Annotated in this window: 47 protein-coding genes; 26 read left to right on the forward strand and 21 right to left on the reverse strand. The window is 68.7% G+C overall.

The window, feature by feature from the left end:
• Positions 1–70 precede the first annotated feature (70 nt).
• The 3 genes from crcB (ABD255_RS26830) to ABD255_RS26840 are packed head-to-tail and all read right to left on the reverse strand — an operon-like array spanning position 71 to position 1,630.
• The gene (gene crcB, locus ABD255_RS26830; RefSeq protein WP_344218711.1) at positions 71–445 is read right to left on the reverse strand and encodes a fluoride efflux transporter CrcB; all 375 of its coding nucleotides are present in this window, start codon (positions 443–445) and stop codon (positions 71–73) included.
• A complete protein-coding gene (gene crcB, locus ABD255_RS26835) occupies positions 442–927 on the reverse strand; it encodes a fluoride efflux transporter CrcB (RefSeq protein ID WP_344218713.1) in 486 nt (161 codons plus the stop codon). The genes crcB (ABD255_RS26830) and crcB (ABD255_RS26835) overlap by 4 nt, the downstream gene beginning before the upstream one ends.
• A gap of 43 nt (positions 928–970) precedes the next feature.
• A complete protein-coding gene (locus tag ABD255_RS26840; protein ID WP_344218715.1) occupies positions 971–1,630 on the reverse strand; it encodes a class I SAM-dependent methyltransferase in 660 nt (219 codons plus the stop codon).
• A gap of 122 nt (positions 1,631–1,752) precedes the next feature.
• Between ABD255_RS26840 and ABD255_RS26845 the strand changes: the two genes are divergently transcribed.
• The 3 genes from ABD255_RS26845 to ABD255_RS26855 all read left to right on the forward strand — a co-directional run bounded on the left by ABD255_RS26845 (position 1,753) and on the right by ABD255_RS26855 (position 4,034).
• Positions 1,753–1,854, forward strand: a complete 102-nt coding sequence (locus ABD255_RS26845; protein ID WP_008356322.1) for a 30S ribosomal protein bS22 — start codon at positions 1,753–1,755, stop codon at positions 1,852–1,854.
• Positions 1,855–1,939: 85 nt separating this feature from the next.
• Complete coding sequence (locus ABD255_RS26850; protein ID WP_344218717.1) at positions 1,940–2,947, forward strand: NAD-dependent epimerase/dehydratase family protein; 1,008 nt, start codon at positions 1,940–1,942, stop codon at positions 2,945–2,947.
• On the forward strand, positions 2,940–4,034 hold the full coding sequence (locus ABD255_RS26855; RefSeq protein WP_344218719.1) for a lysophospholipid acyltransferase family protein: 1,095 nt from the start codon (positions 2,940–2,942) through the stop codon (positions 4,032–4,034). Before ABD255_RS26850 ends, ABD255_RS26855 begins: the two co-directional genes overlap by 8 nt.
• Before the next feature lie 15 nt (positions 4,035–4,049).
• On the opposite strand, the gene ABD255_RS26860 is transcribed toward ABD255_RS26855, so the two are convergent.
• Positions 4,050–4,658: a TetR/AcrR family transcriptional regulator gene (locus tag ABD255_RS26860; protein ID WP_344218721.1), complete on the reverse strand. Its 609-nt coding sequence runs from the start codon at positions 4,656–4,658 to the stop codon at positions 4,050–4,052.
• A gap of 78 nt (positions 4,659–4,736) precedes the next feature.
• On the opposite strand from ABD255_RS26860, the gene ABD255_RS26865 reads away from it, so the two are divergent.
• Positions 4,737–5,765, forward strand: a complete 1,029-nt coding sequence (locus ABD255_RS26865) for a hypothetical protein (protein WP_344218723.1) — start codon at positions 4,737–4,739, stop codon at positions 5,763–5,765.
• Between the two features lie 138 nt (positions 5,766–5,903).
• Here ABD255_RS26865 and ABD255_RS26870 read toward each other — a convergent pair whose 3' ends face one another.
• From ABD255_RS26870 to ABD255_RS26880, 3 genes are all read right to left on the reverse strand, one after another.
• Positions 5,904–6,992, reverse strand: a complete 1,089-nt coding sequence (locus ABD255_RS26870; protein WP_344218725.1) for a DUF5667 domain-containing protein — start codon at positions 6,990–6,992, stop codon at positions 5,904–5,906.
• A gap of 217 nt (positions 6,993–7,209) precedes the next feature.
• Positions 7,210–7,752 carry a sigma-70 family RNA polymerase sigma factor gene (locus tag ABD255_RS26875; protein ID WP_020388025.1) on the reverse strand — a complete coding sequence of 181 codons (543 nt, stop codon included), beginning with the start codon at positions 7,750–7,752 and terminating at the stop codon, positions 7,210–7,212.
• A 43-nt stretch (positions 7,753–7,795) separates the two neighbouring features.
• The gene (locus tag ABD255_RS26880; protein WP_344218727.1) at positions 7,796–8,680 is read right to left on the reverse strand and encodes an HAD family hydrolase; all 885 of its coding nucleotides are present in this window, start codon (positions 8,678–8,680) and stop codon (positions 7,796–7,798) included.
• Between the two features lie 16 nt (positions 8,681–8,696).
• Here ABD255_RS26880 and ABD255_RS26885 point away from each other — a divergent pair, with 16 nt between their 5' ends.
• The 7 genes from ABD255_RS26885 (at position 8,697) to hemB (ending at position 16,259) form a co-directional block, all read left to right on the forward strand.
• The gene (locus ABD255_RS26885; RefSeq protein ID WP_344218729.1) at positions 8,697–10,166 is read left to right on the forward strand and encodes a class I adenylate-forming enzyme family protein; all 1,470 of its coding nucleotides are present in this window, start codon (positions 8,697–8,699) and stop codon (positions 10,164–10,166) included.
• Entirely contained in the window at positions 10,163–10,402 is a 240-nt protein-coding gene (locus ABD255_RS26890; protein ID WP_344218731.1) for a glutaredoxin family protein, read from the forward strand. Before ABD255_RS26885 ends, ABD255_RS26890 begins: the two co-directional genes overlap by 4 nt.
• Before the next feature lie 115 nt (positions 10,403–10,517).
• Entirely contained in the window at positions 10,518–11,273 is a 756-nt protein-coding gene (locus ABD255_RS26895; RefSeq protein WP_344218733.1) for a redox-sensing transcriptional repressor Rex, read from the forward strand.
• Positions 11,270–12,634, forward strand: coding sequence for a glutamyl-tRNA reductase (locus ABD255_RS26900; RefSeq protein ID WP_344218735.1), 1,365 nt, complete (start codon positions 11,270–11,272; stop codon positions 12,632–12,634). The genes ABD255_RS26895 and ABD255_RS26900 overlap by 4 nt, the downstream gene beginning before the upstream one ends.
• Positions 12,631–13,512 carry a hydroxymethylbilane synthase gene (gene hemC, locus ABD255_RS26905; RefSeq protein ID WP_344218736.1) on the forward strand — a complete coding sequence of 294 codons (882 nt, stop codon included), beginning with the start codon at positions 12,631–12,633 and terminating at the stop codon, positions 13,510–13,512. Before ABD255_RS26900 ends, hemC begins: the two co-directional genes overlap by 4 nt.
• A complete protein-coding gene (locus ABD255_RS26910; RefSeq protein ID WP_344218738.1) occupies positions 13,509–15,266 on the forward strand; it encodes a bifunctional uroporphyrinogen-III C-methyltransferase/uroporphyrinogen-III synthase in 1,758 nt (585 codons plus the stop codon). The genes hemC and ABD255_RS26910 overlap by 4 nt, the downstream gene beginning before the upstream one ends.
• 9 nt (positions 15,267–15,275) lie before the next feature.
• Positions 15,276–16,259: a porphobilinogen synthase gene (gene hemB / locus ABD255_RS26915; protein WP_344218740.1), complete on the forward strand. Its 984-nt coding sequence runs from the start codon at positions 15,276–15,278 to the stop codon at positions 16,257–16,259.
• 204 nt (positions 16,260–16,463) lie between these two features.
• Here the strand turns inward: hemB and ABD255_RS26920 are convergent, their stop codons facing one another.
• Positions 16,464–17,720 carry a pentapeptide repeat-containing protein gene (locus ABD255_RS26920; protein ID WP_344218742.1) on the reverse strand — a complete coding sequence of 419 codons (1,257 nt, stop codon included), beginning with the start codon at positions 17,718–17,720 and terminating at the stop codon, positions 16,464–16,466.
• Between the two features lie 565 nt (positions 17,721–18,285).
• Entirely contained in the window at positions 18,286–19,278 is a 993-nt protein-coding gene (locus ABD255_RS26925) for an aldo/keto reductase (protein ID WP_344218744.1), read from the reverse strand.
• A gap of 102 nt (positions 19,279–19,380) precedes the next feature.
• Here ABD255_RS26925 and ABD255_RS26930 point away from each other — a divergent pair, with 102 nt between their 5' ends.
• Complete coding sequence (locus ABD255_RS26930; protein ID WP_344218746.1) at positions 19,381–19,527, forward strand: hypothetical protein; 147 nt, start codon at positions 19,381–19,383, stop codon at positions 19,525–19,527.
• Between the two features lie 611 nt (positions 19,528–20,138).
• Here ABD255_RS26930 and ABD255_RS26935 read toward each other — a convergent pair.
• Positions 20,139–20,957 (reverse strand): LLM class flavin-dependent oxidoreductase, encoded by an 819-nt coding sequence (locus ABD255_RS26935; protein WP_344218748.1) that lies wholly within the window; start codon positions 20,955–20,957, stop codon positions 20,139–20,141.
• Positions 20,958–20,968: 11 nt separating this feature from the next.
• Between ABD255_RS26935 and ABD255_RS26940 the strand changes: the two genes are divergently transcribed.
• Positions 20,969–21,148, forward strand: a complete 180-nt coding sequence (locus ABD255_RS26940; protein WP_344218750.1) for a hypothetical protein — start codon at positions 20,969–20,971, stop codon at positions 21,146–21,148.
• On the opposite strand, the gene ABD255_RS26945 is transcribed toward ABD255_RS26940, so the two are convergent.
• Complete coding sequence (locus tag ABD255_RS26945) at positions 21,145–22,380, reverse strand: MFS transporter (RefSeq protein ID WP_344218752.1); 1,236 nt, start codon at positions 22,378–22,380, stop codon at positions 21,145–21,147. The two genes, ABD255_RS26940 and ABD255_RS26945, sit on opposite strands and share 4 nt — an antisense overlap.
• A gap of 92 nt (positions 22,381–22,472) precedes the next feature.
• Here ABD255_RS26945 and ABD255_RS26950 point away from each other — a divergent pair, with 92 nt between their 5' ends.
• Positions 22,473–22,871: a hypothetical protein gene (locus ABD255_RS26950; protein ID WP_344218754.1), complete on the forward strand. Its 399-nt coding sequence runs from the start codon at positions 22,473–22,475 to the stop codon at positions 22,869–22,871.
• 9 nt (positions 22,872–22,880) lie between these two features.
• Here ABD255_RS26950 and ABD255_RS26955 read toward each other — a convergent pair whose 3' ends face one another.
• Genes ABD255_RS26955 through ABD255_RS26980 form a run of 6 tightly spaced genes read right to left on the reverse strand, consistent with a single transcriptional unit; the run spans position 22,881 to position 29,237 of the window.
• Positions 22,881–23,405 carry a dihydrofolate reductase family protein gene (locus ABD255_RS26955; RefSeq protein WP_344218756.1) on the reverse strand — a complete coding sequence of 175 codons (525 nt, stop codon included), beginning with the start codon at positions 23,403–23,405 and terminating at the stop codon, positions 22,881–22,883.
• A gap of 36 nt (positions 23,406–23,441) precedes the next feature.
• Positions 23,442–24,272 (reverse strand): carbohydrate ABC transporter permease, encoded by an 831-nt coding sequence (locus ABD255_RS26960; protein ID WP_344218758.1) that lies wholly within the window; start codon positions 24,270–24,272, stop codon positions 23,442–23,444.
• Entirely contained in the window at positions 24,262–25,206 is a 945-nt protein-coding gene (locus ABD255_RS26965) for a carbohydrate ABC transporter permease (protein ID WP_344218760.1), read from the reverse strand. Before ABD255_RS26965 ends, ABD255_RS26960 begins: the two co-directional genes overlap by 11 nt.
• The gene (locus ABD255_RS26970; RefSeq protein WP_344218762.1) at positions 25,203–26,456 is read right to left on the reverse strand and encodes an ABC transporter substrate-binding protein; all 1,254 of its coding nucleotides are present in this window, start codon (positions 26,454–26,456) and stop codon (positions 25,203–25,205) included. The genes ABD255_RS26965 and ABD255_RS26970 overlap by 4 nt, the downstream gene beginning before the upstream one ends.
• A gap of 30 nt (positions 26,457–26,486) precedes the next feature.
• Complete coding sequence (locus ABD255_RS26975; protein ID WP_344218764.1) at positions 26,487–28,082, reverse strand: FAD-dependent oxidoreductase; 1,596 nt, start codon at positions 28,080–28,082, stop codon at positions 26,487–26,489.
• Positions 28,083–29,237: a LacI family DNA-binding transcriptional regulator gene (locus ABD255_RS26980; RefSeq protein ID WP_344218766.1), complete on the reverse strand. Its 1,155-nt coding sequence runs from the start codon at positions 29,235–29,237 to the stop codon at positions 28,083–28,085.
• 200 nt (positions 29,238–29,437) lie between these two features.
• Between ABD255_RS26980 and ABD255_RS26985 the strand changes: the two genes are divergently transcribed.
• From ABD255_RS26985 to ABD255_RS26995, 3 genes are read left to right on the forward strand one after another with little or no spacing between them, the layout of a single operon-like run.
• On the forward strand, positions 29,438–31,294 hold the full coding sequence (locus tag ABD255_RS26985; protein WP_344218768.1) for a hypothetical protein: 1,857 nt from the start codon (positions 29,438–29,440) through the stop codon (positions 31,292–31,294).
• Positions 31,294–33,039, forward strand: a complete 1,746-nt coding sequence (locus ABD255_RS26990) for a hypothetical protein (protein ID WP_344218770.1) — start codon at positions 31,294–31,296, stop codon at positions 33,037–33,039. The genes ABD255_RS26985 and ABD255_RS26990 overlap by 1 nt, the downstream gene beginning before the upstream one ends.
• A complete protein-coding gene (locus ABD255_RS26995; RefSeq protein ID WP_344218772.1) occupies positions 33,039–34,769 on the forward strand; it encodes a carbohydrate-binding protein in 1,731 nt (576 codons plus the stop codon). The genes ABD255_RS26990 and ABD255_RS26995 overlap by 1 nt, the downstream gene beginning before the upstream one ends.
• Positions 34,770–34,771: 2 nt before the next feature.
• Here ABD255_RS26995 and ABD255_RS27000 read toward each other — a convergent pair whose 3' ends face one another.
• The gene (locus tag ABD255_RS27000) at positions 34,772–36,529 is read right to left on the reverse strand and encodes a hypothetical protein (protein WP_344218774.1); all 1,758 of its coding nucleotides are present in this window, start codon (positions 36,527–36,529) and stop codon (positions 34,772–34,774) included.
• A gap of 205 nt (positions 36,530–36,734) precedes the next feature.
• Between ABD255_RS27000 and ABD255_RS27005 the strand changes: the two genes are divergently transcribed.
• Genes ABD255_RS27005 through ABD255_RS27025 form a run of 5 tightly spaced genes read left to right on the forward strand, consistent with a single transcriptional unit; the run spans position 36,735 to position 42,008 of the window.
• Positions 36,735–37,694 carry a carbohydrate ABC transporter permease gene (locus ABD255_RS27005; RefSeq protein WP_344218776.1) on the forward strand — a complete coding sequence of 320 codons (960 nt, stop codon included), beginning with the start codon at positions 36,735–36,737 and terminating at the stop codon, positions 37,692–37,694.
• On the forward strand, positions 37,684–38,598 hold the full coding sequence (locus tag ABD255_RS27010) for a carbohydrate ABC transporter permease (RefSeq protein WP_344218778.1): 915 nt from the start codon (positions 37,684–37,686) through the stop codon (positions 38,596–38,598). The genes ABD255_RS27005 and ABD255_RS27010 overlap by 11 nt, the downstream gene beginning before the upstream one ends.
• An 18-nt stretch (positions 38,599–38,616) precedes the next feature.
• Positions 38,617–39,945: an ABC transporter substrate-binding protein gene (locus tag ABD255_RS27015; RefSeq protein WP_344218780.1), complete on the forward strand. Its 1,329-nt coding sequence runs from the start codon at positions 38,617–38,619 to the stop codon at positions 39,943–39,945.
• Positions 39,945–41,096, forward strand: a complete 1,152-nt coding sequence (locus tag ABD255_RS27020) for a Gfo/Idh/MocA family protein (protein ID WP_344218782.1) — start codon at positions 39,945–39,947, stop codon at positions 41,094–41,096. Before ABD255_RS27015 ends, ABD255_RS27020 begins: the two co-directional genes overlap by 1 nt.
• Entirely contained in the window at positions 41,097–42,008 is a 912-nt protein-coding gene (locus ABD255_RS27025; protein ID WP_344218784.1) for a DUF6807 domain-containing protein, read from the forward strand.
• A gap of 52 nt (positions 42,009–42,060) precedes the next feature.
• On the opposite strand, the gene ABD255_RS27030 is transcribed toward ABD255_RS27025, so the two are convergent.
• Positions 42,061–42,960: a phosphotransferase enzyme family protein gene (locus ABD255_RS27030; protein WP_344218786.1), complete on the reverse strand. Its 900-nt coding sequence runs from the start codon at positions 42,958–42,960 to the stop codon at positions 42,061–42,063.
• 174 nt (positions 42,961–43,134) lie between these two features.
• Here ABD255_RS27030 and ABD255_RS27035 point away from each other — a divergent pair, with 174 nt between their 5' ends.
• Positions 43,135–44,889, forward strand: coding sequence for a hypothetical protein (locus tag ABD255_RS27035; RefSeq protein WP_344218788.1), 1,755 nt, complete (start codon positions 43,135–43,137; stop codon positions 44,887–44,889).
• A gap of 15 nt (positions 44,890–44,904) precedes the next feature.
• Here ABD255_RS27035 and ABD255_RS27040 read toward each other — a convergent pair whose 3' ends face one another.
• Entirely contained in the window at positions 44,905–46,104 is a 1,200-nt protein-coding gene (locus ABD255_RS27040) for a cytochrome P450 (RefSeq protein ID WP_344218790.1), read from the reverse strand.
• 56 nt (positions 46,105–46,160) lie between these two features.
• Positions 46,161–46,430 carry a hypothetical protein gene (locus ABD255_RS27045; protein WP_344218792.1) on the reverse strand — a complete coding sequence of 90 codons (270 nt, stop codon included), beginning with the start codon at positions 46,428–46,430 and terminating at the stop codon, positions 46,161–46,163.
• A 78-nt stretch (positions 46,431–46,508) separates the two neighbouring features.
• Here ABD255_RS27045 and ABD255_RS27050 point away from each other — a divergent pair, with 78 nt between their 5' ends.
• The 3 genes from ABD255_RS27050 to ABD255_RS27060 all read left to right on the forward strand — a co-directional run.
• Positions 46,509–47,063 carry an SDR family NAD(P)-dependent oxidoreductase gene (locus tag ABD255_RS27050; RefSeq protein ID WP_344218794.1) on the forward strand — a complete coding sequence of 185 codons (555 nt, stop codon included), beginning with the start codon at positions 46,509–46,511 and terminating at the stop codon, positions 47,061–47,063.
• Positions 47,064–47,097: 34 nt separating this feature from the next.
• A complete protein-coding gene (locus ABD255_RS27055; RefSeq protein WP_344218796.1) occupies positions 47,098–47,226 on the forward strand; it encodes a hypothetical protein in 129 nt (42 codons plus the stop codon).
• Between the two features lie 547 nt (positions 47,227–47,773).
• Positions 47,774–48,982: HNH endonuclease signature motif containing protein (locus ABD255_RS27060; protein ID WP_344218798.1), on the forward strand; the 1,209-nt coding region annotated here is incomplete at its 3' end.

Raw genomic sequence — 48,982 nt, forward strand, 5'->3', positions numbered from 1 at the left:
GCCGCTTCTCCGCCTTGCGATGCACGCACCTGGACACCGGAGCTGAAGCACGAACTTCCGACTCAGGACACTAGGTCCAGATCGATTGGCTGACCGCGATGCCGAGATAGGCGGCGCCAAGACCGGCCAGAATGCTGGCGGTGAGGTTGGCGACGGCGGGGAGCTTGGCGTTCTGCTCGTACAGCCGGAGGGTCTCGTAGGAGAAGGTCGAGTAGGTGGTGAGCGCACCGCAGAAGCCGGTACCGACCAGGAGCTGGATCCAGTGCGGGGCCTCGGCGGCGATGGTGGCGCCCGCGACGAAGCCGAGGATGGCGGAGCCGACGACGTTGACGGTGAACGTTCCCCACGGGAACGCGCTGTCGTGCCGCGCCTGGATCGCGCGGTCTGCCAGGTAGCGCAGCGGCGCACCCACCATGGCGCCCGCGATCACCAGGAGGAGCTTCATCGACGGCTCCGGTTGACCAGAGCGCGGGTCGTTCGGGTCGCGGCCCAGACGGCGGCGAGGGCGCCAACCACCGTGGCCGCCAGATAGGTCAACGCTGCGCCCGGATGCCCGTCGGCGATCAACTGCTGGATGTCGACGGAGTAGGTCGAGAAGGTGGTGAACCCGCCCAGGATCCCCGTCCCGACGAACGGCCGGAGCAGCCGCTGCTGGATCCACACCTCGGACACCAGCACCATCAGTACCCCGATCAGCAGACAGCCCACCGCGTTGATCGCCAACGTGGCCCACGGCAACGACCCGGAGGTCGTCGGCCAGGCGAGCCCGACCAGATACCGGGCGGAGGCGCCGATCGCACCACCGGCCGCGATCGCTGCGAGTACGGCCGCCTCACCGCCGCGACCTTGCCCGTAGGCAGCCGCAGCCGACTGACGCAGGTCCACATCCGAATCAACAGGCTCCCGCGGCGACGGATCGCTTTCCACCAGCACCTCCTCCGCCCCCGACGATATGCCGCCGTCGGCTGGGTCAGTTGCGGCGGGCCTTGATCGCCAAGGAGTGGGGGACCGGCATGGCGTCGGGCTCTTCGAAGTGTTCGAGGGTGAGTTCTGGGCGGAGGAAGGCGTTGAGCAGTTCGGGGAGAGAGCGGTGGCGCATGCCGACCCGGCGGCGGATACCGTCGTCGGCCCAGTACGGCGCCGCCTCGTGCCAGCCGGACGTCCGGTACGACGGGTGGATCAGCCGGGAGCCGTCCTCGTTCCACTCGATGTGAGGGCCGTTGAAGCACGGGTGGACGCCGTAGCAGACCAGCAGCCCACCGGGGCGCAGTACGCGGGTGGCTTCGGTTAGGGCGCCGGTGAAGTCGTCGAGGTCGGTGGAGATCCACATCGCCAGCACGGTGTCGAAGGAAGCGTCGTCGAACGGGAGCATCGCGGCGTCGGCCTCGATCAGCGGACCGTCGGTCCTGGTCCGCGCCAGCCGGAGTTGGTCGGCCGAGTGGTCCACGCCGACGACGGAACGGCCGCTGTCACGGATGGTGTCGAAATTGCGACCGGTGCCGCACCCGAGGTCCAGGCAACGACCCGAACCGGGCCCGAGGAGCTCCGGCAGCGAGGGCTGATGGCGAGGCGCCCCAGCCACGAACCGGGCGTCGTACCAGTCGGCCAAGCCGTTGTAACGAGCGGTCATTCGCGGCCTCCCCAGTCGGCGAAGTACCAGCCTAGCCAGCGCGTGGGAGGCCTCACTTAGGTCAGACAGGTGCCGTGCGGGTAGGCTTTGCCGACGCTCTCTTTAAGTTTGGAAGGTCCACTGTGGGTTCCGTTATCAAGAAGCGCCGTAAGCGTATGGCGAAGAAGAAGCACCGCAAGCTGCTGAAGAAGACGCGGGTGCAGCGCCGCAAGCTCGGCAAGTAGGCCCTGCTGCCACAAATGGCGCTGTCCGCCGCTCTGGGGTCCAGAGCGGCGTCAAGCGGAGTTGCTGTCTGGCTGGGGGTCACTCGTGGCACAGGTAGTGATGGTTACCGGCGTCTCCCGGGACGCCGGTGCTCGTTGTGCCCGCCGCCTGGCAGCTGATCCCGAGATCGAGACCGTGATCGGCATCGACGTGGTGCCGCCGCGGGCCGAGCTCGGTCGGGTCCGGTTCGTCCGGGCCGACATTCGCAACCCCGTGATCGCCAAGGTGATAGCCGGCGAGGACGTCGACACCGTCGTCCACACGGGGGTCGTGGCGACCCCTGGAAGCGCCGGTGGCCGGTCGTCGATGAAAGAGATCAACGTCATCGGCACCATGCAACTGCTCGCCGCGTGCCAGAAGGCGCCCGGCGTACGCAAGTTGGTGGTGAAGTCGTCGACCACCGTGTACGGCGCCGGTCCGCGTGACCCGGCGATGTTCACCGAGGAGATGGCGCCGCGGGCGATCCACCAGACCGGGTTGAGCAAGGACGCGGTCGAGGTCGAGGGCTATGTGCGCGGCTTCGCCCGGCGCCGCCCCGACGTCTGCGTCACCACCCTGCGGATGGCGAACTGGATCGGCCCGCAGATCGACTCCCCGATCACCCGGTACTTCGCGCTGCCGGTGATCCCCACTGTTCTCGGCCACGACGCCCGGCTGCAGTTCCTGCACGAGAACGACGGCGTCCGGGCGATCCACCACGCCACCGTGAACGACCTGCCCGGCACCTTCAACCTGGCGGGCGACGGGGTGCTCTCGCTGTCCCAGGCGATCCGCCGCCTCGGCCGCCCGGCGCTCCGGCTGCCCACCTTCACCGCCGCCAGTACCGCGGCCGTCGTCCGCCGGGCCCGGATCGCCGACTTCTCGCCGGACCAGATCACCTTCCTCACCTACGGGCGCGCGGTCGACACGACCAGGATGCGGAGCGAGTTCGGCTTCGAACCGGAGTACACGACCGCCGGCGCGTTCGACGACTTCCGCGCCACGCTGGGGACCGGCGCGATGACCGCAGCCTCGCGCCTGCTGGCCGCTGGACTGGGGGCCGTGCGTGGCTGACGCGGACGTCATCCCGATCGGTTCCGGTGGACGCCCAGGCCGAGGCAGCGGTCGCCGCACGACGCCGTCGGCCGCGGCCCGCGCCCTCGCCGGACCGGAGGCCGCCAAGGCCCGCGCCGCCAAGTCCCAATCCCGCCGGAAGCTCGACGAGCCCCCGCCGCCGGAGCCCGCAGTACAGGCTGCTGCTGAGCCCGATCCGGGCGAGATGCAGAACTTCGCCGGCTTCGAGAAGTTCGTCCGGGAGACTTTCGGCGCCGACGGCGAGGCCAAGATCGCCGAGTTCCTCGCCTTCCTGCGCCGCCGGCTGACCGGGGAGTACGAGGTCGACGAGTTCGGCTACGACTCCGAACTCACCGACCAGGTGATCCTGTCCGTCCTGCGCCCGCTCGCCGAGAAGTGGTTCCGGGTGGAGGTGCGCGGCGTCGAGAACATCCCTGACACCGGCGGCGCCCTGATCGTCGCGAACCACTCCGGCACCATGCCGCTGGACGGCCTGATCACCCAGTTGATCGTCGCCGACCACGCGCACCGCCCGCTGCGCACGCTCGCCGCGGACCTGGTGTTCCAGACGCCGTTCGTGGGGGAGTTGGCCCGCAAGGGTGGCGCGACGCTGGCCGGCAACGACGATGCCGAACGGCTGCTGAGCCGGGGCAACCTGGTCGGCGTCTGGCCGGAGGGCTTCAAGGGCATCGGCAAGCCGTTCAGCGAGCGCTACAAACTCCAGCGCTTCGGCCGCGGCGGCTTCGTCAGCGCGGCGATGCGCACCGGCGTACCGATCGTTCCGTGCTCGATCGTCGGGGCCGAGGAGATCTATCCGCTGGTCGGCAACATGGCGTCCCTGGCCCGGCTGCTGGGTGTTCCCTATATCCCCATCACGCCGTTCTTCCCGCTGCTCGGCCCGCTTGGCCTGATCCCGCTGCCGTCCAAGTGGCTGATCGAGTTCGGCGAGCCGATTCGCACCGACGACTTCGCCGAGGGCGCTGCCGACGACCCGATGCTGGTCTTCAACGTGACGGACCAGGTCCGCGAAACCATCCAGCAGACCCTGTACGCCCTCCTGATGCAGCGCCGCAGCGTCTTCTTCTGACCCGCTCCGGCTCCCTCAGGTGAGCCGCAAGGCCTTCGCCTCGATCGCCAGGGCGTCGAGGTGGCGTGCGATGGCAGCGGTCAGTGACTCCGGGGTGTGGAGGTCGGCACGCATCGCCGCATGCACGGCGAGACCGTCCAGCCAGGCATGCAGTCGCTCCGTCTCGGCGGGAATGTCAGTGGGTGCCAGGCCGGCCGCCGAGAGTCCCGTGATGAGGTGCCGGCACCCGGCGCGGAGGTTGTCGTAAGCGCCCGCGCGCAGTTCCCGGAGCGCGGGATCGGCCGTCGCCCGGGCGGTGAAGGCCAACCAGACTTCGTTCTCGGCCCGGCGCTCGTCATCGAGCGGGAGCAGTTCGGCCAGCACCTGTTCCGCTCGCTGTCGCGGATCAGCCGCGGGCTGCAGGGCTGCCAGGCGGGCCTCGATCCGGTCTATGATCGTCTGGAACGCGAAGATCATCAACTCTGACTGGCTCACGAAGTAGTGCCGCAGCGATCCCATCGACAGCCCGGCTTCCCGAGCGACGTTGCGGACCGAGACGTGTTCCATGCCGTCTCGGCGGATCACCCGCACCACGGCGGCGACCACGTCCAGCCGGCGCTGGACCGGATCCACCACGATGGGCATAGACCTTTTATAGCACAGTCGTGCTACGCTCTCGATTCCAACTAGCACAGTCGTGCTACCAAAACTTCGGAGCGCCTCGTGCCCCTGCTGCTGAACGCCGATCGGTCGCGTCGCGTCGCGGCTTGTGTGCTCCGCCGGCCCAGTGTCGGGCTCGCTGTCGCGGGTTGGCTGGTCGTCAACGGTGTGGTGGCCGCGGTCGCGGGCGATGCCCTGCCCTTCGACTGGCCGGCCACCGCGGAGCGGACCCCTGTCGGACGGTTGGTGGATGCCAACCTGGCCCTGCTGGAGGTGTTTCTGCTCATCGGCCTGACGTACTGGCTGACCCGCAAGCGGGACCGGCCCGATCTCGCCGACCGCGCGCCGGACCGAGCCACCGCGGGTCGCGAAACCTTGTTCCTGCTCGGCTATGGAGCCGGCGCACTGATGATCGGCTGTCTGCTGGCCCGACTGCTGGGCTGGCATCCGTTCGGGCTTCACCTGGCCGGCTCGATCTACGGAACCCACCAGCACGTCAGCCCGGCCGAGGCGATCACCTGGGCGTCGTACAACCTCATCGTCTACGCGGTGGTTCCGTTGCTGTACTTCCGGCGGCGCTACTCAGCGGCACAGCTCAACCTCCGCTCGGGTGATCGCCGGGCGGACGCGGTCCTGATCGCTGCCGTCCTGCTGGTCGAGTCACTCGTCCAGATCGCCGCACTGGATCCGAAGATCTTCGACCTGTCCCCGCACCAGTTCCTGGTCGGGGTTCCGTTGACCTTCGCGCTGTACCTGGCGGGCGCTGTGCTGCCGGCGATGATCTTCGTCTACGCGATCCTGGTGCCCCGGTTCCTCCGGCTGACCGGATCGACTCCGGCCACCGTGATCCTGGGCGGACTGACCTATACGGCGCTCCACCTCTGGGACGCCTGGACGGTCTTCGATTCGCCCGGCAACGCCGTCCTCTCGGTCAGCTTCCTGCTCCTGACCTACTTCGTCCCGGGCATGTTCAAAACCGTGCTGACCCTGCGAACCGGCAACGCCTGGGTTCACGTCTGGGCCTACCACGCCCTGGCGCCGCACACCCTCGCGGACGCACCTCACATCGTCCACGTCTTCCGCCTCGAATAGCCCCAACTTGCTGGACGGACTCGCCGCCCACCTCGCCAGGTTCTGAGCCGGCATCCACGTCGCGCCGCACGCGTCGCGCTGCACACGACGAAGGGTCCGGTCCGCGGTGTGCGGAGCGGACCCTTCGGATGTCCGGAGCTACTTCCAGGGTGGGAGCAGAGTCTGGACCACGCCCGGGAGATTGATGGCCGGGAGCGGCAGGCTCAGCGTCGGAAACGGCCAGGGCCAGCTTGTCGTGGACGGCGTCGGGAGGCTCGGCAGCGGAACACTGGGTGTCGCGCTCGGCGTGCTCGAGGGCTTCGGCGGCGTCTTCAGATCCGTCGGTTTGGTGGTGGGCTGCTCGACGATCGTCGGGTCGCCCGTCTTCGTGCTGGTGGACGGAACCGTGCTCGGCGCCGTACCGGTGCTCGGCTTCGTCGTCGCCGCGGGGGACGGTCCGCCCTTGATCGGTGTCGACGGCTCGGTGCCGGGGTTGACGCTGTTCGGCTGGTTCGCGCCCTTGGCCGGCGTCGGCTTCTCGCACTTGGGGCACGCGACCGTCGTGTGCTGGGCGAGTTGCTCGATCGTCGCCAGCGCCTCGACCGCGGCCTTCAGCGACTCGGGCGGCAGCTTCGGAGCGAGCTCACCGATGGCCTGGCGGGCGCCGGTGATGAACGTCGTGACTGCCGTGATCGAACTGACGTCGCCATCCTGCTGGTAGGAGGCGACGAGCCGGGACACGCCCTTGCGGGCCTGCGCGGAGAAGTCGTCGAGCGTGCCGTTGATGGTGGCCACGTCGCCACCACCGCTACCGACCAGCGCGCGGATCTCGGAAAGCCGGGTCATCGCATGCTCCAGATCGCGCCGGCCCCGCGAGTCGTCACCGACGCTCACCTGGGTGGAGACGTTCTCGATGCTGCGCTTCATCCCGTACAACGTGTCGCCGGGCATTGCCTGCTGGGCGGCGGCGGCAGAACCGATGCCACCTCCGAGCAGGACCAGCGCCGCCGTACTGGCCACGAGCCGGATACGCCGGCCGTGACGATGGCGGATTTCTGTCACGGACGCGTCGTCGTCCTCGCGCGGAGGCGGTTCGTCCGGGCTGTCCGGCCTGCTGGGTACCACGGTCGGAGTCGTCGTCGCGGCACGCGCCGCGGCCTGCTCGAGGAGGCGGTGCCTCAGCTCGGCAGTGAACTCCGGCCGCGGTGCAACTGCGCCGGCGGTCCTCAGCCGTCCGACCAGTTCCACAGCTTCCGTCAGCTCGGGGTCATCGCTCAGTCGCGAAGAGTGACGGGGCCCGTGATCGACGGCGTGCGCGAATGACTCCGCGCGCGCTCGAGCCCTGGTTAGGTCACTCATGAGTTCTCGTTCTCCTCAATGGCCAGTCGGGGTCACCGACAGGTCCTCACCAGGCAAACGAGGAAACTCCCTGACGGGTTACGAAAGACATTCGTTGTCATCCTCCTCACCTCAAGTCCTTGGGGATAACCTTCGCCAAGTGCCGTACGGCCCTCAGTTGCAGTTGCTTGACGGCGCCCTCGGATTTCTCCAGCGCCTTGGCCGTTTCGGCGATCGACAGGCCGGCGAAGAACCGCATCGTCAGGCAGTCGCGTTGCTCCTCCGGCAGCGCCGCGACGGCGTCCCGGAGCACCTCGGCGGTGGCGGCGGCTAGGACGTCGACCTCCGGCCCCTCGGTCTGCCGGTCGTGCGTCTCGATCTCGTCGGTGACCACCTCGAGCCGGACCCGGCCCGACTTGTAGTGGTCGGTGATCAGGTTCCGGGCGATCGTCACCAGCCAGGCGCCGAAGTCCCGGCCCTGCCAGCGGAACGAGTCCAGCGCGCGCAGCGCCCGGACGAACGTCTCACTGGTCAGGTCCTCCGCGAGCGCCGACGACGACACTCGCGCGTAGATGTAGCGATACACGGTCAGCGAGTACTCGTCGTACAGCTCGCCGAACGCACCGACGTCCCCTGCCTGGGCGCGATCGACGAGCTCTGCGCGTCTCATCCCGTCCGGGCTTGGCTCCGGCGTCGTCAAGTTCTCTCCCCGTTCAACTGACACGTCTACTTCTGACACACCCGCGAATGGCCACAGCGGCTGAGACAGCACCGAGCGTTACGCCTAAGGCACCGGCTGTCAACAGCGCGCGGCGTGCCGCCCTCCGCCCGACGCGATAATCAAGGACCCGCCAACCGGCCACTTGCGCATGTCGCCGCAGCTTGTTGTCTGGGTTGACCGCCACTGGATTCCCCACCAGCTCGAGCATCGGCAGATCGTTCACCGAGTCCGAGTACGCCGCGCAGGAGGCCAGCTCCAGCCCCTCGTGCGACGCCAGCGCGCGGACGGCCTCCGCCTTCGCCGGGCCATGGAGAATATCGCCCACGAGTGCGCCTGTATAGACCCCGTCTCGCGTCTCTGCAATCGTTCCCAGTGCTCCGGTCAGGCCGAGCCGGCGCGCCAGCAACCGGGCCACCTCGACCGGCGCGGCGGTCACCAGCCAGACCCGTTCGCCGGCGTCCAGGTGCTGCTGGGCCAGCGCCTTGGTGCCCGGCCAGATCCGGTCGGCCATCAACTCGTCGAAGATCTCCTCGACCAGGATCTGTACTTCGCTGACCCGGTGCCCGGCGATGAACGACAGCGCCGACGAGCGCGCGTTCGCCACCGATTCGGGGGTCTCGCCCTGCAGCCGGAAGCGGAGTTGGTCGACCGCCTTGCGGGCGATCTCGGCGGTGCTGAAGAACTTCCGCCGGTACAGACCCCGGGCCAGGTGGTACACCGACGCGCCCTGCACCATCGTGTTGTCGACGTCGAAGAAGGCGGCGGCATGGGTCACCGGCGGTGTCTGCAGGGCGGCCTCGAGCTCGGCCGCGGCCGCACTGGCCTCACCGGCTAGCACCGACCGGGCGCGCAGATCACGCGACGTAGGTCGAGTCACAGGGAGGACCCTAGCGGTGTCGTGGCAGACTCGCCTGGTGAACTTCAACTTCGCGGACATTCTTCGTGACACAGCGCAACGTCACGGCGAACGTCTCGCGCTGGTCGACGGTGACCGGCGGCTGACCTGGAGCCAGCTCGACGTCGCTGTCGACGAGGCTGCCCAGGGCTTCTCGGCGGCGGGGCTGGTGCCGGGCTACCGGGTCGTCCTGCTGATGGCGAACAGCGTCGAGTTCGTCACGTCCTACCTGGGATGTCTTCGCGCCGGACTGGTCGCCGTCCCGCTCAACACGGGTCTGACCAAGGCCGAGGTCGGCACCGTGATCGCGCACTCCGGCGCCCGGCTCGCGGTCGCCGACGGCGACCTCGCGGACAGGGCCGCGGGCATCCGCGTGGTCCGTCCGGGCGACCTCACCGGTCACGCTCCGCTCACGCCGCAGACCGACCCCGAGGCGCTCGCCGTCCTGCTCTACACCTCCGGGACGAGCGGCGACCCGCGCGCGGCGATGCTGACCCACCGGGCGCTCGGCGCGAACGTGAAGAACCTGTCGAGCCTCGGCGACGACCGGATGGGCCCGGACGACCTCGTCCTGGCGGTGCTGCCGATGTTCCACGCGTTCGGCCTGAACGCCGTGCTCGGCTGGGCCGTCGCCAGCGGCGCCGCGCTGGTGATCGAACGCCGCTTCGACTCCACCGCCACCATCGACCTGATCCGCCAGTACGGCGTGACGCGGCTGCCGCTGGCTCCGCCGGCGCTGAACGCGTTCCTGGCCCGGCCGGATCTGAAGGACGCGCTGAAGACGGTCAAGGTGGTGCTCACCGGCGCGTCCACCCTCGATCGCGGGCTGGCGGACCGGTTCCAGCAGGCCACCGGGTTGTTCGTGCACCAGGGCTACGGGCTGACCGAGGCCTCGCCCGGGGTGACCACGACGCTCGGCGAGGAGAGCCCGAAACCGGGCTCGGTCGGCCGTCCGCTGCCGAACGTCGAGATCCGGATCGCCGACGAGCAGGGCGACAACGTCGAGGGCGACGACCCGGGCGAGATCCTGATCCGCGGCGACAACGTCTTCTCCGGCTACTGGCCGGACGGCGTCGACGGCCCGGACGAGGACGGCTGGTACCGCACCGGCGACGTCGGTTTCCTCGACGCCGACGGCGACCTGTTCCTGGTGGACCGGCTGCGCGAACTGATCATCGTGTCCGGGTTCAACGTGTTCCCGAGCGAGGTGGAAGAGGTCCTGGTGCACGCGCCCGGAGTACGGGAGGCCGCCGTGATCGGGGTGCACTCGGACGAGACCGGTGAGGCGGTGAAGGCGTTCGTCGTACCGGAGACCGGGACGGCGATCGACCCCGCCGAGGTCCGCGAGTACGCCGGCACCAGGCTGGCCAGGTTCAAGTGTCCGGTGGAGATCGAGGTGGTCGACCACCTTCCGCACTCCGTCACCGGCAAGGTCGCCAAGGGCCGGCTGCGGGAGGCGGACCGGTGACGGACCGGGTCATTCTCTACGGCAAGCCGGGTTGTCACCTGTGCGACGACGCCCGGGTGATCGTCCAGCAGGTCTGCGCCGAACTGGGCGTCGGCTGGAGCGAGATCGACATCACCCAGGACGAGGCGCTGTTCCAGGAGTTCGGCGAGCAGATCCCGGTCACCTTCGTCGACGGCCGCCAGCACGACTTCTGGCGGGTGGACCCGGTCAGGCTGAAGAAGGCCTTGACAAGTTAGTGCTCTCGGTCACTGGCGCCGTTCCCGATTTTGTTCTCACGTTCACAAGCTCCTAGAGTGGGGTAGTCGCCAGCCGTGAGGCGGTGACTCGAGAACCACCATTTCCAGGAGAATTGTGACGCCTGCCCGCAGCCGTCGCCCCGGCGCGCCGACGAGAACCGAACGCGGCATTCCCGAGGCCACTGTCGCGCGCTTGCCGGTGTATCTGCGGGCCCTGACCGCGTTGTCGGACAGTGGTATCGCCACCGCGTCGAGCGAGGATCTCGCGACCGCGGCCGGCGTCAACTCGGCCAAGCTCCGCAAGGACCTTTCCTATCTGGGCTCCTACGGCACCCGCGGTGTCGGCTACGACGTGGAGTACCTGCGCTACCAGATCGCCCGCGAGATCGGCGTCACCCAGGACTGGGCCGTCGTCATCGTCGGGATCGGAAACCTGGGGCACGCGCTGGCGAACTACTCCGGCTTCGGCACCCGCGGCTTCCGCATCGTGGCGCTGCTGGACGCCGACCCCCAGCTGGTCGGCGAGCGGATCGGCGACATGGTGGTCCGCGACTTCGCCGAGCTCGAGGAGATCGTCGCCGCCGACCGGGTCTCGATCGGCGTCATCACCACTCCGGCCGGCCCCGCCCAGGAGGTCTGCGACCGCCTGGTCGCCGCCGGGGTGACGAGCATCCTGAACTTCGCGCCGGTGGTGCTGTCCGTGCCCGACGGCGTCGACATCCGCAAGGTGGACCTCTCGATCGAGTTGCAGATCCTGGCGTACCACGAACAACGAAAGTCCGGAGAGGCGGCGCTCCCCCAGGTGCCCGAACTACCAGCGATCAACGGTCTGCCGGAGCTGCCGAGCGTGGGCGGGGGTGTCGGCGCATGAGCTATCTGGTCGTGGGCATCTCGCATCGCAGCGCTGACATCTCGGTCCTGGAGCGGGTCGCGCTCGACCCGGAGGCGGCAACCAAGCTCGCACTGACGGTCCAGCACACCCCGGCCGTCTCCGAGTCCGCTGTACTCGCCACCTGCAACCGCACCGAGGTCTACGCGAACGTCGACCGCTTCCACGCGGGTATGGACGAGGTCACCGCGATCCTGTCCGACATCACCGGCGTACCGCTGCTGGATCTGGCCGAGCACCTCTACGTGCACTTCGAGGAGGGCGCGGTCGCGCACCTGTTCCAGGTCGCGGTCGGGCTGGACTCGATGGTCGTCGGCGAGAGCCAGATCCTCGGGCAGGTGAAGGAGTCGCTGCGCGTCGGCCAGGACCTGGAGACGATCGGCACCGGCCTGAACGCCCTGTTCCAGCACTCCCTGCGGGTCGGCAAGCGGGCCCGCGCCGAGACCGGCATCGACTCGGCCGGCCGCTCGGTCGTCTCTGCCGGGCTCGACGCCGTCGGCGGCTACGAAGGCCGCCGGGCGCTCGTCGTCGGGGCCGGCTCGATGGCTTCCCTGGCCGCCCAGACGTTGCTCGCGGGTGGCGCCACCAGCGTCACGATCGCGAACCGCAACTTCGATCGCGCTGTCGCCCTGGCCGACCGGGTCGGCGGTACTGCGATCCGCCTGGCCGAGGTTCCCGACGCGTTGGCCCAGGTCGACCTGGTCGTGTCCTGCACGGGCGCGCGGGGCGTCGTACTGACCGAGGACATGGTCCGGAACGCGGCGGACGGGCGGCCGTTCGGAGTACTGGATGTGGCGCTGCCGCGAGACGTCGATCCTGCTGCCGCGCGGATCCCGGGCGTCACGCTGGTCACCCTCGCGGACCTCGCCGGTACGGCGGGCGGCAGCGAGCACGACATCGACGAGGTACGGCGAATCGTCGGCGAGGAGACGGGTGCCTTCGAGGCGACCCGGCGAGCCGCGTCCGTCACGCCGACCGTGGTCGCGCTGCGGGCGATGGCCAGCCAACTGGTCGACACCGAACTGGCCCGGCTGGACCGCCGGCTGCCCGGGCTCGACGAGACCCAGCGCGGTGAGGTGGCCCGGACCGTCCGCCGGGTGGTCGACAAGGTGCTGCACACGCCGACCGTGCGGGTGAAGGAACTGGCCGCCGATCCGGGCGGTCCGACCTACGCCGACGCGCTGCGCGAGCTGTTCGCGCTCGACCCCGCCACGGTGGACGCGGTCACCGCACCCAAGGCGACCCCGACAGCTCACGACGGCGTTGCCGACGTCGCGCCTGATGGCGCCTATGACAAGCCTGACGACAGCGCAGCGCAGACCCCCGGAGGTGCCCCCGCATGATCAGGCTCGGTACCCGCAGGTCAGCGCTGGCGACAGCCCAGGCAACTCATGTCGCCGAGTCCCTGCGCGCGCTCGGGCACGAGGTCGAGCTGGTGCCGATCGTCACCACCGGCGATACCAGCCGCGCGCCGCTGGAGCAGATCGGCGGCACCGGCGTCTTCGTCAGCGCGCTCCGCGACGCGCTGCTGGCGCACGAGATCGACATCGCGGTGCACTCGCTGAAGGACCTGCCGACCGCGCCGGTCGACGGCCTGACACTCGGCGCCATCCCGCTCCGCGAGGACCCGCGCGACGTACTGGTCGCCCGCGACGGCCTCAGCCTCGGCGAGCTGCAGACCGGTGCTCTGGTGGGCACCGGTTCACCCCGCCGGGTCGCGCAGTTGGAGGCGCTCGGACTGGGCCTGGAACTGACCGGCATCCGCGGCAACGTGGACAGCCGGATCGCGATGGTCGCCGATGGCAAATTGGACGCGGTGGTGCTCGCAAGGGCAGGGTTGGCCCGGTTGGGCCGGCTGTCCGAGGTCACCGAGACGCTGGATCCGATCCAGGTGCTGCCGGCACCGGGACAAGGTGCCCTGGGCATCGAATGCCGCGCCGACGACGCCGCGGTACTGACCGCACTGGCCCCGCTGGAGGATCCCGCGGTCCGCGCCGCGGTGACCGCGGAACGGCAGATGCTGGCCACGCTTGAGGCAGGGTGCACGGCTCCGGTCGGCGCGCTGGCCGAGGTGGTCGAAGGTGAGGACGGGCCGGAGCTGTGGCTCCGGGGAGCGCTCGGCCAGGAGGGCGGCGTACGGCGGCTGTCGGCGAACGGGCCGGTGGACGACCCGCACGGTCTCGGCCGGGCACTCGCGAACGAGTTGCTGGAGCAGACATGACACCGGCACGGGGAACGACGAGTACGCAGGCGAGCACGCAGACGAGCAACAAGACGAGCAGGACAAGGGCAAAGGCGACAGCAGACGTGAGCAGCGCGAAGACAGCAGCGGCCACCAAGGCACCGCAGAAGGTGCCGGCGAAGATCGCAGCCAGCACCACGACCGTCAAGCAGGCCAGACCGCTCGGCCACGTCACGTTCGTCGGCGTCGGCCCGGGCGACCCGTCGCTGCTGACCCTGGCCGGACGCGACGTGCTGGCGAACGCCGACGCCGTCGTGGTCGAGGGACCCGAGCACGAGCCGTTCCTGGCCTACTGCAAGCCGGGCGTGGAGATCGTCGCCGGCTCCGGCGCCGAGGGCAGCCGGGCGCTGAAGGTCGCCGCCCGAGCCCGCCTGGTGGTCAAGACCGCCAAGTCCGCGGCGAACGTGGTCCGGCTGCTCACCGGCGACCCGTTCACCTTCTCCAGCGGAGCCGAGGAGGCCGTCGCCTGCCGCAAGGCCGGGATCGGCTTCAACGTGATCCCGGGGGTGAGCGAGGTCAGCGCCGTGCCGGCGTACGCGGGCATCCCGCTGACGATGAAGGGCGAGCGCGAGGTCACGGTCCTCGACCTGGCCGAGGCCAAGCTGGACTTCAGCCGGCTGCACCCGAAGCAGACGCTGGTGCTGCTGAACGCCGTGGACGTGCTCAAGGAGACCACCGCCGCGCTGATCGAGGCCGGCTTCGACGCCGGTACCGCGGTCGCCGCGACCGTCGGCGGCACCACCACCGCGCAGACCAGCGTAGTCGGCACCCTGGGCACCATCGTGGCGGACCTGCGCGCCGCCAAGGTCACCGGCGAGGCCGTCGTCGTGGTCGGCTCGGTCGTCGAGCAGCGCGAGTCGCTGTCCTGGTTCGAGACCAAGCCGCTGTTCGGCTGGCGGATTTTGGTGCCGCGCACCAAGGACCAGGCCGGCCCGCTGATGGACCGGCTGCGCCGCTACGGCGCGATGCCGGAGGAGGTGCCGACGATCTCGGTCGAGCCGCCGCGCAACCCGCAGCAGATGGACAAGGCCATCCGTGGCCTGGTCGAGGGCCGCTACGAGTGGGTCGCCTTCACCTCGGTGAACGCGGTCAAGGCGGTCCGGGAGAAGTTCGACGAGTACGGTCTGGACGCGCGGGCCTTCTCCGGCCTGAAGATCGCGGCAGTCGGCGAGAAGACCGCCGAGGCGATCGGCGCCTGGGGCATCCGGCCCGACCTGCTGCCGTCGGGTGAGCAGTCGGCCGCCGGGCTGGTCGAGGACTGGCCGCCGTTCGACGAGGTGCTCGACCCGATCAACCGGGTCTTCCTGCCGCGCGCCGACATCGCCACCGAGACGCTGGTGGCCGGCCTCACCGATCTCGGCTGGGAGGTCGACGACGTCACGGCGTACCGGACCGTGCGGGCCGCCCCGCCGCCCGCGCCGACCCGCGAGGCGATCAAGTCCGGCAAGTTCGACGCGGTCGTGTTCACCTCGTCCTCGACGGTGCGCAACCTGGTCGGCATCGCCGGCAAGCCGCACGCCTCGACGGTGATCGCGGTGATCGGCCCGGCGACGCTGAAGACCGCCGAGGAGCACGGTCTGCGCGTCGACGCGATGGCCGAGTCGCCGTCCGCCGAGGAATTGGCCGACGCATTGGCTCGATTCGGGGCGGACCGGCGTGACACGATGCTCGAGGCCGGTGAACCGGTCACCCGCCCGTCCGAGCGCCGCTCGGGCTCTCGTAGGAAGAGCTAGGTTCTCCCGATGTCTGGTTTCCCGGGTGTGAGGCCGCGGCGGCTCCGGTCGTCCGCGGCGATGCGCAGGCTGGTCGCCGAGACCACGCTGGAGCGTCGTCAACTGATCCTGCCGATGTTCATCCGGGAGGACGCGCGCGAGCCGATCGCGATCAACTCGATGCCGGGCGTCTACCAGCACACCCGCGACACCGCCCGCAAGGCGATCGCCGAGGCCGCTCAGCTGGGTCTCGGTGGCGTGATGCTCTACGGGGTGCCGTCGTCGAAGGACGAGGTCGGCTCCGGAGCGTTGGACCCGAACGGGATCCTGAACGTGGCGATCCGGGACGCGGTACAGGAGGTCGGTGACGACCTGCTGGTCATGTCGGACCTGTGCCTGGACGAGTTCACCTCGCACGGGCACTGCGGCGTACTGGACTCCGCCGGGCGCGTCGACAACGACGCGACGCTGGCGATCTATGCCGAGATGGGCGTGGCGCAGGCTGAGGCGGGCGCGCACGTCGTCGGCCCGTCCGGGATGATGGACGGCCAGGTCGGAGCCATCCGTACCGCGCTCGACGCGGCCGGGTTCGTCGACACGGTCATCCTCGCGTACGCGGTGAAGTACGCGTCGGCCTTCTACGGCCCGTTCCGCGAGGCGATCGGCTCGTCGCTGAAGGGCGACCGGAAGACCTACCAGCAGGACAGCGCGAACGCCCGCGAGGCGATCCGCGAGGTCGACCTGGACGTCGCCGAGGGTGCCGACATCGTGATGGTCAAGCCGGCCCTGGCCTACCTCGACATCATCCGCCAGGTCCGCGACCACGTGAACATCCCGGTCGCGGCGTACAACATCTCCGGCGAGTACGCGATGGTCGAAGCCGCCGCCGCCAACGGCTGGATCGACCGCGACCGCGCGATCATGGAGACCCTGAACTCCATCCGCCGGGCCGGCGCCGACACCATCCTCACCTACTGGGCCGCCGAAGCCGCCCAGCTACTCGACCAGCGCTAGTACTCCGCTCGCCCCTCACGCAGCCGACCACGCTCACTCCTCCGTCGTTCGCTCCCTAGCTGCTCCCACCCACCCTGGGTCGCCGGCTCCTCCGTCGCCTGCTCAGTAAAAGCAGGTAGTCGCGGCGCCGACGTGATTCGGCGGGCGGGGTTGGTCGCGGGCGGAGGTGACTCGAAGGCGGGCGGCGTGCGTCGGCTGGGCAGGTCAGCTCGCAGGAGCAGCCGCAGAGGGTGGCGACTTCTTGCTTGGCCAGAAGAGGCTGTCGTTCAGGCGGGCGCGTTCCTCGTCGGTTCGCCGCGAGGTGGGTCGCCAGCCGGGCGTGATTCCCCGCGAGCCCCAGTTCACCTTTCCTGCCGTGGCGAAATGGGCTGCCGACAACGGATGATCCGGTGACTCCACCCTGGCATGTGAGCCGAAGCGGGTGTTCTCGAAGGACGTCCGAGCACTGTCGAACAGGGCTCCGGTGAAGGTGACCCCCGAGCCTGGGAAAGTCACGCCGAAGAAGTCGGTTTCGGAGCCGGTGAAGGTGACGAGGTCGAAGCCGACGGTCGGCGAGTCGAACGTGGACAGGTCGAAGGAGCAGTCGCCCAGGAAGCTGGCACCGGCGAACCAGATCCGGTTCGCCGGGCGGAAGTCGACCTTGGTGAAGTCGGTGTCGCCGGTGCGGAACTCCGCCTTGATGAACCACACCGACTTGCCGACGAAACAAGCCCGGTTGAAGGTGGTCCGGAGGCCGACGAACGTCGTTGCGTAGAAGGACGTCCGGGCGCCGGCGAACACGGCGCCATGGAAGCTGGCGTTGACCAGCGTCGCGCCGTCGAAGTCGAAGTCGTAGCTGCTCCAGGAGATCCTGGCGTCCGCCTGGAGGTGCTCGGTGATCGTGTTGACGATCGCCTGCCGCACCTCACGCTCGCCGGCCCGATAGCTCGTGGTGGCGGACCGCTGCCGCAGACCGTCGGCGCTCGACTGCTGCTCGACGATCAACTCGGGATGCCCGGCGGGCGGCTCGCCGACGTACGGAAGGCGCAGGTAGCCGCACAACACATCGATGCATTGCTGGCGCCGCTCCTCCCACTCGTCGGCCAGGGCTGCCAGCGCGAACACCCCGGCCAGCCGAACGGCTGCCTGCTCGCCACCCAACTGGGCTGCCGCGGCACCGAATCTCTCTGTCAGCAGGCGAATTTGGTCCCGCTGCCCGGCCGAGTCGACCTCGAGGTGGTTCTGCCGCCGGTAGTTGACGACCAACGCGACGGTCGCACCCACCGCCGCGGCCATCCCGAGCGCCAACTTGAAGATGTCGGACTGCGACGGCGCCGGACCGGTCAACTCCCATGGCCATCGGCGGCTGAACAGTTGCGCGAGCCCGAGCCAGGCGAAGACGCTGATGAACCCGACCATGAGCAGCGTTCCGACCACAGCCCTGGCCAGACTCGCCCGTTCCCCTCGCCGAAACCGCGCCATCACACCCCACCTGTCGGAAGACGTAAGGCGCGACTGTACGACGATCGGCCGCCCGACAGCAGGTCGCCCTTGTTCCGGCCGGTTCGGCCAAGGGAAAATCGTTCCGTGCGATCCGTCAGCGGTGTGGGAGAAGGTCGGCCACGCGTCAACCGGGAGAACCTCGGGGCCTGGGTGCTCAAATGCAATCCGGCGGTCACGGACCTTCGCGCGCTGATCGAGCACGGCGTGCGAACGTGGTGCGTGCAGGACAACTACCGGTCGGCGCTGTTCGAGGACGGGCAGCCGGCCTTTCTTTGGGTGAGTGGGTCAGCGCGGGCTACCCCGACACCCGGGTTCTGGGCCGTCGGCTCCGTCACCGGGCCCGCTGAGTGGCGGGCGCCGGCGGCGGGGGAGTCGCCGAAGTACGTTGTGCCGCTGGCTCTGGAGTTTTTGCCTGAGCCGGTGTCCAGGGTTGAGGTCGTGGCCCAGCCGGGGCTGGCGGAGGTTGAGGTGATCCGCCAGCCACAGATGAGCAATCCGAGTTTTCTCACGCGGGCGGAGTACGAGCGGCTGCGGGAGTTGTTGCCTAGTGGCGTTCGGGGGAGTCGGCCAGCAGGGTGAGGATCTCCTTGACCGCCGTGTCGGGGAGGGGGCCGAAGGTGAGGGCGCCGGCGTTTTCCTCGGCCTGGCTGACGGTGCGGGCGCCGGGCAGGGGGATGATGGCGGGGTCGAGGGCCCAGAGGTAGCTCAGGCAGCCCTGGGCGAGGGTGCGGCCGTCGAGGGTGAGGATCTCGCGGACGCTGTCGAGCCGTTGGAGCCAGGTTTCCATCGCGTCGTCGTCGAAGTACGTCCACCAGGGGGTGTCCCGCCGTACGTCGTCCGCCGGCGGGCGGTTCGTCAGGTCGTACTTGCCGGTCAGCAGGCCCATCGCCAGCGGTGACCTGACCAGTACCGCGAGCTCGTTGCGTCGGGCAACGTCCAGGACGGCGTCGTTGTGCCCGAACACGTTGGCCTGCGTCTGTACCGTGTGCGCATTCGGTGAGGCGGCGAACACGGAGATCACCTCGGGGGCGTCCACACTGGTTCCGAACGCCCGGATCAGGCCGTCGGAGACGAGTTGTTCGAGCGCCTCGACGACAGGCTCCGCCTCGGCGGCGGTAGCTGCTCCGCCGTGGAGTTGATAGAGGTCGATGGAGTCGACGCCGAGCCGCTTCAGGCTGTTCTCGCAGGCGCGGCGGATTCCGGCCGGGCTGACATCCTGCCCGCCGGCGGTCCGGGTGGTCTCGTCGAAGAGGTTCGCGAACTTGGTCGCCACCACCACCTCGTCGCGCACCCCGGCCGGCAGTTGAGCCAGCGCCCGCCCGAGCACCCGCTCGCTCTGGCCGGTGCCGTAGACGTCGGCGGTGTCGAAGAGCCGAACACCGGCCGCCACCGACGCGTGCACCATCCGGATGCTCTCGTCGTCATCCACCGGCCCCCACCCAGCAGGCCTTCCATCGAACGTGAACGGACCGCCGATCGCCCAGGTGCCGATGCCGAGAGCGCTGGTCCGCCTGTCACCAAGTTGTCGTGTAGTCATGCCGCGAGTCTGCAACCTGGAGTGGACTACAGATCAAGTGTCCGCAGGTCGCCGTTGCCACCGCGCCCCGGAGTCGTCCGCGAGGTGCTCTCGCACGGTCCGGTGACCAGGGAAGAGCTCATCGCAGGGGTGACCGCACATCGCCGGTTCCGCCACCTCGGGCCCGGTTTCGCCCAGACCAGCGACACCTTGCTGAAGCCGTTCGCCTGGCACGGCGACCCCCGAGAACCTTCAGTACTGGCTCGGTAGGCGAACGAGGGAGGCGGTGGAAGTGGGTGCTCGAAGTCAGGGATCGGTTAAGGAGGCGCGCCGGTCGTGCATCAAGCTGCCTGCGCCTGCGCCTTCCGCATCGGAGCAAGCTTGCTTGGCATCGGACGCGGGCGGAAAATATGTCTGGACCAGGGGGCGCAGGCCGATCCGACTCCGACGCCTGGGGACCTGATTTTTGCGCCGTACCCAACTGTGAGGTGGGGCCTTCGCGTGAAACCTGGATCTTGTGACCCGGATCAGCCGGTCCAGTTCGATATCACGGGAGGGCGCCAGGGGGCATACCCCGGGCCTCTGGCGGCTGGGACGCTGAGAAAAATCGCGTTGTCCTGCTGGTGCCGAACAACACCGGCGACACCGCGGCATGGACGGAACGCGTGAAGGCATTGCAGGACGACAGAGTGCGGCTCGAATTTTACCCACCGGACCCACGCGGCGACTGGGTCGAGCAGTGAGGTTTTCTCACCAGAGGTTGACCGGGCGGTGCCTGCGGTTGCCTGCAGCAACGTACTGACAGCGGCGCACGCCTCATCGGCGTTCTCAAGTTCCGCCTCGACCAGAGACCAGCCGTCGAACTGCCAGGCGCGCGCCGCCTACTGTCCTGCCAGTTTGGCCACGACCGGTGCGAGTGTGTCGGCAAAGTCGGCGCCGATGACGAAATAGGAGAAGCCGATCTCCTCGCGACGTCGTTGGATCTCTTCGGCGGCTGCCGCGGGGTCACTCGGAAGTATGACGAGCGAGTCGGCCGCGCGAAGCGCCGCGGTGTCGAGGTCGGGCGGCGCCATGAACGGAGCGACACTGTCACCGACGGCGGCGACGTGCTGGGCGAGTTCGATGTCCCGGCGGCCGGCAAAGTCGCGTACCCGGTTCGTGGTTTCGACTCGATCATCGTCCGGTGAGAGTACGAACGTGACTGCGTCAGCGACTTCGAGCGCCAGCGCCTGCGACTTCGGTCCGCTCACCGCCATCACAACCGGCGTGTGCAGATCGGGGCCGTCGAACCTCCGCAGGGCGGCCGCGGTCTCGCGCATTCTGGCACGACGCTCAGCCGGGGAGACGACAGGCAGCCCCAGTTCGACTTCGATCCCGGGTCGGCCGGCGCCGATGCCCATTTCGAAGCGGCCTTCCGTGAGTACTGAGAGCGAGTGGGCCTCCCATGCTGTGCTCCACGGTTCGCGCAGCGCGGCAGCATAGACCCACGAACCGACCCGCAGGTCAGCGAGCGCGGCCGCGGTCGCCAGCGTGGGGCCAAGTGCCGGTTGCCAGGTAGGAACGTCGGGCATCAGCAACGTTGAGTAACCGCCGTCGGCGATGCGGCGGACGCGGTCTCGCCACGTCGGCAGGTCAGAAAGGAGCGGGGCAACGACCCCGAACCGGAATGGTCTGGTCACTCGCCTGGCCTGGTCGTTCATCGTGGTTCTCCTTGAGTCTGGGACCTTGCTCGGTCCGGTTGCCCACTCCACGAACCGGCCACCCAGAATTCGACAACACCGACCCGACCGAGGACTTCATCCTGCCGGCCAGGCTCGCCGCCGGGGACCGGGTGCAGGTGACGATCATCGCGTACGACCTGAGACTCGTCCGCCTGCGGCACTCGGGCTAGCCGTCGGCCTTGGCGTCGTACCGGCGGAAGGTTTTCGACGAGGTCAGGGCGAGGATACCGAGGACGCAGGCGGCGCCGCCGGTGAGGATGCCGGTGACCGGGCCGAAGAGGCCGGCGACGGCGCCGGCCCGGACGTTGCCGAGGTTGGGGCCGCCGAGGCCGATGATGAAGTCGAGGCTGTTGAGCCGGCCACGGAGTTCGTCGGGGGTCTTCGTCTGCAGGATGGTGGCGCGGAAGACCGTCGTGACGATGTCGGCGGCGCCTGCGGTGGCGAGCAGAGCGACGGCCAGCCAGAGGTTGCGGGTGAGGCCGACGCTGCCGATTGCGGCGCCCCAGATCGCGACCGAGATCAGCATGGCCCGGCCCTGGTGGCGGAGGTGGCCCAGCGGGCCGGAGAGGACCGCCGCGACGAGGCCGCCGACGCCGATGGCGGCGTACAGGTAGCCGACGGTCTGTGGGCCGCCGCCGAAGTGGGTGGCGGCGAGGGCGGGGAAGAGTGCGGTCGGCATCGCCAGGACGGTGGCGTTGAGGTCGATCAGGAAGATCATCCCGATCAGTTTGTGGTTCACAGCGTACTTCAGGCCCTCGAGGACCGACCGCAGCCCGACCGTCGAACCACCGCCTTCGGGCGGCATCGGCGGCAGCCGGCGGACGCTGTAGAGCACGGCCAGGAACGTCAGCGCGTCCAGCCCGTACGCCGCCTCGAGGCCGACCGCCGCGATCAGTACTCCGGCCAGCACCGGCGCGGCGATGATCGCCACCTGGAAGGACAACTGGCTCAACGCGGCCGCGGCGGGGAGTCGTTCGAGGGGGAGCACGCGCGGGATGAACGTCCGGCGGGCCGGGGTGTCGACCGCCGCCAGCGCCGCGCCGACCGCGGTCAGCACGTACAGCAGCCAGACCTGGCGCCAGTCGAGCACGGCCTGCAGGGCGAAGACGATCGACACCAGCATCAGCCCGCCGCCGGTGATCAGCACCAGCCGGCGCCGGTCGACGGCGTCCGCGATCGAGCCGCCGAACAGCCCGAGCAGCAGGGTCGGCACCAGCGTCGCCAGGCTGATCGCGCCGACGGCCACGGACGAGCCGGTCAGGTCGTAGGTCTGGATCGCCACCGCGACCCCGGTCATCATGCTGCCGATCGACGACAACGACTGCCCCGCCCAGAGCCACCGGAACTCCCGCGACTCCCGCAGCGGCGTCACATCCGCGAACAACCTCCGGGCTCCGGGCACAAGGAGCGATTCTCGTCCGGCCGCCGTTCCCCGGGCAACCGAATTTGCCCGGCCAGGGCAGGATTCAGAGATCAGCCAGCAGGGGAGGCAGCGTGACGGACAGTGCAGCCGCGCCGGCGGCGGCTCAGCAGTTAATCAGGCAGGGGCGGCCGCGGTTCGCGTTGTGGGTGGGGGTGTGGGCGGTGGTGAACGTCGCGCTCGGGGTGGTACTCGCCTATCCGCTCATCTTCCTCGAGTCGATCGGTCGGCACGCGCGGGCGATGGTGTTCGACCGGCCGGACTCGCCGTTCAGCCCCAAGGAGATCGAGGGTGGTGAGGCGGACGGCTTCATCCCGTTCGGCATCTTCCTGGCGGTGCTGATCCTGGCAGTGGTGACAGCGATCAACTGGCCCCTGGTCCGGCGGCTACGGCTGCCGGGCTGGGCGGCGAAGGCGGGGATCGTCGCGGTGACGGCCGCGCTGGTGGTCACCCCGCGCATCATCCTCATCTAGTGTCCTGAGTCAGCGCTGGACGGTGTAGTCGGACTGGATCAGGCCGGCGCCGAGGGTGCGGGTGGCGTTGTGGGTGAGGGTGATGTCGTGGTCGAGTTCGCCGAACAGCGGGATGCCCTGGCCGATGAGGACCGGGACGACGGTGATGGTGAGTTCGTTCAGCAGGCCGGCCCGCAGGAACGTCTGGACGATCTGGCCGCCGTCGGCGTAGACCCGCTTGGCGCCGCGGTCCTGCAGCGTCTCGACCAGGCCCTCGACGGTCCGGTGCACGATGATCCGCTCGTCGGCGTCCACCGGCAGGGTGCTGCTGAGCACCTCGACGTGCTTGCCCTCGTACGGCCAGAAGCCGAAGGTGAGCACCTTCTGGTAGGTGGTGCGACCGAGTACGACGGTGTCCACGGCGGCCATGAACTCGTCGTACCCGGTGTCACCGGCCTGCTCGCCCCGCTCGGTCAGCCAGTCGATCGACCCGTCGGGCCGCGCGATGAATCCGTCGAGGCTGGTCGCAATGAAAACCGCGGCATGGAAAGTCACCCTTCTTTTGTACAGCCTCCGGCCGACAGCGCGCCGTCAGCCCTTCAGACCGGTCTGGGCCAGGCCTTCGACGAACTGGCGCTGGGCCAGGACGAAGATGATCAGCACGGGGAGCGCGCTCATCGTGGCGGCGGCCAGTTGGACGTTCCACATCGCGCCGCCGTACGCGTCGACGTACTGGGTGAGCGCTTGGGGGATGGTGAACTTCTCCTTGCTGGAGAGGAAAACGATCGGTTCCAGGTAGAGGTTCCAGCTGTGCAGGAAGGTGAAGATCGAGACCGCCCCGATCGCCGGCCGGGCCAGCGGGAGCGAGACCTGCCAGAACAGGCCGAGCCGGCCGAGACCGTCGACGCGGCCGGCTTCCTCGAGTTCGCGCGGCAGGGTGATGAAGAACTGCCGCATGATGAAGGTCGCGAGCACGCTCGGTGCGCCGAGCATCGGGATCAGGATCAGCGGCCAGTGGGTGTTCACCAGGCCGAGCGAGTCGAACATCCGGTACAGCGGGATGATCGTCACCTCGTTCGGTACCAGCAACCCGGCGAGCACGATCACGAAGACCACCCCGGCGCCCCGGAACGGGATCCGGGCGAAGGCGTAGCCGGCCAGGGACGAGACCACCAGGGTCCCCAGCGTGACGATCGCCGCGATGTAGAAGCTGTTCAGGTACTGCCGGCCGAACGGCTGCAGTTCGAACACCTGCCGGTACGCGTCCAGCGTCGGCGACCCCGGCACCAGCGACGGCGGGAACGCGAAGATCTCGTTCACCGGCTTCAGCGACGCGGTCGCCATCCACCAGGTGGGGAAGACGAAGGGGATGCAGAAGACCAGCAGCAGCCCGTAGACGAGGAGTTTCCCGCTACGACTCATGGAACACCCACCTCCGGCGCATCCGCCATTGAAGAACCGTCAGCGCCAGCACGATGACGAACAGCAGCAGCGAGATGGTCGCGCCGTACCCGAAGTGATGGAACTGGAACGCCTGCTGGTAGAGGTAGTAGACGAGCACGGTGGTCGACGTTCCAGGCCCGCCCTGCGTCAGTACCGCGATCTGCGCGAACACCTGCAGCGAGCCGACCACCGTCAGGATCGACGTGAGCAGGATCGTCGGGCTGATCAGCGGCACGGTCACCCGCCGGAAGCGCGCCCACGCCGAGGCGCCGTCGATCTTCGCGGCCTCATAGAGATCGGCCGGAACCCCTTGCAGGGCAGCGAGGAACAGCACCATGTTCAGCCCGACGCCCTTGAACAACTGCACCACGATCACCGAGATCATCGCGGTCGTGTCGCCGCGCAGCCAGTTCGGCCCGTCGATCCCGACTATGTCCAAGAAGCCGTTGATCCCGCCGTTGTCCTGCAGCAGGAAGCCCCAGACGATCGTCCAGGCGACCAGCGTCACCACGACCGGCGAGAAGGACAGCGTCCGGAACACGACCGTGCCCCGCAGCTTCTGGTTCAGCAGCACCGCGAGGAACAGCGCGAGACTGAGGTTCAGCACCACCAGCCCGACCGAGAACATCCCGGTGGCGCGCAGCGCCGGACCCAGCTTCGGGTCCGACGCCAGCGCCGAGTAGTTGTCCCCGCCGACGAAGTCGAAGGTGCCGGCCAGCACGTTCCACTCGTGCAGGCTGTACCAGACCACCAGCCCGAGCGGAACGATGACGAAGGCAACGATCCCGGCCAGTTGCGGCGCGACGAACAGCCAGCCGGCCAGTTCGTCCCGCCGCCGCATCGTCCAGTACGGCGCCCGCTCGGCGGCCGGCGGATCCGGCGCCGACACCTCCCGATCGATCAGCAGGGTCATTTGCTCAGCAGCGGGTTGATCTTGGCGCACACCCCGGACAGCACACCCTTGACGTCCGCGTCCGGCTTCCACAGCGGATCCAGCGCGGCCCGGACGGTCTGCTGCAGTTCGGCGTACCCGGTGTGGCTGGTCTTGATGTCGCCGCGCTCGATCCCGTCGATCACGACGCTCTGCAACTGGGCGGGCTTCAGCAGCGGGTTCGCCTTGGCCAGGATGTCGGTGGTGAGCTGCGACTTGCGCGGCGGCGGGAAGAACTGCGCGAGCTTCGCCGAGTTCTCCTGGTTGGTGAAGTAGGCCAGGAACTTCTTCGCCTCGTCGGCGTGCTTGCCGCGCTTCAGGACACCGATACCGGCCTGCCCGACGACGGAGTAGTCACCGGCCGGTCCCTTCGGCAGCGGCACCAGGTCCCACTTGAACTTCGCCTTCTCCAGCAGGGCGGCCCGGCTGATCTGGGTGAGCACCATCGAGGCGTCCCCGGCGAAGAAGTCGGTGGTCCGGCCCGGCCCGGGCATCGCCTTGTCGGTGAAGACCATCTTGTGGACGAATGTTATCGCCTCGACCATCTCGGGCTGGTCGAAGCCGCAGGTCTTGCCGTCCTCGCTCCACGGCCGCGCGCCCCAGCCGGCCCAGATCGAGTTCAGCGAGTCCCAGCCCTTGAAGTCGAAGTCGCCGACCACGATGCCGCCCTTGCCGGTCTTCGCCTGTACTGCGGCGCCGGTGGCGACGGCCTCGTCCCAGGTCCACTTGCCGGCCGTGATCTGCTGCGCCGGGGTCGGTCGTCCGGCAGCCGCCACCAGGTCGGTGTTGACGAAGACGCCCAGTGGCGAGGTGGAGAAGGGGTACGCGAACAGCTTGCCGTCCTGCTCCCAGGTGGCCGTCGCGGTCGGCAGCAGGTCCGCGTCCTTGTCGATCGGCTCGAGTGCGCCGGAGGAGACGAAGTCGGGCGCCGTGCTCTCCAGGATCCAGGCCAGGTCCGGGGCGTTGCCGCCGCCGATCTGGGTGGTCAACGCGGTGGTGTAGCTGTCGAACGGGATCGACTCGAAGCTGATCTTGCCGACGTCGGGGTGGTCCTTCTTGTAGGCGGCGGCGATCTGGTCGAACAGCGCGGTGTGCTTGGCGTTCGCGCTCCAGATCGTCATCCGCAGGTCGACCGGACCGGACGAGGTGGCCTCGTCGGAGCCGCCGCCGCAGCCGGCCGCGGCCAGCAGTGCCGTGGCCGAGACGGCCGCGGTCAGGAGTCGGAGTTTCATGGGTGTCAGTCCTCCATCAGTAGCCGGTACTCAGTAGCCTGCGATGGCCGGCCAGCTCAGTTCGACGCCCTGGGCGACCAGCCGTGCCTGGAAGTCGCTGAGCAGAGCAGGGGTGTTGCGGACCGCGCGTGGGCTGACGCCACGGTCCAGACAGAAGGCGGCGAGCAGTCCGGCGGCTTCGCCGACGTTCCACTCGACCGGGTGCAGCCGGTAGCAGCCGTTGGTGATGTGGGTGGTGCCGAGGTTCTTGCTCGCCGGCAGCAGGTTCTCCACCCGCTGCGGGATCAACGCCCCGAGCGGGATCCGGAACGGGCTGCTGGCCACGTCGATGTAGTTGTCGCCGCCCGTGGAGGGGTGCAGGTCGATCCGGTACATGCCGAGGCCCACGCTGTCGCCGTACTCGACCGCGCCCTTGGCCCCGCGTACTGCGACCGACAGGTCCTGCTCGACGATCGTGTACTCCGCGGCGATCCGCCGGGACTCCCTGATGTACGGCGCCTGCGCGAGCCCGTCCTGCGAGCCCAGGAGATCCCCCCGGAGTCGGAGCCCGGAGAACCCGCTACCGCCGTCGGGGCGAGGCGCCTCCGTCTGCAGCCAGTAGAAGACGGCCTGCGACAGCTCTTTGGCACCCGCGAGGTGCTTCTCCGCGTCCGGTACGTCGAAGACGGGTCCGTCGAGGTAGTCGATCATCGGCCAGTTCACCAGGCAGATGTCGCTCTCGTACGCACCCGGCAGGAAGTGCCGCCGGGCCGCGATCCGCCGGAACGTCCACAGGTTCGTGTCACCGCCCGTACGCCGCTGGTCCGCGACCACCGCGAGCGGGTCGTCGTCCGGGTTCGGCGTGAACGTCCGCCGCGAGGTGGCCAGCGTGCGCGGGTCCGGCGCGTTCCAGGACAGCATCCGGTCGCCCCAGAACGACGGCTGGTAGTTCCGCCAGTAGGCGTAGTTCGTCGGCTTGTCCCCGACCTGGTTGCCGTCGACGTGATCCACGGCGAAGCAGAACGACACGGCCTGCATGTTCAGCGGCTGGGCTTCGTCCGGCGCACTCGGCTCACCGGTGGTCGCCTGCGACTCGAACCCGGTCACGTACTCCGTACCGGTGAGCGGCAGAAGCTCCCCAGTCTCAGTAGCGTCCAGCACGTACGGCGCGGTCAGGGTGAGCCGGTCGCCTGTGTCCCGGTGCTCCACCACTACAGAGGTGACTCGGTCGCCGTCAGTGTCGGCTGCGACCGGCTTGTAGGGCTGCAGCACCTGGAGGCGGCGGCTGGCGCGGTACGGCGCCAGCATGGACTCCAGGACCGCCACAGCTACTCGTGGTTCGTGGCAAAGCTTCGACACGTACCCGGCGCCCGGGTTGAGCTCGGTTGCTGCGCGGGACTCCGCAGTGAGCGGGTAGTACCGGCGGTAGTAGTCGCGGATCCCCTCTCGCAGGGAGCGGTAGGAGGCGGTGATGCCGAACTGCTCCACCCAGGTGTGCTCGTCCGGCGGCACAGCCTGGCTGGTCAGCTGGCCCCCGAGCCAGTCGTACTCCTCGGTCATCACCACCGAGCGGCCGGCTCTGAGGGCCGCGAGAGCCGCGGCGACCCCGCCGAGCCCGCCGCCGATGACCAGGACATCCGTCTCCATCTACAACCCTTTCGGTGCGGCGAGGGTGCTTCCCTCGACCAGTTCGCAGGACAGCAGTTGCTGGGTCTCGCGCTCCTCCCCGGACAGGATCGCCTCGAGCAACCCGACCGCCTGCCGGCCCATCTCCTTCCGCGGAATGTGAAACCCCGAGTACTCCGCATCGCCGGCCACCGGCCGGCTCGCATCGCCCAGGGCGACGAGAGACAGGTCATCCGGCACGGTCAGTCCGCGCGCTGTCGCAGCCTCGGCCAGCGACGCAGCGTCGGCCAGGTCCTCGACGAACACTGCGGTCACTCCCTGGCCGAGCAACTCGGCGAGCACGTCCGTGGGCTCCCGCCCACCAAGTGCCGGGGCCGCTCGGCCGTCGTCGGCACCGCCGACGTCCTCGGCACCGGAGGCGGCAGATGACTGCCTGCTGGGATCCACCGGGCCGAGGTGCAGGCCGCGGGGAGCTATCTGGCGGAAGCCTCGCAGACGGTCGGCGGACGACTCTGCCCCTTCGCCTGGGCCTACGAAGGCGACTCGCTCGTGGCCTAGCGCGAATGCCCGCGCGGTGACCGTGGCAGTCGCGGTCACGTAGTCGGCGCCGACGTACGGGACCGTCGCGCGGGCGCGTCGGGGGCCGTCGCCACGCCGGCCGGCCGGGTTGTCCGCCTCCGGGAGGTCGGGGTCGTCGCGGCGGCCGACCGAGACGAACGGGTACTTCTCGGCGACCAGGCGGCTGAGTTCTTCGGCGGGGATCCGGCGGCCGAGGAGGAGGGAGCCGTCGGCGATGCGGAGGCGGTTGTTGTCGTGGAAGACCAGCCGGCGGCCGTCGGTGACCGGCGCGCTGGTGAACAGCAGCAGGTCGCAGCCGAGTTCCTCGGCGCTCTCCTCGATACCGTTCAGGAACGGGTGGTAGAAGTCGGCGCTCGCACTCGGGAACACCGGCTCGTAGGTGAACACCCCGAAGATCTGGTTCCGCTGCTGCAGCAGCCGGCGGGCGAGCGGGTCGGCGACGTACCCGGTCTCGCGGATCACCTTCAGCACCCGGTCGCGCGTCTCGGCCGGGATCCGCGCGGAGGCGGCGGTGCGGTTGTTCAGCACCAGGGAGACGGTCGTCTGGCTCACCTTCGCCAGCCGGGCGATGTCGCGCTGCGTCAGCCGGGTCGTCATCCACTCCACCTCCCTTGAGTAATACGTATTGCCAGGTCGTTGATCCGGAACGGTAGACCCAGGGTTTCCGCATCGTCAAGACCACATCGACCTAGTAATACGAATTAGCAGCAACCGGCTCTTGACGCCGTCGAGTCGCGGACAGGAAACTCCTCGACCAGGGCAACCGCTTAGCCACCGCCTGGACCGGGAGTTCCGTCATGCTGCTGAATCGCCGTACCCTGCTGGCCGGTGCCGCCGCCACCGTCGCACCAGCCCTCTTCCCCTCATCCGCCCACGCGGCGGGCACCCTGCCGCTGTTGTCGCCGCTGCCCCCGGGGGCGCCGGACAGGAAGCTGTTCAGTCCGCTGGAGCAGCGGTTCGCGTCGTACCTGGCGATCCTCGCGCCGATGACGAACGACATCGTCGACAGCGACCCGGCGAAGTACGGGTTCATGGGTGGCGGCTGGTGGCGGTCGCCGGCGCAGCCGTTCAACGCTCGCGTCCAGGAGCACGTGTTCACCCTGAGTTGGTTCTACGCCAACCAGCGCCCCTGGAACCCGTACTACCGCGACCCCGCGCTTCTGGCCCGTCTGGACGCCGCGCTTCAGCACTACCTGAAGCTGCAGAACCCCGACGGCTCCTGGCCGGAGTACGCGCCGGGGGAGCGGGGCAAGGCGTCCAGCGGTTTCGGCCTCGGCTACCTGGCCAAGACCCTCGACAACCTCCGCCAGGCAAGAGCCCTGCCCACCCGGACCACCGAGCTGGAAGCTGCCCTGCACAAGGGAGTCACCTGGTACCTCGACCCTGCGAACACCGTCGTCTGGGACGACCCCTTCCAGTACACGAACCAAGCCGTGGCAGGTGTCGCCGGGTCCGCGCTGTCGCTGACCTTGCTGCCGGACCGCGCGCTGTGGAAGCAACTGCAGGAACGCATCCGGTTCGTCGGCCACTGGTCGCAGAGCCCGGCCGGGTTCTTCTACGACCCCCGCGGCATGGACATCAACTACAACTTCGAGGTCATGCTCCCTGAGATGGCCGAGCTGTACCTGCTCACCGGCCACCCGGCGCTCGTCAACATGACCCGCAAGTTCACCGACTGGTTCGGCTACAACCTTCTCCGCGAACCGGACGGCTCCGGCTGGCTCACGTACTACGCGGTCTCCGACCGCACCGCGACCGCCTTCTACGACGACGTGATCCCCGACCCCGACCGGTCGAACCTCGGCTCCTTCTTCGTCCCCGCGGTACCGAACCTGGCCGCGTTCTTCACCAGCCGCGAAGACCGCGCCGCGACCCGAGCGGCCTGGGCGGCCGACCCCGCACCCGTACCGCTGCTCGCCAAGCAGGACACCTCGCCGAGGATCATCGCCCACGCCCCGTACGGCGAACGCCTGCCGAGCCACGCCGCCAAACAAGCCGCCATCGCCCGCGTGCCCTATCTCAAGCACCACCACTTCACCGAGCTTCGACGCGACGAGGTGGAGAACCAGGACTACCTCTACGTCCGCCGGCCGGGCTTCTACCTCGGCGCCCATTTCGGCACCCGAGCAGGCAGCGTCGTCAAGGCCGGCACCGGCTTCCTCTGGCATCCCGAAGCCGGCACGGTGATCCACTCACAGCAAACAGCGACCGGTTGCTGGGCCACAGTCGCGGCCGGCAAGGCCGATGCCAACGGCAACTTGATCGCCGAGTACGTGTCGGAGGATCTCGTCCGCTACCGCACGACGGACTCCTCGGTCAGCACCGAGCTGATCACCAGCCCGTCGTCAGTCACCCGGAAGGTCACCGCGACCACCGCCGCGACCGAACAGATCCCCCTGGTCCTGCAACCGGGCGACGAGGTCGTCTTCTCCGACGGCACCGTCGTCCCCTACAACGAGAGCCGCACGAGCACCGCCGACGGACTGGTGATCCGTCGCGGTCGTACGACGATCACGATCACCTGGACCGGTGTCCGGGCCGTGTCCCTCTCGACCTCGAGCCGTACCTACCTTCGCGACCAGCGCCGTCGGGTCCACGTCCTTCGCATTCCGCACGAGGGCACCCTCGCGACGACCGTGCGGACGGAGGCCTGATGGATCGCCGCACTTTCCTGACCGTCACCGGTACCGCGTTCGCCGGTGCCGCCGTCTTCAACATCCCCGGCGGAATCCTCACCGCTGAGGCGGTCGGCAACCGCGGCGCCGGCATCACCCGGCGAGCACAGACCTGGCTCCTCGAGAACGACGTCCTCCGCGTCAAGGTCGACGCCACGAACGGCCTGCGGATCACCAGCATCTACAACAAGGAAGCCGGCCAGGAGTATCAGGCCGCCCAGCGCACCCTGTTCTCCTACGAGTTCGACGGCTCGGCACCGATCACCTCGGACGACGGCTGGACGGTCCTCGCTCCCCAGGTGAGAGACCTCTGGATGCACACGATCCAGGGCCGGGTCCACGTCGGCCGCGAGCTCCGGATCCCGCTCCAGCGAACCGCTCCACGCCCCGTCACCGTCACCGCCGTCTTCGACCTGTACGACGACCGCTCGGGTCTGCGGTTCCACACGCTGATCCGCAACGACGCGACCACCAAGACGACGATCACCAACTCGACCGTCCTGGCTCTCGGACTGCCCGATCGCCCCCACCGGCTGCACTACCCGCCCAACATGCGCTGGAAGAGCACCACCGGCTCGCTCTCGCCCGTCCCCGAGGGGAAGGCCGAGCTGCCGAAGAAGGTGATCTCCGTGTACGCCGACGGGCACGGCTGGAACCTCAGCCCCGAGCTGAACTGGAAGACCCAGCGCGGCAAGGGGAACTACCCGACGGAGTACATGCTGCCGCCGTTCGGGGCGATCAACGCCTGGCACGGGATCGACCACGTGCGGGTGACGACGAATCCGCAGTCGTTGCAACTGGTGCTCTTCCCGGCCGAGGAGTTCGAGTATCTGTCGGTGAACCTGACCGTGTTCCGCGGTGACGTGATCGACGCGAAGATGGCCGAGGAACTCCACTTTCGCCGTCGGTTCCGCTACAACAACGTCACCACACTGTTCAACACGAACGACTGGGACTATCGCGGCGGTCCGGGCAGCACCCTGCCGGACAACTACTACTACGACGTGATCATCCCCAAGGCCAAGCAGGCTCGGTTCGACATGGTGATGCTCGACGACCTGTGGAACACCACCCGCGACTCGATCGAGCCGAGCGCGACGATGGCGAAGGCGATCCGTGGCCTCGACGAGTTCTCCCGGACGGTGACGGGCCAGGGGATGCGGCTCGGCCTCTGGTACAGCCTCAGCGGCGGCGGTCACATGGAGGGCCGGGATCTCGCGGACCCGGTGCAGTTGCAGGAGAAGCGCGCGCAGATCGAGACGCTGATCACGAAGTACCGGATGAGTCACCAGATGGTCGATCTGACCGAGTGGTGGCAGAACGAGTCGGTCACCGGCTACTCGCACCCGAGCGACAACGTCTACCGCAAGGCCGTCCTGAGCCGGCGGTTGCTGAACGAGTTGGTGGAGAAGTATCCGCACTACCTGCCCAAGGTGACCAGCGAGCTCGACATCTGGCCTAGCCAGGGCGATCGCAACACGAGCCTGATGCACGTCGCCTACAACGGCTGGAACACGGCCAACGGCGGGATCACCGGCGAGGACCTCTCGCTGCGGACGGCTGTCACGGGCTTCGGGCACCTGCCGATGAGCTCGGCGTACATGAACGGCGGCCGGCTGACCGGCCGGATGGAGGACTACTACTCCTACCTGGCCGTCCGGAACGTGAAGTTCGGCCAGGACCCGGCAAGCCCGGCACCTGGCCGGACGAGGCTGTCGACCTGATGGCCGCCTTCAACCGCTGGCGCAAGCACCCTCGCGTCACGAGGCTGACCGAACAGCCGTTCCGGCCGGTGTACCTCGGCAGCGGCTGGGACGGTACGACGTGGAACTCGAGCACCGGGCCGTTCGTCTGGATGTGGGCGGACGGGGAGCGCCGGGAAGCGCTGCTGGTCGCTACCGGCAAGGGTGGGTACGCCGCCACCGTCGTGGCCGATCTGCGCTGGCTCGACTCTGCGAAGAGCTACAGCGTGGCCGACATCAGCCTCGACGACAACGGCTCCCACAGCTACGCCTACCGCGGCACCTTCACCGGCGACGAGCTGATGGAGTTCCCGATCGATCTGCGGACGAACACCTCGCGCGGCAAGGCGTTCTGGATCCGGGAGGCCGACGGTAAGAACCTCCAGGTCCTCTACGCCGACGAGAATCTCAGCGCCTACCAGCAGAATGGCTCGGCCCAACGGATCGACCTCAGGCTGACCGGTGATCCCGGGGCCGAGGCGGTTGTGGTCGTCGTCGATCCCCGGGCGAACCGCGGGTTGGCCAAGCCGATCGAGCTCAGCGCTACGGGCAAGGCGACGGCAACCATCAGGGCGTCCGAGCTGTTGCCCCCGGCTCCGGTCAGCAAGGTCTTCGCCGAGCCGATCTACCACGAAGCCGAGTTCTTGCCGCGGACAACAGTTGCCACCGTCACCGAGATCAGTGAACCCAACGCCAGCAACGGCGTGTGGATCTTGGCCAACCTGGCCGCGGTCGGTCAGGCGATCGAGTACGCCGTCGACGTCCCCGCGGACGGGCTGTACCAGATCGACGTGCGCTACAAGGAGAACGAGTCCCGAGGCCGCAGCCAACTCTCTGTCGACGGCTCTCCACTCGGCCCGGAGACAGATCACTTCCAGCCGCGCGGCATGTACAAGGGCATCGAGTTCCGCGAGCGACGTCAGGGCAACCTCCAGTTGACCAAGGGCGAGCACACCTTCCGCTTCACCTCGACCGGCCGCACCGGCGCCAACTACGCGGTCGGTGTCGACTACATCAAGCTCACCCCGACCGCGACGCCAGAACGCCTGGTCTTCGAGGCAGAGACCTCGTACTCCGCGACCAACGCCACCGTGGTCACCACCTCCGATCCCGCTGCCTCCAAGAACCAGTGGCATGGGCTCAAGGCAACCGCCGTCGGTGACTGGGTCGAGTACGCCGTGACCGCGCCGGCGGGTCGCTACCGCGTGACCTCCGTGGTGAAGGCGCACGCAGAAAGGGGCCAGGCGCAACTACTCGTCAACGGCAAGCAGCTCAGCCCGGTCGTCGACGAGTACCTCGCGCCCGCGGACGGCTCCTACCAGTACCGCGAGGTCGTGCACGGCGAACTCGACCTGAACGGTGACGCCGTACTGCGGTACGTGGTGACCGGCCGCAACGCCGCGTCGGCGTCGTACGGGCTGGCGACCGATCAGATCCTGCTCACGCCGGTCCCGCGCCTGGCCCTGGCCGGCAAAGGCACGCTGCCGGTCGGCGAGCAGGCGGCGTACACGGTCGGCTATCTCCAGTTCGAGCCGTACTACGCGCAGAACCGCTACCTGCTGTGGACCGTCGAGCAGGAGAGCACGCCGGGTGTTCTGACGATCGACCAGAACGGTGTCGCCCACGCCGTCGCCCGCGGTACCGCCGTCGTGAGGGTGACCAGCCAGATCGACGCGACTGCCACCGCGACGGTCGCGGTGGCAGTCAGGTGACGTCAGGAAGTGCGCAGCCGGAGCGTGTACCGCGAGGGCGAGCGCCCGGTGAGGTAGACCCGCAGGCCGTCCGGAGTCAGGCTTCCGCTCAGGTGGGTGTAGCGCTCGCCGGGATCCATGGTGACCCTGGTCGCGCCGTTGCCGGGACCGAACTCGATCCGGTCGGAGCCGACGGTGTAGGCCCCGGTCCCGTCGACGAGTTGGTGGTTGCCGGCGGTCTCCAACTGCTGGACACCGGTGAGCGTGCCGCCGGGCCGGAAGCAGAGCTCGATCGCGAACGGCACCTCCGACTCGCCGAGCTCGAAGGTCAGGTCGAAACCGTCGCCGACCTCGGTCACGGTGACGGAGGTCTTCAGCGTGCGGTACTGCTTCGGCCGATGCGGGAAGTCCATCGAGGCGTAGAACCGGCCGTCGAGGGTGAGGGCGTAGGCACCGTCGCGGCGCCGGTACCGCTTCGGCAGCGGCAGGTGGTACGGGACCTTCACCTCGTCCGACAGCCGGAAGCTGCGGGGGCCGGTCCGGCGCAGGCCGTCGCTGCGGAAGTGGCCGGTGCTGAAGAACTGCGGAGACAGCCGCACCGACTCCAGGATCGCGGCGCCCGTGCGGAGCTTGAAGAAGGTGGGGTTCGTCGACAGGCCCGAGGCGATCACCGGGATGTCGTGGAAGTCGGTGCCGCCGAAGATCGTCGCGGTCCGGTCCCCGCGCCGGATCCGGGCCAGGTGCTGGGCCGGAAACTCCTGGACGAAGTCCGTCGGTACGGCGACCGCGGCCGGCAGTTGGCCCGCCAGCTCGGGACGTTCGAGCACCTCGGCGAGGAAGTCGCCGAGCTCGCCGGTCCGCCGGCGTTCGATGTCCTTGGCAACGGTCGCGAACCGGCCGTCGCGGTCGTGCAGGGCCAGTTCGCGGAACTGGGTGAGGTACCACCAGACGTCGCGGACGCGGGTCTGGTCCTGCCGCCGGGAGCCGGTCGTGTCCACCTCGCCGTTGGGCTCGAGGAGATACAGCGTCGACGCGAGGTTCCTGCGGACGTAGGCGATCAACTCCGGCTTGCGGCGCAACCACGCGATCGTCAGCAGGCACGGGTTGGTGACCTCGGACGCGTAGGTGGAACTGCGCTCGCTGTAGATCCCGTCGGGGGTCGCGTCGATGCCCTCGCCGAGCCAGTCGTCGATGCGGGCGGCGTACCGGCGGTCCGGGAAGAGGTGGTGGGTCCGGGCCAGCGCGGCCGAGATCTCCCACCGGTGGTTGGGCGTGTGCACGCCGCCGGACGCCAGCGCGGGACCGGCCTTGCGGAGTACGGCCTCGAGGACGGCTCGGTGCGGTTCGGTGGCCGGCTGGGCGTCGGCGTCGAGCAGCGCCCAGACCATGCAGATGTCCTGGATCGCGAAGGCACTGTCGGGCGGCGAGTGCAGGTTGCCGGAGTCGTAGGTGCCGTCGTCGTGCTGCATCGCCGCGAGCCTGTCGGCCAGCGCCTTCAAGGGTGCCAGCAAGGTGGAGTCGTGGTGAAAAGCCGACCGGGCCCAAACGTGCCCGGAAACGAGTCGGCGGGCTTTCCGGGCTACGGTCCTTACACTGTCGCTCGCATTCTGATAACTGCCGAGAACGAGCGGAATCTGTGCTTCGTTGGCCTCGGTCAGCAAGGTCAGGAAATCCTCGTCGACGGCTCGCTCGGCGCCGGTCGCCCCGGCCGCGAGATCGGGGACGAGCAGGCCGGCCGACAGCCCGGTCAGGGATCCGGCCAGAAACGTTCGACGCTGCATGGAAGCCTCCACAGACTGGGAAAGCGGTTGCCAAATGCCCAGTACTGTTGTCGGGGCCGCGGCCGGAGTCAAGACCTCGCAGGTGTCCGAAATCGGACGTGGAAATAGTCGGAAAGGTCTTGTCTGAACCGGTTAGTCAGGCTAATTTGACCGACCTGGGCAAACGCTTTCCGCTGACCCTTGGGCTTTCTGGAGGAAAGAAAGTATGAGCGCGCTGAGTGAATTGGGCACGCTCAGGCGGAAGAATCCGCCTGGGCAGAAGCCCGATCGAGGCGGTGGCGCCGGGAAGGCCAACAAAAAGGACAACCTCGCTGCCTACCTGTTCCTCACGCCGTGGCTGGCCGGCCTGTTCGTCATCACGGTCGGGCCGATGCTCGCGTCGCTCTACCTCGCCTTCACCGACTACAACCTGATCCAGGCGCCGGAGTGGATCGGCTTCGAGAACTTCACCCGGATGCTGTCCGACGAGCGGCTACACAACTCGCTGCGGGTGACCTTCACCTACGTGCTGGTCTCGGTGCCGTTGCAACTGGCGATCGCCCTGCTGCTCGCGGTGGTGCTCGACCGCGGCGTCCGCGGGATGGCGTTCTACCGCTCGATCTTCTACCTGCCCTCCCTGCTCGGGTCCAGCGTCGCGATCGCGATCCTGTGGAAGCAGGTGTTCGGCACCGAGGGTCTGCTGAACCAGTTGCTCGCCCCGCTCGGGTTCGAGGGCAAGGGCTGGATCTCCGATCCGAGCACCGCGCTGGGAACGCTGGTGGTGCTGAACGTCTGGACCTTCGGCGCCCCGATGGTGATCTTCCTGGCCGGCCTGCGCCAGATCCCCGCCATGTACTACGAAGCCGCGTCGGTGGACGGTGCCGGCGCCTGGCGCCGGTTCCGCGGCATCACCCTGCCGCTGCTCACCCCGATCATCTTCTTCAACCTGGTGCTGCAGATCATCCACGCGTTCCAGTCGTTCACCCAGGCTTTCGTCGTCTCCGGCGGGACCGGTGGGCCGTCGGACTCGACGATGTTCTACACCCTCTACCTGTACGACCGGGGCTTCGGGAACTTCGACATGGGCTACGCCTCGGCGATGGCCTGGTTCCTGCTCGTGATCATCGCTTTCTTCACCGCGGCGAACTTCGTCGCCTCGAAGTACTGGGTGTTCTATGACGACTAAGACCTTCCCCGCCCCGCCACCGCGGTCAGGGACGATCGGCCGCACGCTCACCACCGCCCGCCGTACGGCGCCCGGGTGGAAGCGGGTCCGGCCCGTGCTGATCCATCTGGCGCTGGCCGCCGCGGCGGTGGCGATGCTCTACCCGGTGATCTGGATGGTGGTCAGTTCGCTGCGGCCCGGCGACGAGATCTTCCGCGAGCCCGGCATCCTGGTCCGCGACCTGAAGATCGACAACTACCGGGTCGGCTGGAACGCGCTGACCGAGCCGTTCACCCGCTACCTGCTGAACTCCGCGGCGGTGGTGTTCGGCGCCATCCTGGGCAACCTGGTGTCCTGCTCGATGGCGGCGTACGCGTTCGCCCGGCTGGAGTTCACCGGCAAGAGGTTCTGGTTCGCGGTCATGCTGGTCACGATCATGCTGCCGATCCACGTGGTGATCGTGCCGCAGTACATCTTGTTCTCGCAGGCGGGCTGGATCAACACGTTCCTGCCGCTGGTGGTGCCGAAACTGCTGGCCACCGACGCGTTCTTCGTCTTCTTGATGGTGCAGTTCATCCGCGGCATCCCGCGCGAGCTCGACGAGGCGGCCCGGATCGACGGCTGCGGCCGGGCCGGCATCTTCCTGCGGGTGATCCTGCCGCTGATGGTGCCGGCGCTCGCGACCACGACGATCTTCACGTTCATCTGGACCTGGAACGACTTCTTCAGCCAGCTGATCTACCTGACCGACCCGAAGATGTACACGGTTCCGGTGGCGTTGCGGTCCTTCGTGGACGCCACCGCGAGCACGTCCTGGGGGTCCTTGTTCGCGATGTCGGTCGTCTCCCTCGTCCCGGTGTTCCTCGCCTTCCTGCTCGGCCAGCGGTATCTGGTCAAGGGCATCGCCACCACCGGCATCAAGTAACCCTGAAAGGTGCAAACCATGAGGCCGCTCCTACCCCGCAGCGCAGCTCCACGGCGGCGACTGCGCACTCTCGCCGCCGTGGCGATGACCTCGGTCCTGCTGGCCACCAGTGCCTGCGGTGGCGACTCCGGCGGCGGCGAAAGCGCTGACGGCGAGGTCGTCACCCTCCGGTTCAACTGGTGGGGCTCCGACACCCGGCACAAGATCACCCAGCAGGTGATCGACGCCTTCCAGAAGGACAACCCGAACATCAAGATCAAGGGCGAGTTCGGCGAGTGGGCCGGCTACTGGGACAAGCTCGCCACCACGGTCGCCGCCAACGACGCCCCCGACGTCATCCAGATGGACGAGAAGTACCTGCGCGAGTACGCCGACCGCGGCGCGCTGCTCGACCTGAAGAAGGCCGAGGGGCTCGACACCGGCAAGTTCGAAGCGGACACCTTGGGCGCTGGTGAGTTCGACGGTGGGCTGTACGGGCTGAACGCGGGCATCAACGCGTTCACGATCGTGGCGAACCCGGCGGTCTTCAAGGCCGCGGGCGTGCCGCTGCCGGACGACACCACCTGGACCTGGGACCAGTACACCCAGATCGCGGCGCAGATCAGCGCGAAGCTGAACGGCAAGGGCTGGGGCACCGCGGCGTACGGGACGAACGACGCCAGCCTGAACATGTGGGCCCGCCAGCACGGCGAGTCGCTGTTCACCAAGGACGGCAAGCTCGGCGTCACCGAGGGCGGCGTGACCGAGTTCTACCAGAACCTGCTGAAGATGCAGGAGGCGAAGGCGACGCCGTCGGCCGAGTTCACCTCGCAGGACATGAGCGCGCCGCTGGACCAGTCCGGGATGGCGACCGGCAAGCTGGCCATGTCGTACGCCTGGAGCAACCAGCTCAACGCCCTGAGCAAGGCGTCCGGCCAGCAGTTGAAGCTGCTGCGGCTGCCGAGCGTCAACGGCAAGGCGAGTGAGAACGGCGCGTACTACAAGGGCTCGATGTTCTGGTCGATCTCCGCGCGCTCGAAGCACCCGGAGGAGGCGGCGAAGTTCGTCAGTTTCCTGGCCAACAACACGGCCGCCGGGAACCTGTTGCTGGCCGAGCGGGGCGTGCCGCCGAACACCGAGATCCGGGCCGCCGTCGCGTCCAAGCTGCAGCCCGCCGACGCGGCGTCGCAGACCTTCATCCAGACCATCGCCCAGGAGCTCGGCGAGCCGTCACCGCCGCCGCCGGTCGGCGGTGGCCAGGTGGAGAAGATCATCCAGCGCTACACCACCGAGGTGATGTTCGGCCGGCTGAAGCCCGACCAGGCCGCCAAGCGCTTCATCGAGGAGATCAACGGGGAGCTCAAGTAGTGCCGCTGCCCCGACTGGCGGTGGTCGGCGTGCACGGCCACGGCGCGTCGCACGTACGAGAGGCCGCCCGGCTGGCAACAGCCGGGCGCGCCCGCTTCGTAGCGGTCGCCGACCCGAGGCCACCCGACCCGCCGCTCGACGGTGTGGCCGTCTACTCCGGCTTGGCCGATCTGCTGGCCGAGCAGGAGGTGGAGGTGGTGGTGATCTGCACACCCATTCACACGCATGTTCCGCTGGCCGAGTCGGCCATGCGGGCCGGTGCGGACGTGTTGCTGGAGAAGCCGCCGGCGCCCTCGCTGGCGGAGTTCGAGCAGCTGTCGGCGGTGGTCGCCGAGACCGGGCGCACCTGTCAGGTCGGCTTCCAGGCGCACGGCTCGGGAGGCGCTCTGGCGCTGGCCGCGATGGTTGCCGATGGCACCTTGGGAGAGATCCGGGGGATCGGCGTGACCGGTACCTGGGTGCGTGCGCAGGCGTACTGGCAACGGGCCCGCTGGGCCGGTCACCGGACGCTCGACGGGGTGGCCGTGGTGGACGGCGCCGTCACGAATCCGTTCGCGCACGCGGTCGCGACTGCCTTGCTCGTGGACGGCTCGGGACAGGCCGATCAGGTGGTCTCGGTGGAGACCGAGTTGTTCCGGGCCAACCCGATTGAGGCCGACGACACCTCGACCGTCCGGATCCGCACCAGCCGCGGTACCACGATCCTGGTCGCCGTCACTCTCTGCGGGGCCGCCAGCGAACCACCCCAGGTGATCGTGCAGGGCTCGGCCGGACGCGCCGTACTGCGCTACACCACCGACGAGCTCGACGTCGGCGAGGGCACAGCGCAGTACGGGCGGGGTGGTCTGCTGGAGAACCTGCTCGACCATCGGCTCGACCCGACCGTTCCCCTGCTCGCACCGCTGGCCGCGACGGGTGCGTTCACGCGTGTGCTCGACGCGGTCCGGTCCGCTCCGGCGCCGATGGAGATCCCGGCGGACCTGGTGCGCTGGGAAGGAGACACCCCGGAGGCGCGGCACCCCGTCGTACCGGGGATCGAGAAGTGGATCGACCAGGCGGCGCAGGAGCTGGCTTTGTTCAGCGAGCTGGGCGCGCCCTGGGCATCAACCCGTCGAGAGAAAACCCAGTCAAGAGATTCGGAGCTTCGATAGATGACGCAGAACCTCGGTTGCAACCATGCCGTCGGCAAGTCCATCCAGGTCACGGCCGGCGACCGCGAGCTGTTCACCTACGTGTACCGCCCGACCGATCCGCCGCTCGAGTCACCGCGCCCGTACCTGCATCCCATCCGCACCCTCGGCGGTGACCTGGTCTCGGTCTTCCGGCCGCACGACCACGTCTGGCACAAGGGCATGGCCTGGTCGCTGCCGCACTTCGGGCACGAGAACTTCTGGGGTGGTTCGACCTTCTCGCTGGAGCACGGCTACCAGCAGCTCGACAACAACGGCTCGATGGACCACGACCGGGTGAGCGCGCTCGACGTCTCCGACGACCTGGTCCGCTTCTCCCACGAGCTGTCCTGGCACACCCAGGCCGGTGTACACGTCGTCGACGAGAAGCGGACGCTGACCACCCGGCTCGCCGACGACGGCTGGGTGCTGATCCACGAGACCTCGATGACGAATGTCTCCAGCGACACCATCCAGATCGGCAGCCCGACGACCGCCGGCCGTGAGAACGCGGGGTACGGCGGGCTGTTCTGGCGCGGGCCGCGGTCCTTCACCGGCGGCACCGTGCTCGCCCCGCAAGGCCTGGGTGGCGACGAACTGCGCGGTCAGCGCGCTGCGTGGATGGGCTTCTCCGGCAAGCACGACAGCGTCGACCGGGCGTCGAGCCTCATCATCGTGGACGCCGTCGACAACCCCCGCCACCCGCCGCAGTGGTTCGTCCGCTCCGAGGACTTCGCCGCGGTGTGCCCGGCTCCGTTCTTCTCCGAAGAGCTCCCGTTCGCGCCGGGCGAGACGCTGTCCTTCCGCTACGCGACCCTGGTCGCCGACGGCGCCTCCGACGACGCGCGCTCGGCTGCCCTGGCGACCCAGGCGCAGAAGGCGTTGACCGCCTGACCCGCGCCCGCTGAAGACCTGGGTCAGCGGGGGAGAGCCGGGCTGTCGTTGCTCAGAGAAGATCGTCCGCCGCCTGGCGGAGCGCGTCGAGTTCCCTGTCGGCCCAGCCTTCAGCTCGTGACTCAGTACCGCCGATCAGGGGCTTGTCGATCAGGTGGAAGCGGAGGTTGCTGATGCGGCCGGCCACGGCGAGGTAGGGGATGGCGGCGAGGTCGGCTTCGGAGATGGGGCGACGAGAGATGTAGCCGGCGAGGAACGCCGGCCAGTGTGGGGTCGCTGCGACGCCGGTGAAGTCGGAGGCGCGGTACCCCTCGCCCGACAGATCGAAGTCGTACAGGGCGAGGCCGGCGTCGGTGACGAAGATGTTGTCGAGGCTGACGTCGCCATGGCAAATGCCGCGGCTCAGCTGCCCGGAGTACTGCATGAGGTGATTCCGTACTGCGCCCGCCAGGTCCCGGAGCAGGTTTTCCTCCGCGGTCGGCGGTGAATTCTCGACGACCGGCCGACGGCGGGGACGCGGTGACCAGAAGTCGTCCGTCGAGTCGTGGAAAGCCGCGACGAGCTCGCCGAAAGATCGATAGAGGTCGTCGTCGAAAGGCGGCTGCGGCTTGGTCCCGGCGAGATGGCCGGACAGCGTGTACGGACGTTCGCCCTCGGCGGCGTCGAGCACTCCGACTTCGGCGCCGTCGGCAAGTACTCTGACCTCCGGCACCCGCAGTCCGGAACGGATGAGGTGTGCTGAAAGCCCTGTCTCCCAAAGGATATCGGGCACTTCCCAGTGGTTCGCGCGGTAGAGCTTGAGGATGTAGCGGGCGTCCGGAGCGGCCAGTTCGTACACGTCGTTGACGAGTGATCGCAGCAGCGTGCAGCCGGTGAACGGGACGTCGTAGACCTCGGCGAGGTGGTCGCCGAGGGCCTGCGGGTCGGGCAGTGAACGGAGGGTCGGGATCACCTTCGCGAGGCTAGTGCGATCCGGATCGGATGGCCTCCGAATTGTGAATACCAGGTGTGAGGTGGTTGGTTGAGGGGGAGGTAGTGGTAGCGGTAGAGAATCGTTTCCGGTATCGCCTCCCCTGAAGGGCCCGGGAACCGGTAGCCTCATCCAGCCACCTGGGGAGGCAATCGCATGACCATCACCGACGAACTGCCGGAGAGCCCAAACCGGTCAGGAGACCACGTCTTGCAGGAGAACACCACCAGCACCAGTACTGGCGAGCTCGCCAACGTACCCCTCACGGGTGCTGACAAAGTCGCCTACGCCTTCTACGCCACCGCGGCCACCGCCGCTCTCGTCGGTCAGGTCTGGGCCGGCGTCACCCACATCCCTTGGCCGGAGGAAGGCTTCTCGCCGTTCCTCAAGATCGCTCTGGTCACCCCCGCGGTGGCCGTCATCGAACTCGGTGGCGTCGCCACCGCCGCCCTGGCCGACCTGCGCCGGCGCAAGGGTGAGCAGGCCTACGCCTACCGGGCCATGTCGCTGTTCGCGGCGATCGTCGCGCTCGTCTTCAACGTGGTGGGCCACTGGCGGCCGGAAGAGCGGTTCCTCGCCTTCGGCTTCGGCGGCCTGTCCGCGTTCGCCTATGTGCTGTGGCTGATCCACAGCTCCGCCCGCCGCCGCGACGCGCTGCGCCGCGCGGGCCAGATGGCGACCACCGGTCCGGTGTACGGCGTGGTGCAGTGGGCCCGCGAGCCCAAGGTCACCTGGCTGGCCCGGGGACTGGCGCTGGAGCACGGCTACGGCCTGTACGAGAGCCTGCGGGTGGCCCGCGTGCAGATGCGGAACAACGCCCGCCGCGACGCGATCGCCGGAACCGTTGCCGAGTACATCCGGTCCGAGCACCAGGACGAGCGGCTCGCGAAGATCGCCGAGACGACGTACGACGCCGACCGGCTGGCCGGGATGCTCGAGGAGCGGATCAACTACGAGGTCGTCACGAACAAGCTGACGCTGGCGATCTCCCCGCCGCCGCCCGAGCCCGAGCCGGAGCCGGCGAAGGAGGAGCGGACCGATCTGCGGGCCGCCGTGTGGGTCGTCGAGGGCACGACGCCGCCACCGGTGCAGCACATCCCCGTCCAGCAGTTGCCGGCCCAGCAGGTCCCGCCGACCGGTGGAGTCCCGCTGCGCGACGACGAGCAGTGGGGAGAGGCGATGACGGGCGAGCTGATGGCCGTCGACTACCTGCCCTACGACCGTAGTACGGATGAGGCCCACGACGTCGAGGTCGTCGAGGAAGCGGCGGCAGCCGAGGCCGCTGCTCAGCAGCCGGTGGTCGCCAAGCCCAGGCCCGAGTCTCCGTTCGTGCAGCACCCGGTGGACGAGCAGCCGCCGGCCGTCGACCAGCCGCGCGTTGTACAGCCGAAGGCCCCGGCCCCGGCCCCGGCCGCGAAGCCCGCGACGCCGAAGGCCGCCGCGCCGAAGCCCGCCGCGGCGAGGCCGGCCCCGGCGAAGAAGAAGAGCGTTGTGCGCAACGCGGTTCCGCAGTCGGTCGCGCCGGTTCCGGTGGTCGAGGAGCCGGCCGTCTTCGCCACTCCGAAGGCTCAGCCGGAGCCCGTCGTACCGGCCGAGGTCGTGGTGGAGCCGGTCAAGGTCGAGGAGCCGACCGTCGTCGCCCGCGAGGTCACCGCGCGGACCGCGCCGGCCTCGTCCCGGCCCGCGCCGAAGCCGAAGTCCACGTCCAGCCGCAGCGGTGGCGACCTGGAGAAGAAGCGGATGCGCGCCTGGGCGCTGCTGTCCGACTGGCCGTCGGACCGTCCGCGCACGGCCGCCACGCTCGCTTCCGCGATCGCCTCCTCGGAGTCCGACGCCGAACGCCTGCTGACGGAGTACGACAAGGAGCACGGCACCAGCAACCTCACGCTGGTCGCCAACGCCCAGAACTGAATTGAGTCGGGCGGTCTAGCCGAGGTTCACCGGAAGCTCGGCTAGACCACTGACCAGGACCCGGCGCCACTTGAGCTCCTCGGCCGGCTTGGCCAGGCTCATCTGCGGGAAGCGGCGCAGGAGTGCGAGCAGCGACTCCTGGAGCTCGATGCGGGCGAGCTGGGCGCCCAGACAGAAGTGCGGGCCGAAGCCGAACGACAGATGCTTGTTGTCCTTGCGGTCCAGCCGCAGGTCGTCGGGATTCTCGTACTCGCGGGGGTCGCGGTTCGCCGAGTTCAGCGCGGCCATCACGCCCTCGCCGGCCTTGATCCGTACGCCGTGCAGCTCGATGTCCTCGGTTGCCACCCGCAACTGACCGACCTCGCTGAACCTGTTGAAGCGCAACAGCTCCTCGATCGCCGACGGCACCAGCGAGTGGTCCGCGACCAGCTTCGCCCAGTTGTCCGGCCGGCGCAGCAAAGTGGCGACGCAGCTCGAGATCTGGTTCGCCGACGTCTCGTGACCGGCCACCAAGAGGTTCACCCCGAACGAGATCAGCTCGTCGTGGCTGAGCCGGTCACCTTCCTCGCGGGCCCGGACCAGTTCGTCCAGCAGGTCCTCGGCCGGCGCCGCCGTGTTCGCGAGTTTGCGGGTGACCAGCGCGTCGATGTACGCGGTCAGCTCCGTCATCGCCTGCTCGACGCGATCCTTCTCCGCCATCCGCATGCTGTAACCGAGCTCGGTCCACTCACGGAACTGCTCGCGGTCGCCGTACGGGACACCCAGCAGTTGGCAGATCACCTGGATCGGCAACGGCAGTGCGACCAGTTCGCGGAGGTCCGCGCCGTCACCCGCGGCCGCGACATCGTCGGCCAGCTTGGCGGACAGGTCCGCGACCCACGGCCGAGTGCGCTCGATCCGCCGGTGCGCGAAGGTCGACGAGACCAGCTTGCGCAGCCGGGTGTGCTCGGGCGGATCGGTGGTGGTCAGACTGTTCGGCATCGGCTTGGCCAACGCCACCCGCGGTGCTCCCTGCTTCACCACCGCCGCCCGGGAGAACCGCGGATCCGCCAGCACCAGCTTCACGTCGTCGTACCGGGTGACCAGCCAGACCTCGGCCCCGGCCAACGTCCGCACCCGCGCCACCGGCCGGTTCTCCCGCAACTCCTCGAAGGTCGGCGACGGATCGAACTGGAACGCGTCGGCGAACGGGATGTCAAGCACCGGTTCCGTCATGCCTCCGACCCTATGCGGGTTAGGTAAACCTTCGCTCCCCGTCCCAGCGGGTCGGGTCAAAGCTGGGTGGCCGGGGTACCGACGCCGCGGAGAAGCGTGTCGATCAACCTGGTGGCGGCGGTGTCGGACTCGGTGAGGCGGCCTGCGCTGGCGTCCTGGCAGGCCTCGTGGATCAGGGCGTAGTACACCCGGCGGGCCCAGACCGGGTCGACGTCGGCACGCAGTACGCCGGCGTCCCGCAGGCGGCGGAACAGCCGGTCGCAGGAGTCGACCACGCGGCCCTGGATCTCCTCGACCTCGTTGCCCTTGGCAAGAGTGGTGTTCATCGAGAAACCCCAATAAATCTTCACCCGAAGGACAAGACCGCGCTCGTCACCGGTGCCAGCCGGGGGATCGGCCTGGCCGTGGTCGAGCGGCTCGTCGAAGAAGGCGTTCGAGTGGTCGCGGCAGCGCGGACTCAGACCCCGGAACTCCGGCAGACGGGAGCGTTCGTCGGACCGGTGGACCTGACCGAGCCGGACGGGCCGGAGCGGCTGGTCGCGGCGGCCGGGCGGGAGCTCGGGGAGCTCGACCTGCTGGTGAACAACGTCGGAGGCGGTGACGGCGAGGCGACGTCCGGATTCCTGGGGGTCCACGACCAGGCGTGGCAGCAGATCTTCGGGCTGAACTTCTTCGCGACCGTGAAGACCACCCGGGCGGCCCTGCCTGGTCTGATCCGGCAGCGCGGCGCGATCATCAACATCTCGTCGAACGGCGCGCGGATTCCGTCGAGCGGGCCGGTCGCCTACACGACGGCGAAGGCCGCGCTGACTGCTCTCGGCAAGGCGTTGGCCGAGGAGTTCGGACCGCAGGGCGTGCGCGTCAACACGGTGTCACCGGGGGCCGGTGCGGACCGCGCTCTGGAAGCACCCGGAGGCGTACGGCGGCCAGCTCGCGCGCAAGCTCGGCGTACCGCATGAGCAGTTGCTGGCAGCGTTGCCGGAGCAGGTGGGGATGCTGACAGGCCGCCTGATCGAGGCCGGTGAGGTCGCCGACCTGATCGTGCAGCTGTGCTCGCCGCGCGCGAGCAGCATCATGGGTGCCGACTATCTGATCGACGGCGGAATTCTCAAGAGCGCTTAGGTTCCTGTCATCATCCCGCGAAGGCTGCCGGCGGGGATAGGCTGGTGCTTGCGGGCATCGATTCCGGGTCGTTGCTTCTGGGCGCTGCGGGCTTGATCAACGGCCGGCCGTTGACTACCCACCGCGCCGACTATGCACGGCTGGCCGAGTGTGCCGAGGTCATCGACGCCCGCATCGTGGACGACGGCGACCCGGCCACCTGCGGCAGCGGCTGGCTCGCCGGCATCGACCTCGCCTACTGGCTCCTCGAACGCGAACTGAACGCCGCCGAAGAAGTCGTCGCCCTGGAGCAATGGGCCGGCCGAGACCGAAGGCACCGTCTGGCACCGCCAGTAGAAGCACTGACCGACCTCAGAAAGATGAACACAAGCCTGAACGGTAGGCAACCGGCTCCTGTGGACAGGCCTGTCCCTATCCGGCCAAACCCTCCCCCGCTCCGGGGCATGGCCGTGGATAACCCGACAACTACCTGCCAATCACGGAATCTCTTACACACAAGGGCATCTCAGCCCGGAAACTGTCGGCGTGCCTGTCTATCGTCTCGACCATGGAACTGTTGGAGATGCGCCCGGCGTGCATGCAGAGTGGCAGCGAACTGCTGACCACTCTCGACGCACTGCACGCCGAAGCCGCGCTCCGCGACAGCTACCGCCTGCAGGTGATCGCCCGGCTAGCCGAAATCGGCCACGCCAAAGACCTCGGCGCCCGCGACACCATCGAACTTCTCTCCCTGCGCCACCGCCTCGACCCCGCAGACGTCCGCCGCGACCTCAAACTCGCCCGAGCCCTCCCCAAATACTCAGCCGTCACCGCCGCCCTCTCCGAGGCCACAGACGCATCCGGCGGCAGCCTCGAAGCCACGGACACCGACAGCGCGGACGTCGACTCCGACCTGGCCGCCGAGACACTCCCGCCGGTCCGATTACATCCCGGCCAGGCACGGGCCATCGTCACCGCACTGGAGAAAGTCCCTTCAACGGTCCCGGTCGAAGACCTGCTGGTCGCCGAAGACCAGATGGTCGAAGCCGCCCGACACCTGTCGCCTGACGACCTGCGCATCCTCGGCAAGCAAGTCCTGAACACCCTGGACACCGACGGCGCCGAGCCCGCCGAGAACGACGCCTACCACCGCGAAGCCTTGTGGCTACGCCCGGTCGACCACGGCCTGAAGTTCGGCGGGTTCCTCGCCAACGAGAACGCCGAACTGTTCAAGACCACCATCCACGCCCTGGCCAAACCGCACAAAACCCTCGACGGCGAACTGGATCCGCGGCCCCGCGACAAGCGCCAGGCCGACGCCCTCGTCACCATCCTCGGCACCGCCACCACCGCCAGCACCGGACCCGGCATCCCGCACCTGACCGTCACGATCGACTTCAACGACCTGAAAACCGCGACCAGCCAGGCCGTCGGGGAACTCGTCCACGGCGACAACCTGTCCGCGGCCGCCGTGCGCCGGCTGGCCTGCGACGCCGCCATCCTCCCCATCGTGCTGGGTTCCAACTCCCAGCCCCTGGATGTCGGCACCGAGCAGCGTTTCGTCACCGGCGCGATGCGCCGGGCTTTGAACAGACGCGACAAAGGCTGTGTGATCTGCAAAGCGCCCCCACCGCAATGCCATGCCCACCACATCACCCACTGGGCCGACGGCGGACCCACCAGCGTCGAGAACCTCGCCCTGTTCTGCGGCTCCCACCACACCGCTGTCCACCACGGCCACTACACCGTCACCATCACCAACGGCGTCGTCCACGTC

The organism is Kribbella sancticallisti (genome assembly GCF_039530625.1).
Lineage (GTDB): Bacteria > Actinomycetota > Actinomycetes > Propionibacteriales > Kribbellaceae > Kribbella > Kribbella sancticallisti.

Excerpts from the sequence above, each read along its gene's own strand:
- crcB (WP_344218711.1), bottom strand. The coding sequence starts at position 445 with ATGAAGCTCCTCCTGGTGATCGCGGGCGCCATGGTGGGTGCGCCGCTG.
- ABD255_RS26840 (WP_344218715.1), bottom strand. The coding sequence starts at position 1,630 with ATGACCGCTCGTTACAACGGCTTGGCCGACTGGTACGACGCCCGGTTC.
- ABD255_RS26860 (WP_344218721.1), bottom strand. The coding sequence starts at position 4,658 with ATGCCCATCGTGGTGGATCCGGTCCAGCGCCGGCTGGACGTGGTCGCC.
- ABD255_RS26875 (WP_020388025.1), bottom strand. The coding sequence starts at position 7,752 with ATGAGACGCGCAGAGCTCGTCGATCGCGCCCAGGCAGGGGACGTCGGT.
- ABD255_RS26900 (WP_344218735.1), top strand. The coding sequence starts at position 11,270 with ATGAGCTATCTGGTCGTGGGCATCTCGCATCGCAGCGCTGACATCTCG.
- hemC (WP_344218736.1), top strand. The coding sequence starts at position 12,631 with ATGATCAGGCTCGGTACCCGCAGGTCAGCGCTGGCGACAGCCCAGGCA.
- ABD255_RS26910 (WP_344218738.1), top strand. The coding sequence starts at position 13,509 with ATGACACCGGCACGGGGAACGACGAGTACGCAGGCGAGCACGCAGACG.
- hemB (WP_344218740.1), top strand. The coding sequence starts at position 15,276 with ATGTCTGGTTTCCCGGGTGTGAGGCCGCGGCGGCTCCGGTCGTCCGCG.
- ABD255_RS26920 (WP_344218742.1), bottom strand. The coding sequence starts at position 17,720 with ATGGCGCGGTTTCGGCGAGGGGAACGGGCGAGTCTGGCCAGGGCTGTG.
- ABD255_RS26925 (WP_344218744.1), bottom strand. The coding sequence starts at position 19,278 with ATGACTACACGACAACTTGGTGACAGGCGGACCAGCGCTCTCGGCATC.
- ABD255_RS26935 (WP_344218748.1), bottom strand. The coding sequence starts at position 20,957 with ATGAACGACCAGGCCAGGCGAGTGACCAGACCATTCCGGTTCGGGGTC.
- ABD255_RS26960 (WP_344218758.1), bottom strand. The coding sequence starts at position 24,272 with ATGAGTCGTAGCGGGAAACTCCTCGTCTACGGGCTGCTGCTGGTCTTC.
- ABD255_RS26965 (WP_344218760.1), bottom strand. The coding sequence starts at position 25,206 with ATGACCCTGCTGATCGATCGGGAGGTGTCGGCGCCGGATCCGCCGGCC.
- ABD255_RS26970 (WP_344218762.1), bottom strand. The coding sequence starts at position 26,456 with ATGAAACTCCGACTCCTGACCGCGGCCGTCTCGGCCACGGCACTGCTG.
- ABD255_RS26975 (WP_344218764.1), bottom strand. The coding sequence starts at position 28,082 with ATGGAGACGGATGTCCTGGTCATCGGCGGCGGGCTCGGCGGGGTCGCC.
- ABD255_RS26980 (WP_344218766.1), bottom strand. The coding sequence starts at position 29,237 with ATGACGACCCGGCTGACGCAGCGCGACATCGCCCGGCTGGCGAAGGTG.
- ABD255_RS26985 (WP_344218768.1), top strand. The coding sequence starts at position 29,438 with ATGCTGCTGAATCGCCGTACCCTGCTGGCCGGTGCCGCCGCCACCGTC.
- ABD255_RS26990 (WP_344218770.1), top strand. The coding sequence starts at position 31,294 with ATGGATCGCCGCACTTTCCTGACCGTCACCGGTACCGCGTTCGCCGGT.
- ABD255_RS26995 (WP_344218772.1), top strand. The coding sequence starts at position 33,039 with ATGGCCGCCTTCAACCGCTGGCGCAAGCACCCTCGCGTCACGAGGCTG.
- ABD255_RS27000 (WP_344218774.1), bottom strand. The coding sequence starts at position 36,529 with ATGCAGCGTCGAACGTTTCTGGCCGGATCCCTGACCGGGCTGTCGGCC.
- ABD255_RS27005 (WP_344218776.1), top strand. The coding sequence starts at position 36,735 with ATGAGCGCGCTGAGTGAATTGGGCACGCTCAGGCGGAAGAATCCGCCT.
- ABD255_RS27010 (WP_344218778.1), top strand. The coding sequence starts at position 37,684 with ATGACGACTAAGACCTTCCCCGCCCCGCCACCGCGGTCAGGGACGATC.
- ABD255_RS27015 (WP_344218780.1), top strand. The coding sequence starts at position 38,617 with ATGAGGCCGCTCCTACCCCGCAGCGCAGCTCCACGGCGGCGACTGCGC.
- ABD255_RS27025 (WP_344218784.1), top strand. The coding sequence starts at position 41,097 with ATGACGCAGAACCTCGGTTGCAACCATGCCGTCGGCAAGTCCATCCAG.
- ABD255_RS27035 (WP_344218788.1), top strand. The coding sequence starts at position 43,135 with ATGACCATCACCGACGAACTGCCGGAGAGCCCAAACCGGTCAGGAGAC.
- ABD255_RS27040 (WP_344218790.1), bottom strand. The coding sequence starts at position 46,104 with ATGACGGAACCGGTGCTTGACATCCCGTTCGCCGACGCGTTCCAGTTC.
- ABD255_RS27045 (WP_344218792.1), bottom strand. The coding sequence starts at position 46,430 with ATGAACACCACTCTTGCCAAGGGCAACGAGGTCGAGGAGATCCAGGGC.
- ABD255_RS27055 (WP_344218796.1), top strand. The coding sequence starts at position 47,098 with ATGCTGACAGGCCGCCTGATCGAGGCCGGTGAGGTCGCCGACCTGATC.